General features: G+C 69.6%; 58 protein-coding genes (2 of these 58 only partly in view). 5 read left to right on the top strand and 53 right to left on the bottom strand.

The features are described 5' to 3' along the window. The 13 genes from dapB to rimP form a co-directional block, all read right to left on the bottom strand. Positions 1-101, bottom strand: partial view of a 4-hydroxy-tetrahydrodipicolinate reductase gene (gene dapB / locus ACO0LU_RS10560; RefSeq protein ID WP_424791324.1) — the start only. The gene continues 652 nt to the left of window position 1, outside the view; 101 of the gene's 753 nt are visible here — the first part of the coding sequence; its start codon is at positions 99-101; its stop codon lies beyond the left edge, outside the window. Positions 102-164: 63 nt separating this feature from the next. Then, positions 165-692, bottom strand: a complete 528-nt coding sequence (locus ACO0LU_RS10555; protein WP_424791323.1) for a GNAT family N-acetyltransferase — start codon at positions 690-692, stop codon at positions 165-167. Continuing rightward, entirely contained in the window at positions 689-2,065 is a 1,377-nt protein-coding gene (locus tag ACO0LU_RS10550; RefSeq protein WP_424791322.1) for a M16 family metallopeptidase, read from the bottom strand. Before ACO0LU_RS10550 ends, ACO0LU_RS10555 begins: the two co-directional genes overlap by 4 nt. A 7-nt stretch (positions 2,066-2,072) precedes the next feature. After that, a complete protein-coding gene (locus ACO0LU_RS10545) occupies positions 2,073-4,310 on the bottom strand; it encodes a polyribonucleotide nucleotidyltransferase (RefSeq protein WP_424791321.1) in 2,238 nt (745 codons plus the stop codon). A 197-nt stretch (positions 4,311-4,507) separates the two neighbouring features. Beyond that, positions 4,508-4,777 carry a 30S ribosomal protein S15 gene (gene rpsO, locus ACO0LU_RS10540; RefSeq protein ID WP_424791320.1) on the bottom strand — a complete coding sequence of 90 codons (270 nt, stop codon included), beginning with the start codon at positions 4,775-4,777 and terminating at the stop codon, positions 4,508-4,510. Positions 4,778-4,940: 163 nt separating this feature from the next. Further along, the gene (locus ACO0LU_RS10535) at positions 4,941-5,936 is read right to left on the bottom strand and encodes a bifunctional riboflavin kinase/FAD synthetase (RefSeq protein WP_424791319.1); all 996 of its coding nucleotides are present in this window, start codon (positions 5,934-5,936) and stop codon (positions 4,941-4,943) included. A 148-nt stretch (positions 5,937-6,084) separates the two neighbouring features. Next, positions 6,085-6,585 carry a SixA phosphatase family protein gene (locus tag ACO0LU_RS10530; RefSeq protein WP_424791318.1) on the bottom strand — a complete coding sequence of 167 codons (501 nt, stop codon included), beginning with the start codon at positions 6,583-6,585 and terminating at the stop codon, positions 6,085-6,087. Between the two features lie 11 nt (positions 6,586-6,596). Continuing rightward, positions 6,597-7,520, bottom strand: coding sequence for a tRNA pseudouridine(55) synthase TruB (gene truB, locus ACO0LU_RS10525; protein WP_424791317.1), 924 nt, complete (start codon positions 7,518-7,520; stop codon positions 6,597-6,599). Then, entirely contained in the window at positions 7,520-7,999 is a 480-nt protein-coding gene (gene rbfA, locus ACO0LU_RS10520; RefSeq protein ID WP_424791316.1) for a 30S ribosome-binding factor RbfA, read from the bottom strand. Before rbfA ends, truB begins: the two co-directional genes overlap by 1 nt. An 83-nt stretch (positions 8,000-8,082) precedes the next feature. Next, entirely contained in the window at positions 8,083-10,836 is a 2,754-nt protein-coding gene (gene infB, locus ACO0LU_RS10515) for a translation initiation factor IF-2 (protein WP_424791315.1), read from the bottom strand. A 57-nt stretch (positions 10,837-10,893) separates the two neighbouring features. After that, entirely contained in the window at positions 10,894-11,199 is a 306-nt protein-coding gene (locus ACO0LU_RS10510) for a YlxR family protein (protein WP_424791531.1), read from the bottom strand. Positions 11,200-11,237: 38 nt separating this feature from the next. Beyond that, entirely contained in the window at positions 11,238-12,284 is a 1,047-nt protein-coding gene (gene nusA, locus ACO0LU_RS10505; protein ID WP_424791314.1) for a transcription termination factor NusA, read from the bottom strand. A 43-nt stretch (positions 12,285-12,327) separates the two neighbouring features. After that, positions 12,328-12,828, bottom strand: coding sequence for a ribosome maturation factor RimP (rimP, locus tag ACO0LU_RS10500; protein WP_424791313.1), 501 nt, complete (start codon positions 12,826-12,828; stop codon positions 12,328-12,330). Positions 12,829-12,906: 78 nt separating this feature from the next. On the opposite strand from rimP, the gene ACO0LU_RS10495 reads away from it, so the two are divergent. Next, positions 12,907-13,878 (top strand): hypothetical protein, encoded by a 972-nt coding sequence (locus tag ACO0LU_RS10495; RefSeq protein ID WP_424791312.1) that lies wholly within the window; start codon positions 12,907-12,909, stop codon positions 13,876-13,878. Positions 13,879-13,897: 19 nt separating this feature from the next. Here ACO0LU_RS10495 and ACO0LU_RS10490 read toward each other — a convergent pair whose 3' ends face one another. Beyond that, a complete protein-coding gene (locus tag ACO0LU_RS10490) occupies positions 13,898-15,706 on the bottom strand; it encodes a proline--tRNA ligase (protein ID WP_424791311.1) in 1,809 nt (602 codons plus the stop codon). Positions 15,707-15,810: 104 nt separating this feature from the next. Here ACO0LU_RS10490 and ACO0LU_RS10485 point away from each other — a divergent pair, with 104 nt between their 5' ends. Then, positions 15,811-16,680: a DNA-formamidopyrimidine glycosylase family protein gene (locus ACO0LU_RS10485; protein ID WP_424791310.1), complete on the top strand. Its 870-nt coding sequence runs from the start codon at positions 15,811-15,813 to the stop codon at positions 16,678-16,680. Positions 16,681-16,709: 29 nt separating this feature from the next. Here the strand turns inward: ACO0LU_RS10485 and ACO0LU_RS10480 are convergent, their stop codons facing one another. The 11 genes from ACO0LU_RS10480 to rpsB form a co-directional block, all read right to left on the bottom strand. Next, a complete protein-coding gene (locus tag ACO0LU_RS10480; RefSeq protein ID WP_424791309.1) occupies positions 16,710-17,618 on the bottom strand; it encodes a GNAT family N-acetyltransferase in 909 nt (302 codons plus the stop codon). A 5-nt stretch (positions 17,619-17,623) separates the two neighbouring features. Next, positions 17,624-18,787, bottom strand: a complete 1,164-nt coding sequence (ispG, locus tag ACO0LU_RS10475; protein ID WP_424791308.1) for a flavodoxin-dependent (E)-4-hydroxy-3-methylbut-2-enyl-diphosphate synthase — start codon at positions 18,785-18,787, stop codon at positions 17,624-17,626. 28 nt (positions 18,788-18,815) lie between these two features. Beyond that, a complete protein-coding gene (locus ACO0LU_RS10470; protein WP_424791307.1) occupies positions 18,816-20,141 on the bottom strand; it encodes a M50 family metallopeptidase in 1,326 nt (441 codons plus the stop codon). 167 nt (positions 20,142-20,308) lie between these two features. Next, positions 20,309-21,112, bottom strand: coding sequence for an SDR family NAD(P)-dependent oxidoreductase (locus tag ACO0LU_RS10465; protein WP_424791306.1), 804 nt, complete (start codon positions 21,110-21,112; stop codon positions 20,309-20,311). Between the two features lie 17 nt (positions 21,113-21,129). Next, positions 21,130-22,299, bottom strand: coding sequence for a 1-deoxy-D-xylulose-5-phosphate reductoisomerase (dxr, locus tag ACO0LU_RS10460; protein ID WP_424791530.1), 1,170 nt, complete (start codon positions 22,297-22,299; stop codon positions 21,130-21,132). Continuing rightward, positions 22,299-22,844, bottom strand: a complete 546-nt coding sequence (locus tag ACO0LU_RS10455) for a DivIVA domain-containing protein (RefSeq protein WP_424791305.1) — start codon at positions 22,842-22,844, stop codon at positions 22,299-22,301. The genes dxr and ACO0LU_RS10455 overlap by 1 nt, the downstream gene beginning before the upstream one ends. 134 nt (positions 22,845-22,978) lie before the next feature. After that, positions 22,979-24,028, bottom strand: a complete 1,050-nt coding sequence (locus ACO0LU_RS10450) for a phosphatidate cytidylyltransferase (protein WP_424791304.1) — start codon at positions 24,026-24,028, stop codon at positions 22,979-22,981. Between the two features lie 10 nt (positions 24,029-24,038). Beyond that, a complete protein-coding gene (frr, locus tag ACO0LU_RS10445) occupies positions 24,039-24,596 on the bottom strand; it encodes a ribosome recycling factor (protein ID WP_424791303.1) in 558 nt (185 codons plus the stop codon). 34 nt (positions 24,597-24,630) lie between these two features. Further along, positions 24,631-25,356: a UMP kinase gene (pyrH, locus tag ACO0LU_RS10440; protein WP_424791302.1), complete on the bottom strand. Its 726-nt coding sequence runs from the start codon at positions 25,354-25,356 to the stop codon at positions 24,631-24,633. A gap of 140 nt (positions 25,357-25,496) precedes the next feature. Beyond that, positions 25,497-26,336 (bottom strand): translation elongation factor Ts, encoded by an 840-nt coding sequence (tsf, locus tag ACO0LU_RS10435; protein ID WP_424791301.1) that lies wholly within the window; start codon positions 26,334-26,336, stop codon positions 25,497-25,499. Positions 26,337-26,370: 34 nt separating this feature from the next. Beyond that, a complete protein-coding gene (rpsB, locus tag ACO0LU_RS10430; protein ID WP_424791300.1) occupies positions 26,371-27,408 on the bottom strand; it encodes a 30S ribosomal protein S2 in 1,038 nt (345 codons plus the stop codon). 428 nt (positions 27,409-27,836) lie between these two features. Between rpsB and ACO0LU_RS10425 the strand changes: the two genes are divergently transcribed. Then, positions 27,837-28,436 (top strand): M23 family metallopeptidase, encoded by a 600-nt coding sequence (locus ACO0LU_RS10425; protein WP_424791299.1) that lies wholly within the window; start codon positions 27,837-27,839, stop codon positions 28,434-28,436. A 3-nt stretch (positions 28,437-28,439) separates the two neighbouring features. Here the strand turns inward: ACO0LU_RS10425 and ACO0LU_RS10420 are convergent, their stop codons facing one another. After that, positions 28,440-29,387 (bottom strand): tyrosine recombinase XerC, encoded by a 948-nt coding sequence (locus tag ACO0LU_RS10420; protein WP_424791298.1) that lies wholly within the window; start codon positions 29,385-29,387, stop codon positions 28,440-28,442. 92 nt (positions 29,388-29,479) lie between these two features. On the opposite strand from ACO0LU_RS10420, the gene ACO0LU_RS10415 reads away from it, so the two are divergent. Both ACO0LU_RS10415 and ACO0LU_RS10410 read left to right on the top strand, forming a co-directional pair. Continuing rightward, entirely contained in the window at positions 29,480-31,177 is a 1,698-nt protein-coding gene (locus tag ACO0LU_RS10415; protein WP_424791297.1) for a sensor histidine kinase, read from the top strand. After that, positions 31,174-32,370, top strand: a complete 1,197-nt coding sequence (locus ACO0LU_RS10410; RefSeq protein WP_424791296.1) for a diguanylate cyclase domain-containing protein — start codon at positions 31,174-31,176, stop codon at positions 32,368-32,370. Before ACO0LU_RS10415 ends, ACO0LU_RS10410 begins: the two co-directional genes overlap by 4 nt. Here the strand turns inward: ACO0LU_RS10410 and ACO0LU_RS10405 are convergent. From ACO0LU_RS10405 to ACO0LU_RS10275, 27 genes are all read right to left on the bottom strand, one after another. Further along, a complete protein-coding gene (locus ACO0LU_RS10405) occupies positions 32,349-33,161 on the bottom strand; it encodes a response regulator transcription factor (RefSeq protein ID WP_424791295.1) in 813 nt (270 codons plus the stop codon). The two genes, ACO0LU_RS10410 and ACO0LU_RS10405, sit on opposite strands and share 22 nt — an antisense overlap. A gap of 124 nt (positions 33,162-33,285) precedes the next feature. Then, positions 33,286-34,833, bottom strand: coding sequence for a hypothetical protein (locus ACO0LU_RS10400; protein WP_424791294.1), 1,548 nt, complete (start codon positions 34,831-34,833; stop codon positions 33,286-33,288). Between the two features lie 38 nt (positions 34,834-34,871). Beyond that, entirely contained in the window at positions 34,872-35,339 is a 468-nt protein-coding gene (locus ACO0LU_RS10395; RefSeq protein WP_424791293.1) for a signal peptidase I, read from the bottom strand. Between the two features lie 267 nt (positions 35,340-35,606). Next, positions 35,607-36,014, bottom strand: a complete 408-nt coding sequence (locus ACO0LU_RS10390) for a hypothetical protein (RefSeq protein WP_424791292.1) — start codon at positions 36,012-36,014, stop codon at positions 35,607-35,609. 205 nt (positions 36,015-36,219) lie between these two features. After that, on the bottom strand, positions 36,220-37,371 hold the full coding sequence (gene dprA / locus ACO0LU_RS10385; RefSeq protein WP_424791291.1) for a DNA-processing protein DprA: 1,152 nt from the start codon (positions 37,369-37,371) through the stop codon (positions 36,220-36,222). Next, positions 37,364-38,977 carry a YifB family Mg chelatase-like AAA ATPase gene (locus ACO0LU_RS10380; protein WP_424791290.1) on the bottom strand — a complete coding sequence of 538 codons (1,614 nt, stop codon included), beginning with the start codon at positions 38,975-38,977 and terminating at the stop codon, positions 37,364-37,366. The genes dprA and ACO0LU_RS10380 overlap by 8 nt, the downstream gene beginning before the upstream one ends. A 204-nt stretch (positions 38,978-39,181) precedes the next feature. Further along, positions 39,182-39,541, bottom strand: coding sequence for a YraN family protein (locus ACO0LU_RS10375; RefSeq protein WP_424791289.1), 360 nt, complete (start codon positions 39,539-39,541; stop codon positions 39,182-39,184). Positions 39,542-39,635: 94 nt separating this feature from the next. Then, a complete protein-coding gene (locus ACO0LU_RS10370) occupies positions 39,636-41,237 on the bottom strand; it encodes a hypothetical protein (RefSeq protein WP_424791288.1) in 1,602 nt (533 codons plus the stop codon). A gap of 91 nt (positions 41,238-41,328) precedes the next feature. Then, entirely contained in the window at positions 41,329-41,634 is a 306-nt protein-coding gene (locus ACO0LU_RS10365) for a DUF2469 domain-containing protein (RefSeq protein WP_424788392.1), read from the bottom strand. Beyond that, the gene (locus ACO0LU_RS10360) at positions 41,631-42,347 is read right to left on the bottom strand and encodes a ribonuclease HII (protein ID WP_424791287.1); all 717 of its coding nucleotides are present in this window, start codon (positions 42,345-42,347) and stop codon (positions 41,631-41,633) included. Before ACO0LU_RS10360 ends, ACO0LU_RS10365 begins: the two co-directional genes overlap by 4 nt. Before the next feature lie 3 nt (positions 42,348-42,350). After that, the gene (gene lepB, locus ACO0LU_RS10355; protein WP_424791286.1) at positions 42,351-43,142 is read right to left on the bottom strand and encodes a signal peptidase I; all 792 of its coding nucleotides are present in this window, start codon (positions 43,140-43,142) and stop codon (positions 42,351-42,353) included. Between the two features lie 20 nt (positions 43,143-43,162). After that, positions 43,163-43,522, bottom strand: coding sequence for a 50S ribosomal protein L19 (rplS, locus tag ACO0LU_RS10350; RefSeq protein ID WP_424788395.1), 360 nt, complete (start codon positions 43,520-43,522; stop codon positions 43,163-43,165). Between the two features lie 176 nt (positions 43,523-43,698). After that, entirely contained in the window at positions 43,699-44,964 is a 1,266-nt protein-coding gene (gene trmD / locus ACO0LU_RS10345; RefSeq protein ID WP_424791285.1) for a tRNA (guanosine(37)-N1)-methyltransferase TrmD, read from the bottom strand. After that, positions 44,961-45,488, bottom strand: a complete 528-nt coding sequence (rimM, locus tag ACO0LU_RS10340; RefSeq protein WP_424791284.1) for a ribosome maturation factor RimM — start codon at positions 45,486-45,488, stop codon at positions 44,961-44,963. Before rimM ends, trmD begins: the two co-directional genes overlap by 4 nt. A 118-nt stretch (positions 45,489-45,606) precedes the next feature. After that, positions 45,607-45,846 (bottom strand): RNA-binding protein, encoded by a 240-nt coding sequence (locus tag ACO0LU_RS10335; protein ID WP_424788398.1) that lies wholly within the window; start codon positions 45,844-45,846, stop codon positions 45,607-45,609. Beyond that, positions 45,846-46,337 carry a 30S ribosomal protein S16 gene (gene rpsP / locus ACO0LU_RS10330; RefSeq protein ID WP_424791283.1) on the bottom strand — a complete coding sequence of 164 codons (492 nt, stop codon included), beginning with the start codon at positions 46,335-46,337 and terminating at the stop codon, positions 45,846-45,848. Before rpsP ends, ACO0LU_RS10335 begins: the two co-directional genes overlap by 1 nt. Positions 46,338-46,575: 238 nt before the next feature. Beyond that, complete coding sequence (locus ACO0LU_RS10325; protein WP_424791282.1) at positions 46,576-47,364, bottom strand: ABC transporter permease; 789 nt, start codon at positions 47,362-47,364, stop codon at positions 46,576-46,578. Then, entirely contained in the window at positions 47,361-48,311 is a 951-nt protein-coding gene (locus ACO0LU_RS10320) for an ABC transporter ATP-binding protein (RefSeq protein WP_424791281.1), read from the bottom strand. Before ACO0LU_RS10320 ends, ACO0LU_RS10325 begins: the two co-directional genes overlap by 4 nt. Next, entirely contained in the window at positions 48,308-49,027 is a 720-nt protein-coding gene (locus ACO0LU_RS10315) for a hypothetical protein (protein WP_424791280.1), read from the bottom strand. Before ACO0LU_RS10315 ends, ACO0LU_RS10320 begins: the two co-directional genes overlap by 4 nt. After that, positions 49,024-49,902, bottom strand: a complete 879-nt coding sequence (locus ACO0LU_RS10310) for an ATP-binding cassette domain-containing protein (RefSeq protein WP_424791279.1) — start codon at positions 49,900-49,902, stop codon at positions 49,024-49,026. Before ACO0LU_RS10310 ends, ACO0LU_RS10315 begins: the two co-directional genes overlap by 4 nt. Then, positions 49,899-50,258, bottom strand: coding sequence for a GntR family transcriptional regulator (locus ACO0LU_RS10305; protein WP_424791278.1), 360 nt, complete (start codon positions 50,256-50,258; stop codon positions 49,899-49,901). The genes ACO0LU_RS10310 and ACO0LU_RS10305 overlap by 4 nt, the downstream gene beginning before the upstream one ends. 132 nt (positions 50,259-50,390) lie before the next feature. Then, a complete protein-coding gene (locus ACO0LU_RS10300; protein ID WP_424791277.1) occupies positions 50,391-51,833 on the bottom strand; it encodes an ABC transporter substrate-binding protein in 1,443 nt (480 codons plus the stop codon). A gap of 11 nt (positions 51,834-51,844) precedes the next feature. Next, entirely contained in the window at positions 51,845-52,792 is a 948-nt protein-coding gene (locus ACO0LU_RS10295; protein WP_424791276.1) for a carbohydrate ABC transporter permease, read from the bottom strand. An 18-nt stretch (positions 52,793-52,810) separates the two neighbouring features. Further along, a complete protein-coding gene (locus ACO0LU_RS10290; protein WP_424791275.1) occupies positions 52,811-53,710 on the bottom strand; it encodes a carbohydrate ABC transporter permease in 900 nt (299 codons plus the stop codon). 135 nt (positions 53,711-53,845) lie between these two features. Beyond that, complete coding sequence (locus tag ACO0LU_RS10285; RefSeq protein ID WP_424791274.1) at positions 53,846-54,931, bottom strand: amidohydrolase family protein; 1,086 nt, start codon at positions 54,929-54,931, stop codon at positions 53,846-53,848. Between the two features lie 89 nt (positions 54,932-55,020). Continuing rightward, positions 55,021-56,631, bottom strand: coding sequence for a signal recognition particle protein (gene ffh, locus ACO0LU_RS10280; protein ID WP_424791273.1), 1,611 nt, complete (start codon positions 56,629-56,631; stop codon positions 55,021-55,023). A gap of 126 nt (positions 56,632-56,757) precedes the next feature. Beyond that, a protein-coding gene (locus tag ACO0LU_RS10275; RefSeq protein ID WP_424791272.1) for a TetR/AcrR family transcriptional regulator crosses the window boundary here: on the bottom strand, positions 56,758-57,303 show its 3' portion. The gene runs 234 nt beyond the window's last position; the window shows 546 of its 780 coding nt (coding positions 235-780); its start codon lies off the right edge, out of view — the gene reads right to left on this strand; the stop codon is at positions 56,758-56,760.

The following is a 57,303-nucleotide window of genomic DNA, read 5'->3' as shown; positions in this document are numbered from 1 at the left end:
TGTACCAGGTCCAACCCCTCGGCACCCTCGACCGCCTCGCACACGGTCGCGCCCATTCGCCCGGCCGCGCCGATCACTGCCACCCTGATTGCCTCGCCCATGGTGACCATCGTAGTAAGACGCGCATCGCCGTCGTCCACCGTGCCAGGTCGTGGGGTCGACACTCAGCCCAGGTCGATCCAGTACCGCCGCTTCGCCACCACGCCGGGGCACTCCCGGCGCATGTCCTCCAGGACGCCGCCGCACCGGGTGATGATCGCGGCCGAGGCCGCGTTGTCGTCATCACAGGTGACCAGTGCCCGCTGCACGCCCGCCCGTCGCAACTCCCCCAGGGACAGTTCCAGGATCCTGGTGGCGTAACCGCGCCGACGAAACGCCGGGCACACGGCGTAGCCGACGTGCCCGCCGACCTGGCGCAGGAAGTCGTTCAGTTCGTACCGGATCGAGGTGCGCCCGACGACGTCGGGGCCGACGACGGCGAGCAGATAGTCCGCCCGCACCCGTCCCGGTGCCAGGTTCACGCCCCTGCGCTCGGAGTCGAGGACTCGCAGGATCTCATCCCACGGGCGGTCCGCCCCGGGGAGGAACGTGAAGCGCTCGGAGTCCACCTCGCTCGCGGCGCGGCGCACCGGCGCCTCGTCCCGGGGCCCGGGAGGTCGCAGGACCAACTCCTCGGGAGCGACCCCGGTCATCGTGCCGGTCGGGAGGCGGCGGCCTGGGCGAGTGCGGGGCCGGCGACGTCCTCGGCGAAGGGACCCACAACCACGAGGTGGCGCGGTCGCGCGTACAACTCGGAGGCCAGTGTGCGTACCTGCTCGGCCGTGACCGAGCGGATCTTCGCCAGGGTGTCCTCGATCAGGTGCAACTCTCCCAGACTGATCTCTGCCCGGCCGAGGCGGGCCATGCGGGACCCGGAGTCCTCCAGGCCGAGCACCATCGAACCGCAGATCTGCCCGATCCCACGGTCCAGTTCCTCCTGGGAGATCCCGTTGGTGGCCAAAGAGGCCCACTCCGACTCCAGCAGCGCGCTGACCTCGGCGACCTTGGCCGGGGTGCATCCGGCGTACAGACCGAACGCACCGGTCTCGGTGTAACCGGTGGCGAAGGAGTACGTGGAGTAGGCCAAGCCGCGCTTCTCGCGGATCTCCTGGAACAGCCGTGAACTCATCGACCCACCCAGCACTGCGTTCAGCACCGCGAGCGTGAACCGGCGGTCATCACCGGCTCGCAGACCCACGCCACCCAGGATGACGTTGGCCTGCTCTGTGCTGCGCCGCACCGTGGTGGCCGTTCCGGCGGTGGGGAGCGCACCGGTGTGCCCGGCGAAACGGCGCGATGCCGGTGCTGCCCCGGCCTCGATGGGCCAGCCGCCGGCCTGCACGGCACCGAGAACCTGGGTGCAGATCTGCTCGTGATCCACCGAACCAGCCGCGGTGATCACCAGTTCGGACGGAACGTAGGTACGCTCGTAGTGGTCCAGCACCGCCTGGTGCGGGAGCTGCCGGATCGTCTCCGGTGTACCCCCGATCGGCCGCCCCAGCGGATGGGCACCGAAGACGGCGGCAGCGAACGTCTCGTGCGCCACGTCGAGTGGGTCGTCCTCGTTCATCGCCAGTTCTTCGAGGATCACACCGCGTTCGTTCTCGAACTCGGCCTCCGACAACCCGGCGCAGGTGACCATGTCCAGGATGACGTCGGTGGCCATCGGCAGGTCCGCATCCAGCACCCGGGCGAAGTAGCAGGTGTGCTCCTTGCCGGTGGCGGCATTGGCCTCCCCGCCCACGGCATCGAAGGCGGCCGCGATGTCCAGCGCACTGCGCCGCGGGGTGCCCTTGAACAACAGGTGCTCGAGGAAGTGGGTGGAACCGTGGTGCCCGGTCTCCTCATCGCGCGACCCCACCGCGACCCAGGCGCCCAGGGCAGCCGAACGCTGCCCCGGGACCGCCTCGGTCAGGACCCGGATTCCTCCGGGCAGGACCGAGCGGCGCACCAGGGCGCCGGACTCGGCCTGCAGGGAGATCTCGGTCCCGGGCGTTCCGCCCGGGCCGAGCACCAGATCAGCCACGTTCGGTTCAGTCCTGCCCCGACGTCGCCTCGTCGGCCTGGCCATCCTCGTCCTCGACCACCGCGTGCAAGGAGAGCTTCCCGCGCGGGTCGATCTCGGCCAGTTCGACCTGGATCTTCTGGCCCACGCCGAGGACGTCCTCCACGGAGTCGATCCGCTTGCCACCCACCAGGCGTCGCACCTGGGAGATGTGCAGCAGTCCGTCCTTGCCGGGGGTCAGGGACACGAACGCACCGAAGGACGTGATCTTGACGACCGTGCCGATGAACCGCTCGCCCACCTCGGGCATCTGCGGGTTCGCGATGGCGTTGATCGCCTGCCGTGCGGCTTCGGCGGAGGGGCCGTCCACCGCACCGATGAACACGGTGCCGTCGTCCTCGATGGAGATGTCGGCGCCGGTGTCGTCCTGGATCTGGTTGATCATCTTGCCCTTGGGGCCGATGACCTCACCGATCTTGTCCACCGGCACGGTCACGGTGATGATCCGCGGTGCGGTCGCTGCCATCTCGTCCGGGGTGTCGATGGCCTCGGCCATGACGTCCAGGATGTGCAACCGGGCCTCACGGGCCTGGCTCAGGGCGCCGGAGAGCACCGAGGCGGGAATGCCGTCGAGCTTGGTGTCCATCTGGATGGCGGTGATGAACTCCTTGGTGCCGGCGACCTTGAAGTCCATGTCGCCGAAGGCGTCCTCGGCGCCGAGGATGTCGGTCAGCGCGGCGTACTTGGTCTCACCCTCCACGGTGTCGGAGACGAGCCCCATCGCGATACCGGCCACCGGGGCGCGCAGCGGCACACCGGCGTTCAGCAGCGACAGCGTGGAGGCGCACACCGACCCCATCGAGGTGGACCCGTTGGAACTCAGCGCCTCCGAGACCTGCCGGATGGCGTAGGGGAACTCCTCCCGTGCCGGCAGCACCGGCAGGATGGCCCGCTCGGCGAGCGCACCGTGGCCGACCTCCCGGCGCTTGGGGCTGCCCACCCGGCCGGTCTCACCGGTGGAGTACGGCGGGAAGTTGTAGTTGTGCATGTACCGCTTGCGGGTCTGCGGAGACAGGGTGTCCAGTTGCTGCTCCATTTTGAGCATGTTCAAGGTGGTCACGCCCAGGATCTGGGTTTCCCCGCGCTCGAACAGCGCCGAGCCGTGCACCCGGGGCAGGACCTCAACCTCGGCGGACAGGGTGCGGATGTCCTGCAGCCCACGTCCGTCGATACGGAAGGAGTCGGTCAGGATCCGGCGGCGGATCGTCAGTTTGGTCAACTCCCGGAAGGCCGCGGACAGTTCCTTCTCGCGGCCCTCGAAGTCACCCTGCAGGGCCGCCACGGTCTCATCCCGCACGGCATCGATGCGGTCCTCGCGCTCGGCCTTGCCCGCGATGGACAGTGCCTCCTCGAGCCGGCCGGCGGCCCGGGCCTGCACGGCCTGGAACGCGTCGTCGGCGTAGTCGGGGAAGAGCGGGTACTCCTGGGTCTCCTTCGCCGTCCGGCCGGCCAGGTCCAACTGGGCCTGGGCGAGCTGACGGATGAACGGCTTGGCCGCCTCCAGCCCCTCGGTCACGACCTGCTCGGTCGGAGCGGTGGCACCGGACTCGGAGATCAGGGTCCAGGCGTTGTCGGTGGCCTCGGCCTCGATCATGGCGATGGCCACGTCCGTGTTGCCATCGGCTCCGGTGACGATCCGCCCGGCCACGACCATGGAGAACACCGCGCGCTCCAGTTCGGAGTAGCGCGGGAAGGCCACCCACTGGCCGTCGATCAGCGCGATCCGCACGGCGCCGACCGGGCCGGAGAACGGCAGACCGGAGATCTGGGTGGACAGCGAGGCGGCGTTGATCGCCAGCACGTCGTAGGTGTCGTCGGGGTGGATGGCCAGGACTGTCTCGACCACCTGGACCTCGTTGCGCAGGCCCTTGACGAACAGCGGGCGCAGCGGCCGGTCGATCAGTCGGCAGGCAAGAATCGCCTCGGTGGAGGGGCGGCCCTCCCGGCGGAAGAACGAACCGGGGATCTTCCCGGCAGCGTACTGACGCTCCTCGACGTCCACCGTCAGGGGGAAGAAGTCGAAGTGGTCCTTGGGGTGGCGCCCGGCCGTGGTGGTGGACAGCACCATGGTGTCCTCATCCAGGTAGGCGGTGATGGCGCCACCGGCCTGCTTGGCCAGACGTCCGGTCTCGAACCGGATGGTGCGGGTGCCGAACGAGCCGTTATCGATGACGGCTTGCTCGAATTGGATTTCGGGTCCCTCCATGGGGTGCCCTCCTTCGGTGTTCGCCGGGCTCCCGGCGGCCATCGATCGAGGCCCACGGAGCGCCGCTCCGGAGGCCACTACCGAGGACCATCTGGGGCCCGGTGGGGTTTGACTGATGTATTGAGTTGTTGCGCCTCTACGGCGCCCGTGACACGGCAACCGGTCCGGACCTGGTGTGGTCCGGACCGGCGGTGTTGCTATCGACGCAGACCGAGCCGCTCGATCAGGGCGCGATAACGCTCGATGTCGTTCTCGCGCAGGTAGCCCAGGAGCCGGCGGCGCTGACCGACCAGCAGCAGCAGACCACGACGGGAGTGGTGGTCGTGCTTGTGCTCCTTGGAGTGCTCGGTCAGGTCCGAGATACGCTTGCTGAGCAGGGCGACCTGGACCTCCGGGGATCCGGTGTCGCCTTCGTGCGTGGCGTAGTCGGCAATGATTTGCTTCTTCACAGCGGCATCGAGGGCCACAGGGATCTCCTTCTGTCAGGGTTGTTGCGCGGAGCTCCGGGGCAGGTTCACCCGGGCATGGGACAACCGCGGCCGATCTGACGGCAACGCTCAGCCTAGCACCCACCGCCGGTGGTGACCGAGGTGGTGGCGCCGGATCATGGTGATCCACACCACGGGCGGCTCAGGATGTCCAGGTCCGCACCTGCTCCGGGGTGGGGTAGTCCGGTTCGGGCACGTCCAGCCGGTCGGCGGCATCGCGCACATCCTGCTGCATCTGGCGTACCAGGGCGTCGATCCCCTCGAACCGCACCGTGGGACGCAGCAGGTGGCTGAACTCCACCACCACTTCCTCGCCGTACAGTTCCAGGTCCCAGCGGCCCAGGACATGGGCCTCGACCTGGCGCACCAGGCCGTCGAACGTGGGATTGGTCCCCACCGAGAGCGCTGCCGGCATCCGTTCGCCGGTCTCGGCCCCGGGACGACGGAGCAGCCAACCCGCATATACCCCGTCGGCGGGCACCGCTCCGCTGGCGTCGGCGTCCAGGTTGGCGGTGGGGAAGCCGAGGTCGCGCCCGCGTGCATGACCGCGCACCACCACCCCGCGCATCCGGTGCGGCCGGCCCAGCACCTCAGTGGCGGCCTCGACGTTGCCGGCCGCGAGCAACTCGCGCACCCAGGTGGAGGACCAGCGCCGCTCCCCCGGGTCGGCGACGTCATGGACCACGTGCACGTCGAACCCGTGCCGGTGACCCAGTTCGGTCATCGTGGTGCGGTCCCCGGAGTTGCCGCGCCCGAAGCGCACATCAGCGCCGACGACGACGGCCCTGGCCTTGAGTGCGTCCACCAGGTAGCGCTGGACGAACGTCGAGGCGTCCTGGGCGGCGAAGTCCAGGGTGTAGTCGATCACCAACGTGGCATCCAGGCCGTGTTCGGCGAGCAGGTCGAGCTTGTCGGCCAGTCCGGTGAGCAGTTCCGGTGCCGCTTCGGGACGGTGCACCTGGGCGGGGTGTGGATGGAAGGTCAGCGCGACCGCCATCGCCCCGGCCTCCCGGGCGACGTTGACCGCCGCCTCCAGCACGGCCCCGTGCCCGCGGTGGACGCCGTCAAAGTTGCCGATCGTCACCACACTGGCATCCAGGCCCGCCGGTATCGCCTCGATCCCGTCCCAACGCTGCACCCTGGCTCCTTTCTGCGGTCCACTGCCGGACCGGTGCGAGGCTAGCCTGCCATCACTTCCGCCCGCGCGGGAACTCCGGGTGCGTCGTCGTGCTTCTCCTCACTCCGGATCCGGTGGCCCGCCCGGGCGGGTGAGCCCTGACCGTGGCCTACCGGGGCAAGGGCAGCGGCCCGTCGGCCGGGCGGCCCGCGGCGAGGAGCCGGCCAGAGGAGGAGTCCCAACGCGGCAGTGACAGCACTGCCAGCGAGGCCGTCGGCACGCGCATCCGGTCGCCGCTGAACTCACCCACGAGGTCCTCCAGCGCGGGATTGTGACCCACCAGTGCAACGGTCCGCGCCGACTCCGGAAGGCCTGCGATCACCCCTGCCAGGGCGCGGGGTGAGAACGTGTAGGCATCCTCGTCATAGACCACCTCCCCCGCGCCGGGCCCGCCGGCCTCGGCGATCGCGGTGTCGATCAGGTCCCACGTGTGGCTGGCCCGGGTGGCCGGGGAAACGACCGCCAGATCCAGCCGCACGTCGTGCTGACACAGCCACCGGCCCACGGCCGGCGCCTGGCGACGCCCACGCGCCGTCAGCGGTCGCTGTACGTCGCTGACCGGCACCGACCAGTCGGACTTGGCGTGCCGGATCAACACCAGTGTGTGCATGCTGGCCTCCTTCAGGCGGGGTCCAGGACCAGCACCGGCTTCAGTCGCTCACCGTGCCGCTGCACGAGAGCCACCACGTGCCCGTCCGGGTGCATCGCCGCGAGCGGGAGTGCCTGTGCGACCTCCGGGCCTCTCGGTGCGGGTCGGTCGATCGCCTGCCCGTAGCGAAGCGCCCGGGCCGCCGGCTCGGGCAGCGCCAGCACATCGAAGACGGCGGAGCACGCCGCGGTCAGGTCCTGCACCTGTAGGTGGTGCTCGCCCTCGTCGTCCGGGCTTGGCAGCTCCTGGGCCTGGGCGAGGCCGAAACCACCCACCCTGGTGCGCCGCAACGCGACCAGGTGCCCCCCGGTTTCCAGGGCCGCGCCCAGATCCCGGGCCAGGGCCCGGATGTAGGTGCCCGAGGAGCACACCACCCGCACCGGCACGTCGAGCACGGCAGTGCCGTCCTGCGCCCGGTCAGGTATCGCCGGACCGGTCTGTTCGAAGACTGCGATGTGCACCGGGCGCGCCTCGAGCACCACCTGCTCTCCGGCGCGGACGCGGGCGTAGGAACGCTTCCCATCGACCTTGATCGCCGAGACGCTGCTGGGCACCTGCTCGATCGCGCCGGTCAGTGCTGCCATCGCTGCGGGGATGGCCTCCGCGGTGCCGTCGGCGCGGCCGGGCCCGGCGGTGATCTCCCCTTCGGCGTCGTCGGTGCTGGTCTCCTGACCGAGCCTGATGGTGGCGGTGTACTCCTTGTCCGCACCCACCAGGTAGGTCAGCAACCGGGTGGCCCGGTTGATGCCGAGCACCAGCAGGCCGGTGGCCATCGGGTCCAGCGTGCCCGCGTGGCCGACCTTGCGGGTGCCGGCCAGGCGGCGCACCCGCGCCACCACATCATGGCTGGTCCACCCGGGAGGTTTGTCGATCAGGACCAGCCCGTCGTCCACCATCAGTCCTGCGCGGGCTCATCCGCGGTCGGCACGCTCTGCCGTTCGGCCTGCTCGACCGGTTCGGCCGGGGCGCGGTAGGGGTCGGCCTCGCCGGCGAAGGTGGCGCCCTCCCGACGACGCGCCAGCTCGGCGTCCTTGGCCGCGGCTTCGCGCAGGGCCTGCTCCAGGTGCGCGGCGGTCTCCGGCAGTGCGTCGGGGACGAACTCGATGCTGGGGGTGAGTCGGATGCCGAGTTGGCGACCCACCTCGGAGCGGATCAGCCCGCGCGCCGAGGCCAGTGCGGCGGCACTGGCCTCCCGGTCGGCATCCTCGCCCAGCACCGTGTAGAACACGGTCGCCTGCTGCAGGTCACCGGTCACGCGCACGTCGGTCACGGTGACGAAGCCCAGGCGCGGATCCTTGATCCGGGTGTCCAGCAGGGTGGCGACCACCTCGTGGATCCGATCAGCGACCTTACGGGCGCGGGCGTTGTCGCTCATGGAACTCCTTCACTACGGTCGTCCTGCGGGCACGGGCCGGACGGCGACCGATTCCGGTGCCGCCCGGCCCATGGTGTGGTACCTCAGGCGCGGGGCTTCTCCTGCGTCTCGAACGTCTCGATCACATCACCGATCTGGATGTCCTTGGCGCCCAGTCCGATACCGCACTCGAAGCCCTCGCGGACCTCGGTGACGTCATCCTTCTCCCGGCGCAAGGAGTTGATGGTGAGGTTGTCGGAGACGACCACCCCATCGCGCAGCAGCCGCGCGTTGGCGTTGCGCCGGATGATTCCCGAGCGCACGATCGACCCGGCGATGTTGCCGGCCCGGGAGGAGCGGAAGATCTCCCGCACCTCGGCGCTGCCGAGCTGGACCTCCACGTACTCGGGCTTGAGCATGCCCTTCAGGGCCGCCTCGATGTCCTCGATAGCGGAGTAGATGACCGAGTAGTACTTGATCTCCACGCCCTCCCGGTCGGCCAGGGTGTTGACCCGGTCGTCCGGACGCACGTTGAAGCCCAGGATCACCGCGTTGTCCACGGTAGCCAGGTTCACGTCGTTCTGGGTAATCGCACCCACACCGCGGTGGATGATCCGCAGTGCGACCTCCTCGCCCACGTCGATCTTGAGCAAGGCGTCCTCCAACGCCTCCACGGCACCGGAGACGTCGCCCTTGATGACCAGGTTGAGGGTCTCCACCTTGCCCTGCTCCAGAGCCTGGGTGAACTCCTCCAGGGAGATCCGCTTGCGACGCTTGGCCAGGGTAGCGGCCCGCTCGGCGGCCTCGCGCTTGTCGGCGATCTGCCGGGCGGTGCGGTCATCGGGGGCCACCAGGAAGGTGTCTCCCGCGCTGGGCACCGAGGTCAGCCCCAGTACCTGGACCGGCATCGAGGGCAGCGCCACGTCCAGGTTCTCCCCGTGGTCGTCGAACATGGCACGCACCCTCCCGTAGGAGGTGCCCGCCACGATCGCATCGCCCACGGCAAGGGTTCCCGACTGGACCAGGACCGTGGCCACCGCACCGCGACCGCGGTCCAGTTTGGCCTCGATCGCCACTCCGCGGGCGTCCTTGTCCGGATTAGCCGTCAGTTCCAGCGCCGCATCGGCAGTCAGCAGGACCGCCTCGAGCAGGTCATCGATACCGGTGGCCTCACGTGCCGAGACCTCCACGAACATGGTGTCACCGCCGTATTCCTCGGCCACCAGGTTGTACTCGGTGAGCTGGGAGCGGACCTTGTCCGGGTTCGCGTCGGGCAGGTCCACCTTGTTCACCGCGACCACGATCGGCACGTTTGCGGACTGGGCGTGGTTGATCGCCTCAACCGTCTGGGGCATCACGCCATCGTCCGCCGCGACCACCAGGATCGCGATATCGGTGACCTTGGCACCACGGGCACGCATGGCGGTGAACGCCTCGTGACCAGGGGTGTCGATGAAGGTCAGGCCACGGTTCTCACCCTCGTGCTCGGTGTGCACCTGGTAGGCACCGATGTGCTGGGTGATGCCACCGGCCTCGGTGGCGCTGACCTCGATCTGCCGGATCGCGTCCAGCAACCGGGTCTTACCGTGGTCGACGTGACCCATCACGGTCACCACCGGCGAGCGGGGCTCCAGGTCCTCCTCGCTCTCGCCCTCCTCCTCGGCCTGCAGGTCGATGTCGAAGGAACCGAGCAATTCACGGTCCTCCTCCTCCGGGGAGACGATCTCGATGACGTAGCCGAGTTCGGCGCCCAGGGTGGCGAAGGTGTCCTCATCCAGGGACTGCGTGGCCGTGGCCATTTCGCCAAGGTGGAACAGCACCGTGACCAGGGACGCCGGGTTGGCGTCGATCCGGTCGGCGAAGTCGCTCAGCGAGGCACCCGCACGGATCCGGATGACGGTGCTGCCGTCACCACGGGGTACCTGGACGCCGCCCGGCGACGGAGCGGACTGCTGCTCGAACTCTTGGCGCTTGGCGCGCTTGGACTTCCGGCTCCGGGCCGGACGGCCACCGGCGCGACCGAACGCGCCCTGCGTTCCACCACGACCGCCCCGGCCGCCAGGACGGCCGCCGAAACCACTACGCGGACCACCGCCGGGACCACCAGGGCCACCGCCGGGACCGCCACCACGGCCACGACCGCCGCCGCCACCGCCCCGGGCGGGTGCACCCGGGCGTCCGACGGCGCTCTTGCCAGGCATCATCTGGGGCGAGGGGCGCGGGCCGCGGGTGTCGGAACCCGCGCCGGCGCCACTGCGCGGACCACCGGGGCGCGCATCACCCCTGCCACCGGGACGGGGCATGCCCTGGGAGGGCGCGAACGGGTTGTTACCCGGACGCGGTGCGCCGCCCCCGGGCCGCTGGCCACCACCGCGCGGACCACCGGGGCGCGCATCACCCCTGCCACCGGGACGGGGCATGCCCTGGGAGGGCGCGAACGGGTTGTTACCCGGACGGGCCCCGGGCTTGGGGCCGGGGGTGGGTCGAGGCGGTGCGGGCTTACTGGCCGCCGGTGCCTGCGGGCTCTCCTGCGGCTCGGTCGCTTCCGGCTGGGCGGGCTTGGCCTGCTCCGGCTCGGGCTGCGGCTCGGGCTGCGGCTCGGGCTCGGGTGCCGGCTTGGGCTTGGGCGCCGGCTTCGGCGCAGCCTTGGGTGCCGCCTTGGTCTTGGCGGGCTTGGGCTCCGCCTTCTCCCCCTCTGGCGGCGGGGGGAACGCCTCGCGCAGCCTGCGCTGCACGGGCGGTTCGATCGTGGACGATGCCGACTTGACGAATTCGCCGAGTTCACTCAACTTCGCCATGACGGACTTACTGTCGACGCCGAGCTCCTTAGCGAGCTCGTGGACGCGGACCTTGGCCACATCTCTCCTGTCCTCGGCCCGCCCAGGACAGGGTGGACCGCTGTTAGTGGTTCGTACTCATCGCTGGGGACTCATCGGGTTCCCATAGTGTGTCGACCCGCTCTCTGTTCGACTGATCAACGGTTCATGTGCGGCGAACCACTCCAGAACAGCGTCCAAAACTACTGGTTCACTCAGACGCAGGGCCCGGGAGATCGCTCGCTTTCGCACGGCACGGTCCAGGCAACCAGAATGCGGATGCACCCAGCAACCTCGGCCCGGCACGCGTGCCGCCGGATCCACGATCACGGCCTGGGCCGCAATCGATCGATCCCGCACCAAGCGCACCAAGTCGGACCGCGGGGCCCGTTCCCGGCACCCCACACACGTGCGAACCGGTCCCAAGCCCGTCGACAAGTGTACTACTCCCCCGGCTCGTCCGGTCGAATGTCGATCTTCCAGCCGGTCAGCCGGGCCGCCAGGCGGGCGTTCTGCCCCTCCTTGCCGATCGCCAGCGAGAGTTGGTAATCGGGCACCACCACGCGGGCGGAACGGGCCTGCTCATCGACGATCTCCACACTGGAGACCCGCGCCGGTGACAACGCACTGGCCACGAACTCGGCCGGGTCGTCGGAGTAGTCGACGATGTCGATCTTCTCGCCCTGCAACTCCGCCATCACCGCCCGGACACGTTGTCCCATGGGCCCTATGCAGGCTCCCTTGGCGCCCAGGCCGGGCACGGTGGAGCGCACGGCCATCTTGGTGCGGTGCCCTGCTTCCCGGGCCAGGGCGGAGATCTCCACCGATCCGTCGGTGATCTCCGGGACCTCCAGGGCGAACAGTCGCCGCACCAGGTTCGGGTGGGTGCGCGAGACCGTGATCGAAGGCCCCTTCGGCCCGCGAGTGACATCGAGCACATAGGCCCGGATCCGGGTGCCGTGGGTGTAGTCCTCTCCTGGCACCTGCTCGTGCGGGGGCAGTACCGCCTCAACCCCGCCGACGTCGATGAACACCATCCGCGGGTCCCGACCCTGCTGGATGATGCCGGCGATCACCTCGTCCTCCTTGCCGCGGAAGACCCCGAGCACCTGGTCGTCCTCAGCGTCCCGCAGGCGCTGCATGATCACCTGGCGGGCGGTCGCGGTGGCGATCCGCCCGAAGTTGTCCGGGGTGTGGTCGAACTCCGGGCCCAGGTCGTACCCAGGGCCGGACGGGTAGGCCTCGGCGGGCGCGCCGTCCTCCTGGTTCTGCTCCGCGGGATCCGCCGGGACCTCGCGCTCGATCCGCTCCCGGGCATAGACGGTCACGTGGCCGCTGCTGCGGTCCAGCTCCACGCGGGCGTCCGCCAGGGCCCCCGGGGTGCGGTGGTAGGCGGACTCCAGTGCCTGCTCGATCGCCCCCACCAGTACGTCCAGGCTGATCTCGCGCTCCCGCTCGATCATCCGCAGGACATTCATGTCCACGTCCATGCCGACACTCCTTCCAGAAAACCTCGAACAGACAGGGGGACCTTCAGGCGTCGGCCGGGGAGCCGAACTCCACCTCGACCGTGCCCTGGCGGACCTCGTCCCAGGTCAGGACCAGCGGCTCCGGTGCCGGTGCGCCGCGCCGGTTCGGAGGCTGGCGCACCTGCAGACCGTCGTCGTCGGCGGCAACGATACGCCCCCGCACGATGCCTTCGGTCGTCGTCACCGTGGCCAGCCGGCCCACGGCGCGCCCGAAATGGCGCGGCTGCGTCAGTGGGCGCGAGATGCCGGGGGTGGTCACCTCGAGCTGGTAGGGGCCGCGGAGCACGTGGTCGACGTCGTCCAGGCGGTTGGAGACCGCGCGGGAAACCTCGGCCAGTTGGTCCGAGGAGACACCCCCGGGACCTTCCGGCAGGTCGATCACCACGGTGAGGGTCCGGTTGCGGCCGGAGCCGCCGACGGCGACCTCCTCCAGGTACAGGCCCTGCTCGGACACCACGGGCGAGAGTGCCTGGAGCAGTACGGCAGAGACGTCTGACGGGCTCATGGTTCTCACCTCGTGTGAAGTTGTCCGCGGGCGGTGCTGATGCCACAGCCTAAGGCCCGAACGTGGCACGATCAACGCGTGCAGATTTCCACGTCCGCCCCCCGGGGGCGAACCCGATGGTACCGGCGCAGCGTGGTCCTGGCCGTTCTCCTGATCCTCACCGGGTGCGGGGTCCGCCTGGATGTGCCGCCGGCGCCCGCGCCCGTTCCCGAGGGCCAGGACGAGGTCCGCCAGGAGGCGGCCCAGGCTGTTTCGGTGATCGTGCAGAGCGCCGAACTGGCGATCCCGGACGCACCGGAGGAGGTGGCCGGGGTCCTGCGGGCGGCGGCTGCTGACGCGCAGGCACATCTGGAGGCGCTCGGAGGAGTGTGGGAACCACCGCCCCGGCCCGAACCGGAGGACCCGGAGGACGCCCCGCCGGCCCAGCCCGAGCCCATCACCGCCGCCGGTGCATCGGATGTGCTGGCGGCACTGGAGGCAGCGGCACCGCAACTTCGTGGTGGCGCCGCAGGCGTCGAGCCCGACCTGGCCGTACTGCTGGTCTCGGTATCGGCCAACCAGCACGTGCACGCCCGGGACCTGGCCGGCGCGCTCGGCGTGGACCCGGCGCCGCCCCCGGCTGAACCGGCCGACCCGGCCGATGCCTATCCAGCCGCCTTCGGCCCCGAGGCCGCGCCGCTGTGCCGGGCGCTGGATGCCGCCGGGTACCTGGCGGAGGTGCGGGCCGGCCGGGCCAGTGGGGAGGAGGCGGCCCGGTTGGCCCAGCGGGCCCAGGAACTGCGGGCCCAGGCCGAACTGGTCGCCACCCGTGGCGGGTTCTCCGGTACCGGGGAGGACCCACGGGAGATCGCCTACGCCCTGGCGTTCGAGGACCTGCCCGCCCAGGCCCAGGCCCTCGCCCTGACCCGCGTGCCGGCGTGGCTGAACCTGCTCGAGTCCGCCGAGGAGGGCGCTGACCGGGAGTTGATCGCCATTCAGGTCATCACGGCTGCGCTGGCGGTGCACGGCCGGGGCGAGCCGGTGCCGACGTTCCCGGGGCGGGCCGGCTGAACCCGGTGCCCCGAGGTCGCTAGCGGCCGGCTTCGGCCAGCCGGTGCCGTACCTCGGTGGCCGCCACGCCCGCCTGGATGTCGTGCCGGGCGCCGCTGGCCCGTTCGCGAAACTCCACCACGCCGTCGGCCAGACCGCGTCCGACCACCAGCGTGTACGGCACCCCGAGCAGTTCGGCGTCAGCGAACTTCACCCCGGCGGAGACCTTCGGACGGTCATCGAGCAGCACCTCCACGCCCTCGGCATCCAGGTCGGCGGCGATCTGCTCCGCGGTGGTCAGCACGTGTGGATCCTTACCCGTGGCGACGATGTGCAGATGTGCCGGGGCGACCTGCACCGGCCAGCACAGCCCGTTCTCGTCGTGGGTGGCTTCGGCGATCGCGGCCAACACCCGGGTGACGCCCAGGCCGTAGGAGCCCATGGTGACCACCCGGGTCTTGCCGTTCTCGTCGAGCACGTTCAGGCCCAGGGCCGCAGCGTAGGTGGTGCCCAGCGCGAAGACGTGTCCGATCTCGATGCCGCGGGCCAGCTCCAGCGGTCCGGACCCGTCCGGAGCCGGGTCGCCGGCGCGCACCTCGGCGGCCTCGATGGTGCCGTCAGCGGTGAAGTCCCGCCCGGCGACCAGGTCGAGGACGTGCTTGCCGGGTTCGTTGGCGCCGGTCATCCACACCGTGCCGGGCACGATACGCGGGTCGAGCAGGTAGCGCGCCGCGCCGGTGCCGGCCGAACCGTCGGGGTCGTCCTGGTCGCGCGGAGTCCCATTGGGACCCAGGACCGCCGGCCCCATGTAACCGGGCACGAGTTCGGGCCGGTTGGCCAGGTCCTCGTCGGTGGCGGCCTCCACCAGCGCCGGCTCCATCGCGGCCTGCAGGCGATCCATATCCACCTGCCGGTCCCCGGGAACACCGACTACGAGCACCTCCCGGCGCCCGTCGGGGTGGGTGGCGGTGATGGCCACGTTCTTCAGCGTGTCCGCTGCCTGCCAGGGGCGATCGCTGCGGGGGAAGTGGTCGTTGGCGAAGTCCACCAGGGTCTCGATGGTGGGGGTGTCCGGGGTGTCCTCCACGTGCGCGGCGGGCACGCCCGTGGCGTCGGCGTCCGGCGGTACGGGCGTGGTGACGGCCTCGATGTTGGCCGCGTACCCGCCCGGGGAGCGCACATACGTGTCCTCCCCCACATCGGAGGGGTGCAGGAACTCCTCGGAGAAGGATCCGCCCATCGCCCCACTCATCGCCGAGACGATCACATAGTCCAGACCCAGTCGGTCGAAGATACGCTCGTAGGCATCGCGCTGGGAGGCGTAGGAGACTTTCAGAGCCTCCTCGTCGATGTCGAAGGAGTAGGCGTCCTTCATGATGAACTCCCGCCCGCGCAACAGCCCGGCGCGGGGACGGGCCTCGTCGCGGTACTTGGTCTGGATCTGGTACAGCATCAGGGGCAGATCCTTGTACGAGGAGTACAGATCCTTGACCAGCAGGGTGAACATCTCCTCGTGCGTGGGGGCCAGCAAGTAGTCGGCCTCCTTGCGATCCTGGAGCCGGAAGATGTTCGGACCGTACTCCTCCCACCGGTTGGAGGCCTCATAGGGCTCCTTGGGCAGCAGCGCGGGGAAGTGCACCTCCTGGGCGCCGGAGGCATTCATCTCCGCACGCACGATCGCCTCGATCTTGCCCAGCACCCGCAGTCCCAGCGGCAGCCAGGAGTAGATCCCCGGCGCGGCGCGGCGGATGTAGCCGGCCCGCACGAGCAGTTTGTGGCTGGCGACCTCGGCGTCCACCGGGTCCTCACGCAGGGTTCGGACGAACAACGTCGACATTCGCAGTATCACGCGGCCGAGTCTATCGGCCACCGCGCTGCGGCCCGTCCCGGTAGGCGTGCACATCGGGCGCCGCGCGTGAAGCATCGCCCGAGCGGCTCTGCCAGAATGAGCAGGTGCCAGAGATGCCCGAGGTCCAAGGGCTGGTTCAGGCGCTGCACGCGCAGCTGACCGGCCGGGTGATGCACGCGGTGCACGTGGTCTCCTTCCCCGCGCTGAAGACCTACGACCCACCGGTCACCGCCCTGCACGGAGCGCACGTCGCCGGCGTGCAACGGCACGGGAAATGGATCGACATCACTGCCCGCACCGGCGACGACGAGGTGCACCTGGTCTTCCACCTCGCCCGCGGTGGATGGGTGCGCTGGCACGAGGAGGCGCCGACCCGCTCGCCTCGGCCGGGCAAGTCCGGCCTGGCGGTGCGGGTGCTGCTCGACCGGGGGGCTTTGGACCTGTCCGAAGCCGGCACCACGAAGAAGCTCGCCGTGCACGTGGTGCGCAGGGCCGCCGACGTGGAGCGGATCGCCACGCTGGGGGTGGACCCGCTCTCCGCGGAGTTCACCCGCGCCCGCTTCGAGGAGTTGCTCGATGTCCGGAACGCCCAGGTCAAGGGCGTCCTGCGAGATCAGAGCCTGATCGCCGGGATCGGCAATGCCTACTCCGATGAGATTCTGCACGCCGCCCGGCTCAGCCCGTTCGCGCTGACCCGGACCCTGGACTCCGGCGCCCGGGACCGGTTGTTCGCCGCGATCGAGAGCGTACTGACACGTGCGATCGAGGCAGCCTCGGGTAAGGGGCCGGCCGAGTTGAAGGATGTGAAGCGCACGGGGATGGCGGTGCACGGACGCACCGGTCAGGCGTGCGCAGTGTGCGGCGACGTCATCGCACAGGTCTCCTTCGCCGACTCCTCGCTGCAGTACTGCCCCACATGCCAGACCGGCGGTAGGCTCCTGGCCGACCGCCGCATGTCCAGACTCCTGCGCTGACCGTCCTGGCCCCGGGGTGCTGCCAGGGGCTAGAGGAGGATGGTGGCGAAGGTGCCGACCTGGCGAAAGCCCGCACGGTGGTAGGTGGCCAGGGCGGAGGTGTTGTAGGAGTTCACATAGAGCGACACGATCGGGGCGAAATGTGCCCGGGCGTGCTGGATGACCGCGGCCATCCCGGGTGCAGCCAGCCCCCGGCCGCGATGGCGGGGGTGCACCCAGACGCCCTGGATCTGGGCCACACCCAGGCCGACGGTGCCGAGTTCCGCCTTGAACACCACCTCGCGCCCCCTGGGTCCCTCATCGATGCGCACCAGGGATCGGCCCTGATTCACCAGCGCCTTGATCCGGCGCTCATACCCGCCACCGGCGGTCAGCGGTGAGTACCCGACCTCCTCGGTGAACATCGCGACGCACGCCGGGAGGAGGATGTCCAGGTCCTCCGGGGTGGACTGACGCACACGCGGGTCGGCCCCGATCGCGGGATCGTGATCGATCATCAGCGACGGCTGGTCCGAGCGCACCTCCCTGGGCGGGCCGAGGTGACGGCGCAGCAGCGGCCACAGGGCCAGCACCTGTTCTCCCGGGCCCACCAGGGAGGAGAATCGCTGGCCACGCCGGCGCACATGCTCGGCCAGCGCCTCCAGGCCCTCCGGGGGCAGGTCGAGCGGCACCAGGTTGCCCGCGGCCAGGCACAATCCGAGCAACTCCTCCGAGCGCATCGCGCACAGCACCTGGGCACGGCTGTAGACGTTGTCCGACAAGGCCTCCACGTACTCGGCCAGCAACGCCGCGGCCACCGGGTCGAGCGCCGCCCGGGCCCGCACCCGCTCCACGCCGACCACGCCGGCCTCGACGATGGATACCGGCTCGCCCGCCAGTTGCAGATGGCCCGACCGTTCCCGTCGGGGGCGGGACCGTCGCCGCGGCCATTCACGCATGTCGCTCAGGAGACGCTGACCTGCGGGGCCCCGGCATCGTCGTCGACCTCCATCTCGGAGGCGATCCGGTTGGCCTCTGCCAGGAGCGTCTCGACGATCAACTCCTCCGGCACGGTCTTGATGACCTCTCCCTTGACGAAGATCTGGCCCTTGCCGTTGCCGGAGGCCACGCCCAGGTCGGCCTCGCGAGCCTCACCGGGACCGTTGACGACGCAGCCCATCACCGCGACCCGCAGCGGCACCGTCAAGTGTTCCAGGCCCGCGGTGACCTGATCGGCCAGGGTGTACACGTCCACCTGTGCCCGGCCGCAGGAGGGGCAGGAGACGATCTCCAGTTTGCGCTCGGCCAGGTTCAGGGACTGCAGGATCTGCAAGCCCACCTTGACCTCCTCCACCGGCGGGGCGGACAGCGACACCCGGATGGTGTCCCCGATGCCCCGGGACAACAGCGCCCCGAACGCGGTGGCGGACTTGATCGTGCCCTGGAAGGCCGGACCGGCCTCGGTGACCCCCAGGTGCAGCGGCCAGTCGCCCGCCTCGGCGAGCAGTTCGTAGGCGCGCACCATCACTACCGGGTCGTGGTGCTTCACCGAGATCTTGAAGTCGGTGAAGCCGTGCTCCTCGAACAGGGAGGCCTCCCACACCGCCGACTCCACCAGTGCCTCCGGGGTGGGCTTTCCGTACTTGGCGAGCAGGCGTTTGTCCAGCGAACCGGCGTTCACCCCGATCCGGATCGAGACTCCGGCCTCGGAGGCGGCCCGGGCAATCTCCTTGACCTGATCGTCGAACTTTCGGATGTTGCCGGGGTTGACCCGTACGGCTGCGCATCCGGCGTCGATCGCGGCGTAGACGTACTTGGGCTGGAAGTGGATATCGGCGATCACGGGGATCTGGGACTTCTTGGCGATGATCGGTAGTGCGGCAGCGTCCTCGGGGGTGGGCACCGCCACCCGCACGATGTCGCATCCGGCGGCAGTCAGTTCGGCGATCTGCTGCAAGGTGGCGTTGATGTCGGTGGTGGCGGTGGTCGTCATCGACTGCACCGTGATCGGCGCCTCCGAACCCACCTGCAGCGGACCGACATTGACCATGCGGGTCTTGCGCCGGGGCCGCAGCACCGGGGGCGCCGCTTTGACGGTGGGGATCCCGAGATCGACAGGTACGCTCACGCCCTCAGTGTAAGTGGTCGGTACCCGGTCAGGTCAGTGTGATCGGGTCGATGATGTCGGCCACGGCCAGCAGCAGACTCATCCCGATCATCACGATCACCACCACGTAGGTCAGTGGCATCAGCCGGGCGGTGTCCACCGGCCCCGGGTCGGCCCGCCCGAAGAGGCCCGCCACACGGCGCCTGGCCCCCTCGAACAACGCCCCGGCGATGTGTCCGCCGTCCAGGGGTAGCAGCGGGATCATGTTGAACACGAACAGCGCCATGTTCAGCGAGGCGATCAGGGAGAGCATGTCCGCGGTGCGCTCGGCCGGGCCGTAGTCACTCAACTCCACCGAGGCGATCTCCCCGGCGAAGCGGCCCACGCCGATCAGGCCCATCACACCGGGGTCACGTTCGGCGTTGCCGAGCAGTGATTGCGTAATGCCGACCAGCCGTTGGGGCAGGGTCACCACCACCCGCACGGTGCCGCTGAAAACGTTCCAGACCACCTCCGGGACCGCCGTGATCGGCTGGCGCACCAGTTCCCCGGCCGGGCTGATCCCCACGAACGGCACCTGGGTGGTGCGGACCTGCCCGTCCGGGCCCAGCACCGGCCGGCCGCCGTCGTCGACCATCGGACGCTCCGCCAGCGCCGGGGTGACGGTCAAGGTCACCTCCTCACCCGCGCGTTCCACGACCACCGCGGCGGGGCCGGTGCCGCCCTGGACGATCGCCTCGGAGACATCCTCCCAGCCGCTCACCGCGGTGCCGCCCCAGGACACGATCACGTCGTCGGGCTCCAGTCCACCCTGGTGGGCCGGGGCGGCCGGGTCGGTGTCCGTGCACTCCCTGCTCTCTCCGGCCGGGAGCACACACTCCGAGACCGAGCCCAGCCGGTTGGTGGGCATGAGTTGGCCGATCGTGGTCAGGATGATCGCGAACAGCACGGCGGCGATGATCAGGTTCATCACCGGGCCGCCGAACATCACGCCGAGTTTGCGGGGCACCGTCAGGGCGTAGAACGAACGATGCTCCTGGCCTGGGACCACCTCCTGGGCGGTGAAGGTGCGGGCGTCCTGGGCGGCCCGGTCCATCCAGCCACGTACGCCGGTGCGCTCGCTCGCGTGGGCACTCTCGGCCCGCGCCGGCGGGAACATGCCCACCATCCGTACGAAACCGCCCAGGGGCAGCATCTTGACGCCGTACTCGGTCTCGCCGCGCTTGGTGGACCATAGCGTCTTGCCGAACCCGACGAAGTAGTCGGTCACCCGGACGCCGAACAGTTTGGCCGGGACCAGGTGCCCGATCTCGTGCAGGGCGATGGACACGATGATGCCCACCACGATCACCCCGACGCCGAACCAGAACTCCATGGGCTCCTTCTTCCCCTTCGTGCACCAGGGTTAGCGTACGTCCTCGAGCAGGTTGTCCGACCGGGCGTCCAGGTGCACGATCGAGTCCCCGGACAGCGCCGGGCGTGGCAGGTCGGTCCAGGCCGGCCTGGCCCGTACGGCTGGACGGGGCGGTCCCGGGTGCCGGCTCAGGCGAGGGGATCGTCCTCACCCCACGGGACCAGCCGTAACCGGCGCGCCTCGGTGGGCAGGTGCCCGGCCCGGGCCCGCAGTTCGGCCACGGTATCGGCACCGGCGCGCACCATCCGGCCCGAGTAGTCGTCCAACTCCCCGCCGGCCAGGGCCAGGCAGAGCCGGGCCACCTCCTCCGGGCTGGTCCACTCGGTGCGCTCGGAGTGGACGGCCATCACAGCGGTCATGTCGGTGCGCACCACGCCGGGGGCCAGGTCGAAGGCGAAGATCCCGTGCTCCGCGCCGGCCAGGGCGGTGGCCCCGGTGATCCGGAACAGCGCGCTCTTGGAGGCGTTGTAGCCGCTGGACTCAGCATTGTCGCGCACTCCGGAGCCGGAGTTGATGTTGACGATCCGGCCTCCGCCGGAGGCGATCATGTGCGGCACCACCTCGCGGGTGAGCAGGTAGGGGCCTTTGACGTTGGTGGTCAGCACCTGCCACCACTCCTGGGCATCGACCTCCCAGAGCGGGGCTTCCCGGTGGTTCAACCCCGCGTTGTTGACCAACAGGTCCACCTGCCCGAAGGCCTGCAGTGCCTGCCCGACGGCGGCGCTCACCTGGGCGGCGTCGGTCACGTCGCACCCGATCGGCAGCACCGCACGGGTCGGCACCCCGGTGGCGGCACCGACGTCGGCAGCCAGGTCCTCCAGCCGGCCGGTATCCCGGGCCAGGGCTACTACCCGCCAATTGGCGCTCACCAGCGCTCGAACCAGATGGGCGCCGATACCGCGGGAGGCTCCGGTGACGATGGCGACGGGCATGTGAAGCTCCTGGGGGTTCAGCGGATCAGTTCGTGGACGCGGCCACGGGCCCATGACTCGGCCCGGGTCACCGCGGCCAGGTCCAGGTGTGCCGGTCCGCGGTGTTCGGCGACCACTCTGGCTACCGTATCGACGATGGCCGGGAAGCCGATCCTGCCGGTGTGGAACGCGGCCACGCACTCCTCGTTCGCGGCGTTGTAAACCGCCGGATGGGTGCCCCCGGCCTCGGCGGCCGAGCGGGCCAGTGCCACCGCGGGAAAGGCTTCACCGTCCAACGGGTGGAACTGCCACGACTGGGTGATGGACCAGTCGGTGGGTACATCGACGCCGTCCAGCCGGTCCGGCCAGGACAGGCCCAGGGCGATCGGAACGAGCATCCGGGGCGGGCCGATCTGGGCCAAGGTGGAGCCGTCCCGGAACTCCACCATGGAGTGGATCTGCTGCTGGGGGTGCACGACGACCTCGATGGCGGCCAGGGGCACATCGAAGAGCAGGTGCGCCTCGATCACCTCCAGGCCCTTGTTCACCATCGTGGCCGAGTTGGTGGTGACCACCAGGCCCATGTCGAAGTTGGGATGGGCCAGCGCCTGGGCGGGGGTGACATCCGCCAACTCCGCCCGGGTACGCCCACGGAAGGGGCCGCCGGATGCGGTGAGCACCAGACGTCGCACCTCCTCACGCCGACCACCACGCAGGGCCTGGGCGATGGCCGAGTGCTCGGAGTCCACCGGCACGATCTGGTCCGGGCGCTGCTGGGCGGCGCGCACCAGTGCCCCACCGGCGATCAGGGACTCCTTGTTCGCCAGCGCCAGGGTGGAACCGGCGGCGAGTGCCGCCAGGGTGGGGCCCAGGCCCACCGAACCGGTGATGCCGTTGAGCACGACGTCGGCACCGTTACCGGCCACCTCCGCGGCCGCCTCCGCCCCGGTCCGCACGTCCACCTCGGGCACGGGCCGGCCCAGACTGCTGGCCCGGGCGGCCAGCGCGGTCGCGAAGTCCGCGGCGCTGCCGGTAGCCAGGGCAACCTGGGCGGGGGCGTGCTGGAGAACCTGTTCGGCCAGCAGATGCAGGTCCGACCCACCGGCGGCCAACGCCACGACCGCGAAGGAATCCGGGTGCGCGGCAACGACCTCCAGGGCCTGGGTGCCGATCGAACCGGTGCTGCCCAGGATGGTCAGCGTGCGGATCACTCCACCGCCAGGAGGATATCGATCGCTCGATCCAGGTAGGCATCCACCGGACCCTCGGCGTAGGCCCGGGACCGCGGGGCGGAGGGAAAGGTGACCGAACGCAGCTCGGAGGCGCTCAGGTGGGCGCCCTCATCGAAGTAGGCCACCAACCGGTCCAGGGCGGCGTCGACGGCCCCGCTGTCGTAACCGCGGCCGCGCTCGGGTGGGGCGAACCGCTCCCCGGGCGGACGTACCAGGCGCGGATACAGGGAGGTGGCGCGCTCGGCCACCTGCTCCATCCAGGCGTCCTGGCTGGCACTGGTCACGAACTCGCTGCGGTCACGTTGGATGAATGCGGCCTCGAGTCGGTCCAGGGCGGCGTCGACCGCTGCCGGGTCGTAGCCGTGCCGGACGAGGTCGAAGGCGGCCGAACGCACATCGGCGCTACTCATCCCGGTGTCACCGCTCTCGTAGGCCGACTTGGCGCGCTCGAAGAACTCTTCGACCTCCTCCCGGTCGTAGCCACTGGCCCAGCGACCGACCGTGGGGAACAGGTCCTCCATGCCGCGCTCCTTCCTGTCCTGCGAATCCGGCTCTGCCGAGAAGTATTCCGTACCGGCACCGATGTGCGATTACTGCCAGTACCGTGCCACAACCAGGGCGTCGGCGGGGCGCGCACTCGCCCGACCGGCCGAGATCACGTGCCCAGGAGCAGGAACTGGGCGACGTACACCACAGGCGCGGCCACCAGGATCGAGTCCACCCGATCGAGCACTCCGCCGTGCCCGGGCAGCACCGTGCCCATGTCCTTGACCCCCAGATCACGCTTGAGGAGTGATTCGGACAGGTCCCCCACCGTGGCTGCCACCACCGTGAGCAGCCCGAAGACCACACCGACCCACCAGGCCCCGCCCAGAGCCAGCACGGTCAGGGCGATGCCGGTGACCACGGTCAGCAGGATCGACCCGCCGAAGCCCTCCCAGGACTTCTTCGGGCTCACCGTGGGGGCCATCGGATGTTTGCCGTAAAGGGCCCCTGCGGCGTACCCCCCGACGTCATTGGCCACGACCAAGGCGATGAAGGTCAGCACCAGGATCGGTCCGGACCCGGTGAGCATCAGGATCACGAACCCGGCCAGGAACGGGATGTAGGCGGCGGCGAAGATCGCTGCGGTGGCATCTCGTAGCGCGGGCGGCCCGCTGCCATCGAGCACCCGCCAGACGAACGTTCCCCCTGCGGTGAGAATGAATGCCACCCACATCGCCTCGATCCCCGAGGTGTAGGCGGAGATGAGGATCCCGGCGGCCCCCACCAGCAGCGGAAGCAGCGGGATCTTGATGTCCCGGGTTCGCACCGCGCGGGCCAGTTCCCACAGGGCTACCCCACAGGCGAGGGCCACCAGCACCACGAATCCCTCGGTGCGGATGAACAGCGACGCCACCAGCACCGCGCCCAGCACCAGACCCACACCGATCGCCCAGCGCAGGTCCCGGCCGGCGCGCGAAGCGGGCGGCTCGGCCGCCCGCAGCGCCTGTTGCGGGTCGAGGGCCGTCAGTGCAGCAGCGGGTGCCGGCACAGCCGGCGATTCCGCCGACGCCGGCGTCGGATCGGTGGGTGAGTTCGTCGTGCCTCCGAGCCGAGCCTCCTCCTCGACACGCGCCTGCTCCTGCGCGCGAGCGCGCTCGGCGGCCCGCAGCTGCCGGCGGGTCAGCGGCACCCCGCCGGGGTCTGGATCCTGCTCACTCATGGGCGGGTGATCACACCTCGAGCAGTTCCTTCTCCTTACCGGCCAACAGTGCGTCCACTTCGTCGGTGTGCCGGCGGGTCAGGGATTCCAGTTCGGTCTGTGCCCGATTCACCTCGTCCTCACCGACGTCGCCGTCCTTGGAGAGCTTCTCCAGGTCCTCACGGGCCCGGCGGCGGATGCTGCGCACCGAAACCCGCGCGTCCTCGCCCTTGGACTTGGCCAGTTTGACGTAGTCGCGCCGCCGTTCCTCGGTCAGTGTCGGCAGCACCACCCGGATCACCACGCCGTCGTTGGAGGGGTTGACGCCCAGGTCGGACTCGCGCAGGGTCTTCTCGATCGCCTGCATCGAGGACTTGTCGTAGGGCGAGATCAGCACGGTGCGCGCTTCCGGGATGGTCATCGACGCCAGTTGCTGCAGCGGGGTGGGGGCACCGTAGTAATCCACCTCGAGTTTGTTGAACATCCCGACGTTTGCCCGCCCGGTGCGGATACCGCCCAGGTCCTCCCGGGCGACCTCCACTGCTTTGGTCATCTTCTCCTCGGCCTCGAGGAGGATGTCGTCGATCATCGGTGTCTCCTTGTTCGTCGCTGCGGACCCGTGCTCACCGTGAGGTGACCAGCGTCCCGATCATCTCACCACGCAGGGCCCGCGTGACGTTGCCGGGCTCCTCCATCCCGAAAACCTGCATCGGTAGATCGTTGTCCCGGCACAGTGCCAGCGCGGTGGAGTCCACGACGCGCAGGTCCCGCTGGATCGCCTCGTCGAAGGTCAGTCGCTGGATCTTCTCGGCGCTGGGGTCGGTGCGTGGGTCGGCGGAGTAGACCCCGTCCACGCCGTTCTTGCCGACCAGTACCTCCACGCAGTGGGTCTCCAGGGCGCGCTGGATCGCGACGGTGTCGGTGGAGAAGTAGGGCATCCCGGCGCCGGCTCCGAAGATCACCACACGGCCCTTCTCCAGGTGGCGGATCGCCCGGAGCGGAATGTACGGCTCGGCCACCTGACCCATCGTGATCGCCGTCTGCACCCGGGTGCTGACCCCGGCCTTCTCCAGGAAGTCCTGCAGCGCCAGACAGTTCATCACGGTACCGAGCATGCCCATGTAGTCCGCACGGGCTCGGTCCAGACCGCGCTGGGACAACTCCGCGCCGCGGAAGAAGTTGCCTCCACCCACCACGATGGCCACCTGCACGCCGTCGTTCGCCGCGACGGCCACCTGCTGTGCCACCCCGGCTACGACGTCCGGGTCCAGGCCGACGCTGCCACCTCCGAACACCTCCCCGGACAGTTTCAGCAGGACTCGGCGGTGGGTGGGTTCGCTGGTGCTCATCGGCTACTCCCTGTGCTGGTGATCCGGTGGGACTGGTTCCATGATGCCCGAGACGGGCGACCGGCCCGGCTCGCGCCCCGGACGACGCCGGCCCCGACCCTGCGTAGGGCCGGGGCCGGCGTCAAGGTGCCTGGAACCGCTCAGGCCCCGACGCGGAACCGCGCGTAGCCGGTGATGGTGCCACCGGCGTCGGCCACGATCTGGCCCACGGTCTGCTTGGGGTCCTTGGCGAACGGCTGGTCCAGCAGCACGTTCTCCTTGAAGAAGCCGTTCAGGCGGCCCTCGATGATCTTGGGCAGCGCTCGCTCCGGCTTGCCCTCGGCGATCGCGGTCTCCTCGGCGATCCGGCGCTCGTCGGTCACGAGGTCCGCCGGTACGTCATCCCGGGAGAGGTAGGTCGGGGAGTAGGCGGCGATGTGCATCGCCACGTCCCGGGCCACGGCGCCTCCGGCGCCGTCGGAGGCCACCAGCACGCCCACCTGCGGGGGCAGGTCCTTGGAGGTGCGGTGCAGGTACTCGGTGACCACCTCGCCGTCCACCCGGGCGAGCCGGCGCACGACCAGTTTCTCCCCCAGCGTCGCGGCGGTCTCGTCGACCAGTTCGCGAAGGGTGCGGCCCTCGACGTCCTCGGCCAGCAGGGCCTCGGCGTCGGTGGCCTCGGAGCCCGCGGCTGCGGTGACAACCTTGCCGGCCAGTTCGACGAAGGTGTCGTTCTTGGCCACGAAGTCGGTCTCGGAGTTGACCTCGACCAGCACGCCGCGCTGGCCGCCCTCCCCCGCAACGATGGAACTGGCCACCAGGCCGTCCGATGCGGCCCGGTCCTCGCGCTTGCTGACGCCCTTCAGGCCCTTGATGCGGATGAGTTCCAGCGCCTTGTCGCTGTCACCCCCGGCCTCGTCCAGGGCCTTCTTGACGTCGAGCATGCCGGCGCCGGTGCGCTCACGCAGCGCCTTGATGTCAGCGGCGGTGTAGTTCGCCATCGGTGATCCTTCCCAGATCGGTGGTAGTGGAGTCTCAGGCCTCGTCCGCGGGCGTGGCGTCCTCGGTGGACGCCTGCTCCTGGGCGGGGTCGGTCTCGGTCGCTCCGGCCGCGGGGGCCTCGGCGGTCTCGGCCTGCGCGGGCTCCGGCTCCGGGGCCGGGGCCGGGGTGACCCCGGCCTCTTCGGCCACGGCGGCCACATCCTCGGCCTCGTTGGTGGCACCGGCAACCTGCTGGGCGGCCTCGACCTCGGGGTCGGGCTGCTCGGCGCCGGCCACCGAGGTGGCTCCGGACTGCTCGGCCTCGTGGGTGGCGAGCAGTTCGCGTTCCCACTCCGCCAGCGGCTCGGCCTCGGCTGCGGCACCCTCGGCCTTGTCACCACCGTGCCGGGCGATCAGGCCCTCGGCGACGGCGTCGGCCACCACCCGGGTCAGCAGCGAGACGGCCCGGATCGCGTCGTCGTTGCCCGGGATCGGGTAGTCGACCTCGTCCGGGTCGCAGTTGGTATCCAGGATGGCCACCACGGGGATGTTGAGCTTGCGGGCCTCGGCGACGGCCAGGTGCTCCTTCTTGGTGTCCACCACCCACACCGCCGAGGGAACCTTGGCCATCTCGCGGATGCCGCCCAGGGTCCGGGTGAGTTTGTCCTTCTCCCGGCGCTGCATCAGCAGTTCCTTCTTGGTGTATGCCGAGGAGGCGACGTCGTCGAAGTCGACCTCCTCCAACTCCTTCAGCCGCTGCAGGCGCTTGGAGACGGTGCCGAAGTTGGTCAGCATGCCGCCCAGCCAACGCTGGTTCACGTAGGGCATGCCGACCCGGGTGGCCTGCTCCTCGACCGCTTCCTGGGCCTGCTTCTTGGTGCCGACGAACAGGATCGTGCCACCGTGGGCCACGGTGTCCTTGACGAAGGAGTAGGCGCGGTCGATGTCCTGCAGGGACTTCTGCAGGTCGATGATGTAGATCCCGTTGCGTTCGGTGAAGATGAAACGCTTCATCTTCGGGTTCCACCGGCGGGTCTGATGCCCGAAGTGGACGCCGCTCTCAAGGAGCTGGCGCATGGTGACAACAGCCATGGCTGTGTTCCTCCTCCCGCGGCGCACAGGCCGCGGATCGGGTGCGCCGCGAGGACGCACAGTTCGGTTGTTCGTGGCCACCGGTACTGGTGGCTACTCCTGGTGCTCACGGCCTCGCGGCACCGTGACCTTCGTCCCGGACCTCGCCACGAGACCCCCGCACAGCGGGAGCGTGAGCGCGCGATGTCAGCCGGTTCGTCGCAGGACAAGCCTGCAGACACACCGACTGCGGGGCCCATGCTACCCGATCGGCGCCGCCACACCAGGCCCAAGGGCCCGCCCGGAGACAACGGGCACTGAGACGATGCTCACGCTGCGCCAAGGATCATCCACAGGCCGGCCGCCGCGGACCGGTGCTCCACAGCCGGAGCGGGGTCGGGGGTGGGTGGCGGGGCCCGCGGCGATGCTGGGGCCCGAAGGAGGTCCGGATGGGTCTACGTACGATCGCCGCGGGCGCCGGGGCCGTGGCCCTGGTGGCACTGGCGCTCACCACGCCCTGGTCCGGCCTCACCCCGGCCGCACCGGAAGCAGTCCCCGGGCCGGCCGCCGGCGGCGAACCGCAGACAACGCGGGCCGGTCCGGCCTCGGGGGCGCACCCCGTGCTGGAGTACCGCTGGCCGATACCGCCACCGCCACGGGTCCTGCGCCACTTCGAGCCACCCGCTCGGGTGTGGTCGCCGGGGCATCGCGGAGTGGACCTGAGTGCCGGGGTCGGCGCACCGGTGCACGCCGCCGCAGCCGGAGTGGTGGCCTTCGCCGGACCGGTGGTGGACCGCACCGTGGTCTCCATCGACCACCCCGACGGCATCCGTACCACCTATGAACCGCTGGAGCCGCTGGTGCGAGCCGGTCAGCAGGTGCACGCCGGGGAGGTGATCGGTCGTGTGGGAGTGGGCGAGGCCGGAGCGCATTGCGCTGAGTCCTGCCTGCACTGGGGCGCACGCACGGGCCCGGACACCTACCTGGATCCGCTTGCCCTGGTGGGCTCCGGACCGGTGACCATCAGGCTGTACCCGCTGCAGGGGTGACCCTCAGGCCCTGGGGTGGGCCTGATGGAACGCGCTGCGCAACCTCTCGGCGGAGATATGGGTGTAGCGCTGCGTGGTCTGCAACGAGGAGTGCCCCAGCACCTCCTGGACCGAGCGCAGGTCGGATCCGTGGTCGAGCAGATGGGTCGCCGCCGAGTGGCGCAACCCGTGCGGAGCCAGGTCACGCACCCCGGCCAGCGCGGTGAGCCGGTGCACCACGGTACGGATCTGTCGCGCATCGACCCGTCCGCCGCGCACACCCACGAACAACGCGTCACCCGCCACCGACGTCGCCAGTTCTGCGCGCACGTGCAGCCATCGGGTCAGCGCCCGCGATGCCGGCACCCCGAAGGGCACCATGCGTTCCTTGGCGCCTTTGCCCAGCACCCGCACCAGCCGGTCACCAAAGTCCACGTGCGTAATGTCCAGACCCACCAGCTCGCTGATCCGTAGACCGGAGGCGTACAGCAGTTCCAGCGCCGCCCAGTCGCGCACCGCCACCGGCTCACCGTCCTGTGCCAGTTCCCCGGCGGTGCGCAGGAGGGTCCCGGCCTCCGCCTCGGTGAGGATGTGCGGGACCACCTGATCGGCCCGGGGTGCCAGCAACCGCGGCCCGGGGTCGACGGCGAGCCAGCCGTTACGCACGGCCCAGGCGGTGAAGGTGCGCGAGGCCGCCGCCCGCCTGGCGATGCTGGCCCGGGCGTGACCGCGCGCCGACAGCGCAGCCAGCCAACTGCGCAGCGCGAGCAGGTCCAGGCCGGCCAGGTCGGTCGTCTCGGGGTCGGAACCGGTCGGGGCCAGTGTGGCCAGCAGCGAGACGACGTCCCCGCGGTAGCCCCGCACGGTGTGCTCCGACAGCCCACGCTGAGCCTGCAGGTGGGCGGCGAATGCCGACAGCATCGGTACATCCCCGGGCCGTTCTGCCTCCCTCGTCCGCTCCTGGGTGCCCATCCACACACTGTGCCACGGGCCCGGGCACAACCGTGCACCCGACACCGCCGGGCCGCAAAGGACGCGAGCCGATCCACGCTAACGTCGGGGGAATGAGAACCGGGAGCGACGGGGGTAAGCGCGCCCCAGGTGATCCGCGCGAGTCGACCCGCACGCTCATCCTGGTGCAGATGCTGCTGGCGGCGCTGATGCTCCTGGCCGCCACCTTGGTGGTGCTCTCGGGGATGGTGCGCTACCCCACGTTGCTGGTGATCTCCCTGGCGGTGACCTTCGTTACCTGCGCGGCTGCGCTGCTGATCAACTGGCCGCGGTACCCGAGGTTGTTGCGGATAGTGCTACCGGTGCTCAACGCGGCCGCGATCGGGATGCTGCGCGAATCGAGCCCGGCGGCGGACCTCGGCCTGCTGTGGATCTTCCCGGCGATCTGGACCGCGTGGTCCTTCGGACTGGCGGCTACCCTCGGGATGCTCGTGTCGATCGCCGTGGCCTACTGGGGCCTGGTGGCCCTCCGGGACACCGGTGCGACGCCCACCTCGGCTGCGCTGGGACCGCTGGTGATCGCGACGCTGGCCGTCATCACCCAGTTGGTGAGCCGACGGGTCCGCGCACAGCAAGATCTGCTCCAGGGCCAGGCGCAGTCCCTGCAACACGCGGTGGAACGTGCGCGACGACAGGAAGACCTGGTGACCGACGTCTTGGATGCGGTGGACTTCGAGGTGGTCGTCTACGGTGCCGACGGCAGGGTGGTGGTCGCCAACGAAGCCCATCACGGGCTGCAGACACTGCGCGAGCACGCCGGGGAGAAACTCTACCGGGCTGACGGGTACACACCCATGGATCCGCGCGACCAGCCGAGCGCGCGAGCCAGTCGCGGGGAAACGGTGGAGCGGGAACTGCACTGGTACGGAGCGCCGGGCCGGGACCGCCGAGCACTGGAAACGACCACGCGCCGACTGCAGGACTGGCGGGGACAGGACGTGGGCATCGTGATGGTCAGCCGTGACGCCACCGCTGAGGAATTGGCGGTGCGCGCCCGTGCCGACCTCGTGGCCTCGGTCTCCCACGAGTTGCGCACCCCGCTGACCTCCATCCTGGGGTTCCTGGAACTGGCGGCCGAGACGGACGGCCTTCCGGCCGGCACCCGCCGTGGCCTGCAGATCGCCGAACGCAATGCTGGACGGTTGCTCACCCTGATCGGCGACATCCTCACCACCTCCGCCCACTCCCGGGAAGGCATCGCGTTGACGGTGACCCCGGTCCCGGAGAGCCTGTCCGAGGTGGTCGGCGCCGCCATCGAAGCGGCTTCGGACCAAGCCCGGAGCCGACAGATGCGGATCGATGCCACCGGGGTGGAACCCACCTGGGCGCGGATCGACGTCGACCGGATCCGGCAGGTCGCGGACAACCTGATCTCCAACGCCATCAAGTACGGCCGCGACGGTGGCCGGATCGCCGTGGGTGTCACCAGTGACGGCAGGCATGCGTGGATCGTGGTGCGCGATGACGGTCCCGGAATCTCCGAACAGGAACTCCCGCTGCTGTTCGACCGGTTCTTCCGCTCCGACCGGGTGCGCAACACCTCCACCCACGGCAGCGGTCTGGGGTTGCCGATCAGCAGGGATATCGCGCGTGCCCATGGCGGCGACATCACCGTGCAGAGCACTCCCGACGAGGGCGCCACGTTCGTTGTGCGGCTCCCCGCCGTAGTACCAGGGCCGGCTACCGGAGCACCATCTGCGGCGGCGACCGGCTCCGCCCACCCGAGCCCAACGCACGAGGAGCGAGGATGAGTTGGTTGGATCCGGCCACGATGAGCCTGGCGACGGCCTTGGTGGTGGTGGTCTCCGGCATCGCGTTCCTGACCGACACGGTGGTGCACGCCAGGAACCGCGCGGCACGGGTGTGGGCGCTGTCGTTCATGGCGGGGATCCTGGCGGTGATGTGCTATCTCGCCTGGGAGTTCCTGGCCGGTGCGTGGGTGGCTGCTGCGGTGGGTAATGCCGCCTTCGTCGTCACCACCGGGTGCATGTGGGTGGGCGGCCGGGTCTACAACGACCGCGCGATGGCCCCGGGCGTCGCCCTGGTCGGGCTGCTGGCCGTGACGACGCTGCTCAGCACGCTGACCCAGGGCCCCGGCGGGGGCTCCTGGGCGGGCGCCGAGGTAATGTTCCTGGCACTGCTCGTGCTCTCCGGACTGGGGTCGATCGAAGCTCGCCGGGGCGGGCTCGGCACCACGGCCACGTCCTGGGGCCTCACCGCCGCGCTGGGCGTTCAGTGCCTGTACTACATCGCCCGCACCTGGGTCTTCCTCACCCGTGGGCCGGAGTCGGAACTCTTCCTGGAATGGTTCGATACCGCCCCGACGTCCGTGATCACGATCGCGCTGACCATCTCGGTGGTGGTCTCTCTCTCGGTGCTACGCGCCCAGGATCGAGCCCGGCCCGCACGAGGTACCGACATCACCCTGAGCCAGGTGCGAGACGGGTTCCTGGGCAGGGGCTCCTTCGAAGGTGTGCTGCAGGGTCAGTTGCACCGCGCCGAGCAGCGCCAGGAGCGTCTGGCCGTGATCGTCCTGCAGACCGGCGGTCTGGACCAGATTCGCTCCGCGTTCGGCACCCGTGCCGCCGAGGAGGTCGCCACCCGCTGGCGCGAGGGCATCCAGACCGCGGTACCGCTTTCTGCCGTGGTCGGTCAGGTTGACCCGGCCACCGTGGTAATCAGTGCCCCGGTGCTGGGCGCGAACCAGGCCAAGCGTCTCGCAGGGCAGATCTCCCAGCGGGTGCTCGATGAGTTCAACGCGGCTGCGACGACTGCGACCGTCATCGTCGGGGTGGGGGTGTGCGTCAGCGTCCCGGGACTGAGCGCCCGGGACCTCCTGGACCGGGCCCGAACCGGCGCAATCCGCTCCGCGGCAGGTGCCGAGACCGCTATCGTCCTGGTCGAGGCGGATGAGGCCGCTGCTCAGGCAGCGGTGAGCCGGTAACCGACCCCGCGCACGGTTTCGATCCATCGGGGCTGGGCCGGGCGCTCCCCGAGCTTGCGGCGCAGGTTGGCCACGTGCACCTCGATGGCCCGCTCGTCCTGCTCGGTGATGTAGGCGGTGCTGCCCAGGTAGGTCTCACCTCGCAGCATCAGCGCCAGGTCTGCCTTGCTGATCACCCGCCGGCCCCCCTCGAGCAGGGCGTGCAGGATGTCGAACTCGCTCCGGGTCAGATCCAGTTCCGCCCCGTGCAGATTCACGATCCGCATCTGCGGATGCAGTGCCAGGCCGTGGTGGTCCAGCCACGCCGATCCGGCGTTCGCACCACCCCCCATGGCAGGCGTCGGCGGACTACTCGCACCGGCTCCGGGCCCGCCGGAGTGTTCCGGGGTGGTTCCGGTAGGTGCTACTTCCGTGCGGATCTGCCGGGGCCGGCGCAGCATCGCCTCGATCCGGGCGCGCAGTTCCCTCGGGCGGAACGGCTTGGTGAGGTAGTCATCGGCGCCGGATTGCAGGCCGGCTACGGCGTCGATCTCCTCGGTGCGGGCGGTGAGCATCACGATGTAGGTGTCACTCACCGCGCGGATCCGCTTGGCGGTCTCGAACCCGTCGATCCCGGGCATGCTCACGTCCAGGGTGGTCACCAGCGGCCCGTGACGGCGCACCAGGTCCACCCCTTCGGTGCCGGTGTCGGCCGAGTAGGTATCGAAGCCGGCCTGCTCCAGCACGGTGGCCACCAGTTCACGGATGTCGGCATCGTCCTCGATGACGACCGCGATACGCCCGTCCTGCACCTCATCGCTCCCCGGAACCTGACTGCCCTGACGTGGTGGGCAGTCGATGACTCCTGTGACGATATCGCAGAAGTTCCGGCTGAACGCTTCTCCGGGGCCGCGGCCGGGGTATGCCGGAACCACCTCAGCCGCCCCCCGGGCAGGGACGTTCCCAGCCGGGCGGCGGCCCGTAGTTGGCGAAAGTGAACACCCGGGGGTGGTCCCGTGAGACCAACTGGGTGTCCCCCTGCGTGCCCTGGATGAGGTAACGGGTGGTACTGCCGGCTATAGGGGTGGCGATAGCCCGGGAGAACTGCAGCGGGTGCTCGGTCAGGCTGGTCGGGCAGACCAGGTCGGCGAAGTCGACCTCCACGCTCCAGGGCACATAGAACTCACTGGTCGAGGTGACCTCGATGGTGAAGGTGACGTGCCAGTCACCACCGCCCACGCGGACCGGGGCGACCTCGAACAGGGAGGGGTCCGGCTCTGGGGTCGGGACCCGGTCAGCACAGTAACCGAAGTGCTGCGTAGCCCCGGGTTGTAGGACGCGGTGCCAGTCGTTGCTTGCCCCGAGAGTCCACAGGCCGGTGCGCGCGTCGTAGGCGCGGGTCTCGGTGTTGTTGTAACTGACGGTTCCCGGCACTTCGGGATTCGCGCCCCATAGTGGTGGGAGGGAACTGTCGAACTGCACGGTCCAGTCCGGCACCGTCACACCGGAAACGTTGGTCACGGTGAAGTTGTGGCAGTAGTTCAGGGTATTCGTCTGGCCACCCGCCCAGGTGTAGTGGTACTCGAGCCCCGGGGTCAGGCTGACCGGTTCGAGGGCGTGGTCCACGTTCGCCGGCGGCGGCGCGACCGGTTCGGCCGTGACCGTCCATGCGGTGGTACTGATCGCGCCGGGAGCGTCCGGTCCGCTGAGGTGCTGGGTGGTGGCGAGCAGCGCTTGCACCTCGACCTCCCCCTCGATGGCCCAGGCCTGCTCCATGACGAGGGTGATGAGCGAGCCCCCACCGGGGTCGCTCCGCACGCGCACGGGGGCATCGGCGGCGGTGGACACGGTGCCCCGCGTCTGCCCGGTGCCGGGCAGGACGACGGCGATCGATGCGCCGGCGACCTCGCTCATCGGGGTTCCGGGTAGCCTCAGGTGGACCTGGGTGATCTGGTTCTGCTGGCCGACGATCTCGGTGTCGGCCTGACCATGCATGACCCGCGCGGTATCCAGCAGAGCCCCGGAGAAGGCAGCAAGGGACCCGCTCAGGTTCCCGATAGTGCTGGTCCCGGTGACGCCGTCGGTACCGGTCACCGAGATCGCCACGGTGGTCACGTCGCGAGGAGCCATCCGGGTGATGGCGCAGCCGGGCGCGCTCATGCCCTCGGTCAGCGTCACCGACGGCACCGCGCCCTCGGTCACCGTGCCGGCCTCACAGGTACGCCCCGGGGCGTGCACGCTCATGCTGATCTCGTCGCCCGCGCGAAAGCCCCGGTCCCCTCCCCCGGTGAGGGTGACCGGACCCAGGCGCCAGTCGCCCTCGTCCCAGTGCGCGGCGTACTGGATCCCCAGCCCGGCCAGTTCCCTGGTCTGCACGGCGCCGGCCCCCATCTGCTGGGGGTGGGCTCCACCCAGTCCCGCCGCCGAGCCGATCACGCTGCCACTGAGGATCAACACCGCCAGCAACGCCAGCAATCCCGCCAATCGCCGCCTGGCCCGCCTCCGAGGGTCTCTGGCCGCCGTCACGGGGACTCACCGCCGGAGTCCGTCTCGTCGTCGTCGGTGCGCCACAGCAACAGGGTGACGATCCCACCCACGGCCAGGGCGACCACGTACGGCAGCACCTGGGGGCTGAACACGATCCCGGCCCGGGGCAGCACCGCAACGGCCTTGCCGCGCACGTCCGCGTCGGCGATCACCCACTCATCCGGGTTCTCGCTGTTGTCACCGATCGTGGTGTAGGTGCCGTCCGGCTCGACCGAGCCGACGCGGTGGATCACGTGGCCACCGGCACCGGCCTGCCCGGCGGGCACGGTGTAGGAGATGACATCACCCACCTCGTAGGAACCGGTCCGAAGCGTCACCACGACGTCCCCGGTGGTGTAGGTGGGCTCCATCGACGCGCCGTGCACGATCGTCAGCCCGGTGAGGCCGCCGAACTGGGCGGGCCACAGGGCCACGACCGCCAGGGCCAACAGCACCCAGCTCACAACCGTGCGCAGGCGAGCCGCCCCCGCGGCGCGGTGGCGTGCGCGCGAGCGGGTATCGCGAGATGGTGGCTCCTCCGTCCCTCCGGGCCCGGGCCCCACGGCGACGAGCGCAGGCTGCCGAGGCACGACCGTTGCCGCCTGATCCGCCACGTGCAAAGCACCCATGACGGCGGTGTCCGGCTCGAGGCGGGGACTCGCCGTCATGGGTGCTCCTGGATGTGCTGGTGCTGGGCGGGCGGACCGGGGATCCGGTGGTAGCAGGGACTACTAGTTGTTGGTGATGACCACGGCAGCGCCGTACACGTCGTGGGCGGCCACGATGGTGTCGCTGCCGTCCACCTCCATGTAGCCACCGCCGGTGCCGGTGTACTCGGCCAACTCTTCGCCGTTGGCGCCGGACACCGTGACCTGCACCTCGGCGTCAGCGGGGATGGTCTCGGCACCGGTCGGGGTCAGCGTGAAACCGTCGACGACGTAGTAGCCCTGTCCGGCATCGTAGGAGGTCTCCCAGGTGACACTGACACCCTCGGTGATCGGAGCGACCACCTCGCTGGAATCGGCACCCAGTTCCTGGGCGTTCACACCTCCCAGGGTGGCCGCGGAGGCGGCCACGGCCGCGGCCACGGCAACACCGGCGAGCAGGGCGAGTGCGTTCTTCTTGCGGGGCTTGTTCACGACAGTTCCTTCGGTGTGCGGGCCGTAACGGCCGATTGATGTCTGGGTGTCGCCACCGGGCCGATGAGGGTTCCGGTGGCGACATCCCTGACACTACGAGCGGCCCCTCAGCACGCCCCCAGTCCGGGCTCAAGGACACCTCAGGTTCTGCTCAGGTGCGGTGATGCCGGCCACACTCACACCTGCAGCAGCGCGGAACACGTGCTCAGCGGTTACGCCGCCAGGTCGCCCCGGACCGGTGGACCCGTCCGCCCAGTTCGAGCATCCCCAGCGCGGCACTGACCTGGGCCGGGGCGAGCCCGCTGGCACGCACCAGAGGATCGAATCCGGCGCCGGCTCGAGCCGGGAGAGCATCGAGCACCTTGGCCTGGTCCGGGCTCAGATCATCAAGGAGGCCCGGCTGCACCGCCGGCGCGTGCTCGTCCACGGTGCCCACCGGTCTGATCAGTTCGAGCACGTCCTGCGCCCCGGTGACCAGCACCGCCTCGGCCTCGCGGATCAACCGGTGGCAGCCGGCCGAGGTGGCTGAGGTCACCGGGCCCGGGATCGCGCCCACCGGCCGCATCAGGTCATTGGCGGCCCGCGCGGTGCTCAGCGCACCCGAGCGCCACCCCGCCTCCACCACCACGGTGCCCTTGCCCAGGGCGGCGATCAGTCGGTTCCGCCGCAGGAACCGTGAGCGCATCGGGGCGGTGCCCGGTGGAACCTCGGCGAGAACCACCCCCGAACCGGCCACTTGGCGCAACAGATCGGTGTTCGCGCTCGGGTAGAACCTGTCGAGTCCGCCAGCCATCACGGCCAGTACCGGCGCATCGGCGGCCAGTGCCGCCTGGTGGGCCGCGGCGTCGATGCCGAAGGCTCCCCCGGAGGTGATCGTCACGCCTTGGCCACCCACCTCGTAGGCCAGGTCCTGGGCGACTCGCTGTCCGTAGTCGGTGCACGCTCGCGCACCCACGATCGCCACCGAGCTCCGGGTCAGCCCCGCCGGGCACGCACTGCCGAGCATCCACAGGCACCACGGCGGGGCGGGCAGGTCATCGACGGCTACGGGCCAGGACTCCTCACCCGGCACCAGCAGCCGTCCGCCCCGACGGGCGATCACCTCCAACTCCCGGCGCGGATCGAGGTTGTGCAACCGGGGCAACCACCGCTGTGCGGCGGTGGCCCAGACCCGTGAGGGTCGCAAGCCGGGCGGGGCGCCCCGGGCTCCGCGGTAGAGCCAGTCCAGTGCTGCTCCGGCGCCGGCGCCGGCCAGCAGCGGGCGGGCTGCGGCGTCGTCGGACTCGGCGATGCGGCTCCAGGCGGCCAGCGCCAGTCGCTCGTCGGTGATGTCGAAGGGTGGGCGCTGTTCAGCCATGACGCTCCCGGGTCCGCAGGGTGAAGGCGGTGGCGATGTCCTCGGTACACACCTGGTCCCGCCCGGCCAGGTCGGCAAGCGTCCAGGCCAGGCGCAGCACCCGGTCATAACCGCGCATGGTGATCTGGCGGCGGTCCCGGGCACGGTCCAGATCCCGGGTCAACCGGCGCCCGGCTGCGGCGGTGCGCTCACGAACCCAACGGCCCGGGGCCTGCCGGTAGATGGTCCAGCCGGTTCCTTCCAGCCGGGATCTGGTGCGCTCACGAGCCCGGAGTACCCGCGCACGGACCGTCTCGGTGTCCTCCCCGGTGGCGGCGGTGGCGAGTTCGGCCTGGGACAGCGGTTCTACCCCGATCTGGATGTCGACCCGGTCCAGCACCGGACCGGAGAGCCTGGACCGGTAGCGGCGCAGCATCTGCGGGGTGCAGGTGCACCTGCTGTGCGGGCTGCCCGCATGCCCGCACGGGCACGGGTTGGCCGCCAGGACCAGTTGGAACCGGGCCGGGTAGGAGGTGTGCGCGCCGGAACGGTCCAGGCTCACGTAACCGGCCTCCAGCGGTTGGCGCAGCGTCTCCAGCACCCGCGAGGGGAACTCCGGGGCCTCGTCCAGGAACAGCACGCCGCAATGTGCTCGGGAGATCGACCCCGGGAGGGGTATCCCGCTGCCGCCGCCGACGATCGCCGGCGCACTGGCGGTGTGGTGTGGGCTCTCGAACGGTGGGCGCCGGATCAGGCCCGCCTCGGGGCTGAACGTCCCGCACAGGGAGTGCACCGAGGTGACCTCCAAGGCATCCGCGTCCCCCAAGGCCGGCAACAGCCCAGGCAGCCGGGCCGCCAGCATGGTCTTACCGGTACCGGGTGGGCCCTCCATGAGCAGGTGGTAACCGCCGGCGGCCGCCACTTCCAGGGCGTGCCGGGCCTGGTGCTGGGCGAGCACGTCAGCCAGATCGGCGTCGGGGCCCGAGTGGCCCGCATGGGGCGCTTCGAGCGGTTGCGCCGGAGCGCTCCTGCGGACCTGTTCTTCCAAGTCGGCGTCGATCGTGACGCCGTAGTGGCGGACCACGTCGATCAGGTGGCCGACCCCGGTGACCTGCGCGCCATGGACCAGAGCTGCCTCGGCGGCGTTGGCCTGCGGGACCACCACGTGGGGGTAGCCGGCACGTACCGCGGCGTGGACGGCGGGCAGGACTCCGCGGGCCGGTTGCACGCGGCCGTCCAGACTCAGTTCACCCAAGTGCACCGTCCGTTCGGCGAGCGGCGCTTCGATCTGCCGGTCCGCGCACAGGATCGAGGTGGCCAGCGCCAGGTCGAACACCGAGCCACGCTTGGGCACATCCGCCGGGGACAGGTTCACCACGACCTTCTTGTCCGGCCACCGCATCCCGGAGTGCTTCAGCGCGACCTTCACCCGGTGTTTGGCCTCCTTCATCGCGGTGCTCACCGACCCCACGATGGTGGCCTCGGGGATGCCGGACCCGGCGTCGGACTGGACCTCCACCAGCACCCCGCGCATGCCTACCAGGGCTACCGCCCAGGTACGCCCCAGGCCCATCACCCGGCCTCCTGCCTGGTCATCCCGGGCCCGGTGCTCCGGTTCCTGCTGCACATCTCCACCACCTCCACGGTGCAGGCTGCCCCCCGGAGCCAGTGGGGTGTGAGCCCGAGCACAAGGGTTGTGGACGGGCGCTCCGACGCCGCTGCGCTGTGAATAGGTGCTCAGCGGCTCGACGACGCGCCGGCGCCGGCGCGCACCACCGATACGGCACCGCGTCGAGGCGCGCAAGGTCGGACGTCCGTTGCGCGGACCTGGTCAGCCAACCGAGCGCAGGTGCCTGACCAGCGCCCCTCCCCCGGGTGGCAGTAGCACCGCGATCACATCGATGCGCACCGCCGGGAAGTAGTGCGGGCATTGCGCCAGGAACGCAGCGGCGAGACGCCGCAGACGCCGCAGTTTCACGCCGGCTACCGCCTCGGCCGGGCTTCCGAACCGGGTCGAGGTGCGGGTCTTGACCTCCACTACCACCAGGGTTGCCCCGTCCTGGGCGACGATGTCGATCTCGCCGGCCCGGCAACGCCAGTTCATGGCCAGCACCCGCAAGCCGTGGTTGCGCAACCACCCGGCGGCCACGTGCTCGCCACGTGCACCGATCTGCTGGTTGTGAGCGGACACAGCCACCACCTCCACCGCCCAGCGTGCCCGCCGGGCGACGTCCGCAAGGAGCCCCGGGGCCCAGGTGTGGACAGCGCCTCGGGCTGTGGACGGCTCAGACCGGCACGGCCTCGCTCCGCCGCGAGGTGCGAATCGCACGAAGGTTGATCAGATACGTGAGCACGAAGGCCAGGGACATCGAGGTGAGCATCGAGATCACCATCCCGACCGCGCTGGTGGCGATGAACGGAGCGACGAAGGCCGGGACGTACGCGGTGGCCTCGACCCCGAAGGCTCCCACCACCGCACCGCCGACGGTCGCCGCGCCGACAGCGGCGGCGAAGACGCGCTTATCGCCGAACATGAACGGATAAGCCGCCTCGACGAAGGTCCCGAAGAAGAAGTTCACCGGCGCACCGGATCCGGCGAGCGCCCGCTCACCGCTGGTGCGGGGCTTGATCACATTGGCCAGGGTGATGCCCAGGCTGACCATGACCAGGGCGACCATGTCGATGGCACCGAAGAAGCTGTGGCCCTTCTGCCCCATCTCCAGCAGCACCAGCGGCAGGATCACCGCGTGGTAGACCCCGCCGATGATCGCGAACCAGATCACCGCACCGGCCAATGCTCCGGCCAGGATCGGGCTGAACACCAGGGCCGCCTCGATTCCGTCCTTGACGGCCAGGCCCAGCCAGTTCGTCACCGGCGCCAACAGGTAGTACACGATCAGTCCCGGTACCACTCCGGCGACCGCACCGGTGGCGATGTTGGCGGTGGTGGCCGGGAAGCGCCAGGCCAGGGTCTTGCCGATCAGCCAGGCCGCCAGCAGCCCGGACAGGATCCCGCCGGCCAACCCGCCCAGGATGCCGCCCTCGGCGGCCAGGATTCCGGCGATCGCACCGGCCACCAGGCCCACCTCATCGAGCCCGGAGATCTTGCGCGCCGCGACCGCCGCGATGACCACCGGCAGACCGGCCATCAGCACGTCGAACACATCGGACAACCCGGCCAGCGGCGGGATCTTGCTCACCGCCAGCACCAGCGCCAGGGCGATGAAGGCCGGGATGGAGCCGACCATGATGCCGCGGATGCTGATCCGGCGCCACGCGGCCTCACGTGTGTGTCCCGACTGGCTGCCACCGCCGCCCAGCGCGGGGCGGTACCGAACCTTCCAGTACCGGGCCAGGGCGGAGACGTAGGCCACCGCACGGGTGGTGGAGGTGGTGCCGGTGGTGCCCGAGGCGCCGACGACGTTCAACCCCATCTGCTGTGCGGTGGCGACCGAGGTCCCCCCGGTTCCGGTGGCCGGGAGGCCTTGCTCGACGCCGGCGGCCACCGTGGCAGCGTTCGTGCCGGTCGGGTCCGCACTCATCAGGATCAACCCGTCGACAGTGCCCGCGCGCACCTGCTCGGCGATCTCGACGTCGAGTGCCGCTGCGGCCCGGTTCACCTCCGCCAGGGTGCCGCGGGCGGTGACCGTGACCTGACCGTTGACCAGCGAGAACAGCTCTGCCGGGGTTTCCTCCGCGGCGCTGTGCATCGAGATCTGCGCCGCGACGACCTGCACGTGCGTCAGTTCGAAGCCGGCCGCGTGTACCTGACGCCGGACATCGGCGATCATCCCGGCCGCGTCGTGGCCGCCGTGGCTGCGCAGGTTCCCCCCGCTACTGCCCAGCAGCGCTATAGTGCGGCGCTGCCCATCCTTGTCCTGGACCACGTCCGGTCCCTTTCTCGAAGTCTGCGTTGACAGGTGTGCCCGACGACGCCGGGCAGGTTCTGCTGCCCTTGCTCCGACGGGTGGTGGGTGCTCAGCCGGGCAGTTCCAGGTCCGGTTTGGCCAGTTCCTCCACGTTGACGTCCTTGAAGGTCACCACCCGCACGGACTTGACGAACCTGGCCGAGCGGTACACGTCCCAGACCCAGGCGTCTCCGAGGGTCAACTCGAAGAACACCTCACCGCCGGCCGAACGGACCTGTAGGTCCACGTGGTTGGCCAGGTAGAAGCGGCGCTCGGTCTCCACCACATAGGAGAACAGCCCGACCACGTCGCGGTACTCGCGGTACAGCGCGAGTTCGGCGTCGGTCTCATAGCTCTCCAGGTCGTCGGCACTCACAGGTCCATCATGCCCTGCTCGAGCGCCACTGTTGTGCCGGGCAACGCCCAACTGCGCCGGTGCCAGGGGGTCGGCCCGCGCTCCCGGAGCGCACGCACGTGCTCCGGGGCGGCGTACCCCTTGTTCTCGGCCCACCCGAACTCCGGGTGGTCCGGGTGCAGGACGGTCATCGCGTCATCGCGCTCACACTTGGCCAACACGCTCGCTGCGGCCACGCTCGCGCACGTCAGATCGGCCTTGATGCGGGTGGTCACCTGCGGCGCCGGCACCTCCACGACCATCCCCCGGGGCGGGGTGAGCCAGTCATGATGACCGTCCAGGATCACCGCCGACGGCGCTGCGCCCTGCTCGGCCAGCACGGTCAGGGCACGTTGCCCGGCGATCCGCAGTGCCCCGATGATCCCCCACGCGTCGATCTCGGCGGGACTGGCGTGACCGACAGAACTGGCGTACGCCCATCGGCGGATCGGCGCGCACAAGGACTGCCGGACCTGGGGGCGCAGCAATTTCGAGTCGCGCAGACCCGCCGGGATGCGGCCGGTGTCCCGGCGCACCACGACGACGCCCACGCTCACCGGCCCGGCCAGTGCACCGCGGCCCACCTCGTCCACGCCGGCCACCAACTCGTGACCGGAGTCGATCAGGTCGCGCTCGGCATGCCGGCTCGGTGGGCGCGTCCTGCTGCGGCGTTTGGGGCGGTGGGCAGCACTCATCGTTCAGGCGGGGTCGGACACACCGGCGAAGACGTCCTCGCCCCCGGACAGCCAGGTGAGCCGGTCCAGCGGCCACACGATCACGAAGGCACGGCCGGTGACCTGATCAACCGGAACGAATCCGCCACCCGCGGCCCCACCGTGGTAGCGGGAGTCGGCCGACTGGGCGCGGTTATCGCCCATCAGCCACAGATGCTCGGCCGGGACGACGACGTCGAACTCATCCTGGCTGGGTGCGACCCCGGTGGCCAGGTAGGGTGTCTCGTCGATCGACTCACCGTTGACGCTCACCCGGCCCTGCTCGTCGCAGCAGACGACCTGATCGCCGGGCAGGCCGATCACGCGTTTGATCACATGCTCATCGGCGTGCTGGGGCAGGATCCCGACGAAGATCAGGGCTTGGCGCCAGACCGTGGGCTCGGGCGCGGGGGTATCGCGCAGCCAGCCACCGGGGTCGACGAACACGACCACATCGCCCCGCTCGATGTCACTGACGGCAGGGACCAACTTATTCACCACGAGCCGGTCCCCCACGTCCAGGGTGTCCTGCATGGACACACTCGGGATGAAGAAGGCCTGGGCGAAGAAGGTCTTGATGACGAACGACAGCACCAGTGCGGTCACCACGACGATGGTGGTCTCGCGCAGGAACGTGGCGAACGGCCCCCGCTTGCGACCCCGGCGTGGCGAGTCGCCCCGGGCTGCTCCGACGACGGATGTGGTCGCCTCGGAAGCGGGCGCCGGAGTGTCGTCGTCGTTCGCGCTGCCGGCCCCGCTCCGGGGCTGATCGGTCACCTGCTACCGGCCGATGCCGGTCAGTTGGCCGGAGTGGTCTCGCGACGCTCGCGAATCCGGGTGGCCTTGCCCTGACGGTCGCGCAGGTAGTACAACTTCGCCCGGCGAACCGCACCACGGCTGACGACGTCGATGTGGTCCACGGTCGGTGAGTGCAGCGGGAAGGTCCGCTCCACGCCCACGCCGAAGCTGGCCTTGCGTACGGTGAAGGTCTCGCGCACGCCGCCACCGCTCCGGGCGATCACGGCACCCTGGAACACCTGGATCCGCGAACGGCTCCCCTCGATGACCTTCACGTGTACGCGCACGGTGTCACCGGCGCGGAACTCGGGCACGTCGGTGCGCAGCGATGCTGCGTCCACTTCGTCCAGGATGTTCATGCTGAGCCTTTCCGCTGTGCCACAGGTCACTCGCGCTGATACGGGCGGCGGGCGCCGCCGTGGAAGTAATGGTCGGTGGTCACCCAACGCTCATACGGGCACGCGCTCCCCTGCGGCAGAGGCGTGGAGGGTGGTGACCTCGGCATATTCTGCCACACCAGGACGATCGGAGAGAATCAGGCCGATGTGGGACCCAGGGTGAGTTCCATCACGAAGTCGGACTCGATGCTGGAGCCGACGTTGAACGTGCGCTCCCCCACCCGGGTGAATCCCTGGCTGCGGTAGAACTGCTGCGCACGTTCGTTGAGTTGGCTCACCCCGAGCCAGACCGAGTCGACCGGGCGGAGCGTGGCCTCCGCGATCGCCGCACGGACCAGTGCCGCGCCAACGCCTCGCCGGTGGTGCTCGGGCAGGACGTAGATCTTGCTCAACTCCGCGCACGGCCGGGCGCGGAGCACAGCGCGGACGTCCTCCGAGCTCGGCTCCTGATAGCCCAGCAGCGTGTAGCCCACGATGGCCCCGCCCAGGGTCGCCAGCAGGATCGTGTGCTCCCGGCTGCGCAGATAGGCGCGCAGTCGCTGGGGATTGAGGTTGGTGTCGATGAAGGCCTGCACGTCGTCGGGGGCGATGTGGGCTGGGCAGGCCAGCGGGAAGGTGACCGCGGCTACCTCGGCCAGTTCCTCGATGTCAGCGGCCTTCGCGGGGCGGACCTGCACCGTCCCCGCGGCCTCCAGCAGGTCGGGGCGGCGCTGGGCGGTGCGTTGCAGTGCGCGGGCACGGCGCCAGCGGCGGATCCGATCGTGATCACCCGAGCGCAGCACCTCGGGCACCTCCTGGTCACGCCAGTAGGTGGGCCTGGTGTAGACCGGATACTCCAGCAGGCCACCGCTGCCATGGGACTCCTCCACCAGGGACTCGGGGTTGCCGACCACCCCGGGTAGCAGGCGGGCCAGCGCCTCGATGATCACCAGGGCCGCGGCCTCGCCTCCGTTCAGCACGTAATCGCCGATGGAGATCTCGCGAACCTCGATCTGCTCGCCGGCCTGGTAGTGGTGGGCCACCCGGGCGTCGATGCCCTCATACCGCCCGCACGCGAGCACCAACTGGGCCCCGGCGGCGACCATCAGCGCCAGTTCCTCAGCGGTAGTCTGGGTCAGCGGTTCCCCTGCCGGGGAGGGCAGCACCAGGGTGCGGACATGATGCCGGCCCTGCCTGAACACCTCATCGAGCGCACGACCCCAGACATCGGGGCGCATCACCATTCCGGCGCCGCCCCCGAAGGGAGCGTCATCGACGGTGCGGTGGGCATCGGTGGTCCAGTCACGCAGATCATGCACGGAGATATTCAGCAGCCCGTCCCGGCGTGCCTTACCCACCAGGGATAGGTCGAGCGGGTCGAGGTACTGGGGAAAGATGCTCACCACATCGATCCGGCCGGTCACGCCTGCTGCTCCTCATCGGGCAGCAGCCCACCGGGCGGGTCGATCGTCACCGTGCCGGCGTCCACATCCACCTCGGGCACGATCTGGGACACGAACGGCACGAGCACCTGCTCCCCGGCGGTGCTGCGCAGCACCAGCACGTCGTGGGCCGGCATGTGCTGCACGTCCTCGATGCTGCCCAGGTCCACGCCAGCCGGGGTGCGGGCGACCAGTCCGCGCAACTGGTGTGGGTACCACGCGTCCGGTTCGTGGACGGGAGGAGCGAGCAGGCTCACTCCGCGCAGCGCCTGCGCGGCGTCGCGGTCGGTGTGTCCGGTGAAGCGGGCGTGGTACCGGCCGCGGTGCAGGTACAGGTGCGCCACGGCCAGCGGGCCGGCCTCGGGCGGGTCGGTCACGATCTCGGTACCGGTCGCGAGCCGAGCCTCCGGATCGTCGGTGTGCACCTGCAGTCGGACGTCGCCACGCAGGCCGTGGGGGGGACCGATGGTCGCCACCCGCAGCAGTTCCTGATCCTCGCCGGTCACTCCCCGATCATGGCGTACCCGCCTCCTCCGGTACACACCCGGCCGGTATCCGCACGGCGGCGACACGACGCAGCCACCCGGCCCCGAGGGGCTGGGTGGCTGCGAAGTTCGGGCCGGTTCAGCGTCGGTCCACGTCCACGACGTCCACGCGAACCGGGCCATCGGTGGCCAGTGCGCCGATCACGGTTCGCAGGGCGCGGGCGGTGCGACCGGAGCGTCCGATCACACGCCCGAGATCGGCGGGGTTCACCCGTACCTCGAGCAGGTCACCGCGGCGCAGCGTCTTGGTGTCGACCCGGACATCGTCAGGGTTGTCCACGATGCCGCGCACCAGGTGCTCGAGTGCATCGGCCAGCATCAGGCTCGCGCCTCCGGCTCCTCGCCGCTGCCGTCGGCGGCCTCAGCCGGCTCCTGCGCAGTGCTCGCGTCCTCGGCGGGCTTCTCAGCAGATTCCTCGGCAGCCTGAGCGGCGTCTTCGTTGGCCTTGGCCGCCTGCGCCTTGCGTAGTTCGGCGTCGGCCTCGGCTGCCTTGATCGCCTCGGCGGCGTCGGCACCGCCCTCCTTGGTCCGCAGAGTGCCCTCGGCGCCGGGCAGACCCTTGAAACTCTGCCAGTCGCCGGTCACCTTCAACAGTGCGAGCACCTGCTCGGTGGGCTGTGCGCCCACCCCCAGCCAGTACTTGGCCCGCTCGGAGTCGACGTCGATGACGGACGGCTCCTCGGTGGGGTGGTACTTGCCGATCTCCTCGATCACCCGGCCATCACGCTTGGTGCGGGAGTCGGCGACGACGATGCGGTAGTAGGGCGCCCGGATCTTGCCCAGGCGCTTCAAACGGATCTTGACGGCCACGTTGGTGGTTACTCCTCGAGTGTTTGGGAGGGCTCCCGACACACCCTGTAGGGACAAGGGCGGGCAGGTCACCCGGGACACATCATGGTGCGCGGAGAGAGGGCCGGGCACCACGATGGGTACAGCGGGCTATTGTGCCAGATCGCGGCAGCACCGGGCCACACCCCGCACGCCCGCTGTGATGGGATACACGCCACACCACGCCGCCCGGTCCGGTCCGCACCGGGCGGGTCCGCCGTCAGGACCAGCGGAAGGCGCGGGCACCGACGGCGAAGAACACCACCGTATAGGCACCCATGACTCCCAACTGCAGCCACGGGGTGCCGGTGCCGAACCACGCCTCCGACAGCGCCTGGCTCGCCGCACCCAGCGGGGTGTAGGTGGCGATGGTCTGCAGCGTGTCGGGCATCATCGGCCCCGGGGTCCACAGCCCGGCGAAGAACAGCATGGGGAAGTACGTCAGCATCCCGATTCCGGAAGCGGTGCTGGCCTTCGGGGCGAGCCCACCGATCACCAACCCGATCGCGAGCATCGTCGCGGCGCCCAGCAGGAACGATGCGGCCAGCACCAGCGGCTGGGACGGGAGGGGCACGTCGAAGGCGAGCACGCCCACAACTACCGCCAGCGCCGAGGCGATCAACAGCGTGACGATGCTGATCACCATGTGCGCGTACAGCACCCCTGCCGGGCGCATCGGGGTGGCGGCCAGCCGGCGGAAGATGCCCTGTTCCCGGTAGCCGGCCAGATAGGCCGGCAACGTGGTGAGCCCGACGGTGGCGATGGCGACGCTGACCAGGGCTGGGGTGAACACGTGGATCACCTGCAACCCGTCCCAGGGCGGCCCGACCCCCTCCACCTCGGTGCGCATGCCTGGAATGACCAGGCTCATGCCCACAAGCAGAACGGTAGGGAAGATCAGGGCGAAGAAGACCGAGCCGAAGTCGCGGCTGAACAGCCGGGCTTCGGTGCGGGTGAGTTGGCCCAGACCGCGCGGGATAGGTGGACGGGTGGTGGTGGCGGCAGTCATGCGGAGACCTCCGAGTCGGCATCGGCGACGGACAGTTCGCGCCCGGTGGTTGACACGAACACGTCCTCCAGGGAACGGTTCAGGGTGCGGATCTCGTCGGGGACGATGTCGAGTTCGGCCAGGGCGAGCAGGGTGGAGGGCAGCACCGTGCGGGAGCCGCTGACCTCGATCTCGTGACCCACGTGGCGCACCCGGTCCACGTCGGCAAGGTTGTGCAGCACCTGCTCATCGAGTGTCTCGGACAGTCGCATCCGGAACGTGCGCTCCTCCTCCAGGTCGGCGATGAGGGCGGCCGGGGCACCCTCGGCGACGATCCGGCCACTGTCGATGATGGCCAGCCGGTCACAGAGCCGTTCGGCCTCCTCCATGAAATGGGTGACCAGCACGATCGTCACGCCGCGGGCGCGGACCTGCTCGACCAGTTTCCAGGTGTCCCGGCGGGCCTGGGGGTCCAGGCCGGTGGTCAGTTCGTCCAGGATCGCCACCTGAGGGTTGCCGATCAGGGCCAGGGCAATGGACAGACGTTGCTGCTGCCCACCTGAGAGTGCCTCAAACTTGGTGTGCCGCTTGTCGTGCAGACCCAGCAGTGCCAACAGTTCGTCGGCATCGGCGGGATCGGCGTAGAAGGCGGCGTACAGCCGAAGCGCCTCTGTGACGGTGATCTTGGCCGGCAGCCGGGAGGATTGCAGTTGGATCCCCAGCACCTCCCGAACCGAGGCCGGGTCGCGTTGGGGGTCGCGGCCGAGGATGCGCACGGTCCCGGCGTCGGCGGTACGCAGCCCGGCGAGGCATTCCACGGTGGTGGTCTTGCCGGCACCGTTGGGCCCCAGCACCCCGAAGATCTCTCCGGGCTGGACCTGCAGGCTGACGTTGTCTGCGGCGACGGTGTCGCCGTATGTCTTGCGCAGGCCAGTGATCTCGATGACCGGTTGGGTGGTGATCGTCATGAGGACTCCACTGAGTTGATGGGAACGTTGCGGGTAACAAGATGGAAAGCGAAAGCGCCGGTAGCGATGACGATGAGGGCGAAGGCCACCGCCCATCCGGCCCCGGTGGGTAGGCCGAGCCAGGCCTGGATCGGCGCATCGCTCGCGGTCAGCGCGATCACCACGAGCACGGGGCCGACGGTGGGGATGAGCAGCACGGTGCCCAGCAGCGCGCTGGTGCGGTAGTAGGCCATCGCCACCAGCAGGCCGCAGATGATCGCCGTGGTGGACAGCAACCACTGGCCCACGAACATCCCCCAGGTGGCGCCCGAACCGAGCATCGGCCCGTCCTCGAGCAGCGTCGCCGCGTCGGGGAATACCAGCGCCTCGAGGACGGCGAGCAGGTACAGCACTGCACCGTAGAGCACCCCCATGATGAGCGCGGTGAGCACGTTCGCCCGGATGAAGGCCCTCCTGGTCATCCCGGACAGCACGTGCACCGGCAGGTAGGCCAGCACGAAGATGAGCGCGAGGGAGAAAGCGAACCAGGTGGAGGCGTGGGTGCCGTACGGCGCAACCAGCACCCGGGTCGGGATGATCCCGCTCATCAGGATGTGCGCGGCGATGAGCAGCAGTACCAGGACCCCCCAGAGCCACACGGCCACACGCAGGTGCGCCTCGATCAGGGTCCTGGTGGCCACGATCCAATTCGGTCGGACACGGGTGGTGGTGGTCATCGGTTCTCCCCCGAGGTGAGATGGACGAACAGGTCCTGCAGCGGGACCGGGCCGATCTCGACACCGGATTCCTTGGCCCGCCGGCGCAGGTCGGGATCGAGGTCGCCGAACACGGTCGTCTGCTGGGTGGGACCCAGCGTCTGGGTGGACAGCACCTGTAGCCCCGCGGTCAGGTCGGTGATGGCCTCGGCGGCGCCGGTGAGGCTGGCGCCGCGAGCCCGCAGGTCCTCGGCGTCGGCATTGAGTAGCACGCGCCCGGAGTGCAGGATCGTGACGCCGGCGAATAGTTGCTCGATCTCGCTGATCAGGTGGCTGGAGAGCACGATCGTGCGGGGGTTCTCGACGTAATCGGCCAGGAGCAGGTCGTAGAACCGGTACCGGGACGGGGCGTCCATACCCAGGTGCACCTCGTCGAACAGGGTCACCGGTGACCGGCTGGCCAGACCCAGCACCACCCCGAGGGCCGATCGCTGGCCACGGGAGAGTTTGTCCGGGCGCTTCTTGGGCGAGAGTTCGAAGGCCTCCAGCAACTCCCCGGCGTAGTCGGCGTCCCAGTACCTGCGCACGTCGGCGAAGTAGTCCAGGTTGGTGCGCACTTTCTCGTCGGTGAGCACATCGCCGCTCTCGCGGATCATGCAGATGTCGCCCATGATCCGTTCGTTCTCGAACGGATCCTCGCCGCCCACCAACACGGCGCCGGAGGTGGGCCGGCGCAGTGCCGCGATCGTCGACAGCAGCGTGGTCTTGCCGGAGCCGTTGCGTCCGAGCAGGCCGTGGATCGCACCCGCGTCGAACTGCACACTGACGTCCTGTAGGGCCTGGGTGTCCTTGAACCGGACACCAAGGTGCTCGGTGCTGATGCTGAGCCCGCTCACAGCCGGCCTCCCTTCTGGATGTAGGCAAGGAGGTCGGCGGTATCGATGCCCAGCATCCGCGCCTCCCGCAGAACCGGGTCCATCCAGTCGGTGAAGAACGCCTCACGGCGCTGGGCCCGCAACCTCTGCGGAGCTCCCTCGGCGACGAACATGCCCACTCCTCGTTGCTTGTAGAGAATCCCTTCGGCCACCAGTTCGGTGAAGGCCTTGGCGGCGGTGGCCGGGTTGATCCGGTAGGTGGTGGCGTACTGCGTGGTCGACATGACCTGGTCGCCGGCGGCCAGCCGGCCGCTGATGATGTCGGCGCGAATCTGATCGGCGATCTGCACGTAGATCGGCTCAGGACCGTCGAACATGCCACCTCCCTGGTTCATTACTGGACTAATGAACCATAGGAGTGAAGAACTGTCAATCCGTCAGTAGACGTCGGCCCTGCGACATGCGGGGCGCGGCGAATGCCACAGGGGCAGTGCGGGCCGAGGGGTTTCTCAGTCGAACATGTCGTTGATCTGGTCGTTCAACTCCGCCATCGCCTGCACGTCCCGGGTGCCCAGGTAGATCGAGTCCATCACCGGCGTCACCAGCGAGGTGATCGCGGCGCCGTGGTCGGTCACCGGGAACAGCACCGTGTAGTTGTTGTCCACCAGGTCGGTGAACGGGGTCACATCGATCCCCTCGGCTGCGAACTCCTCCACCGCGGCCTCGGTGCCCGCCGGCCGGGCCGGGAAGATCACCGCCTGCTCCCCTACCGTGATCTGGCACTCATCGGATCCCAGGTAGGCCACCAACCGGGCCGCCTCCTCGGGATGCTCGGTCTGGGCGTTGATGTTGTCGGCCAAGCCGTTGTACATCGAGACCGGGTGGCCCACCGGTCCGCTGGGGACGGGAGCGATGCCCATCTCCACCCCGTCCAGGGCCGCGAAACTGCGGATCATCCAGGACCCGTTGGCCGAGATCGCCGCCTGCCCGGAGGCGAATTGCTGCACCGGGTTGGGGTCGGTTCCGCCGATCTCGAAGGGTGGCATGAACCCCTTGTCCACGAGGGAGAAGAGCCATTCGATGGAGTCGAGGAACCGCGGATCGTCGTAGTTGTACTCATCCCCCCACACCTGCGCGTTGGTGTACTCCCACCCGGTGGCGCCGGCCAGCCAGGACCACTGGGTCTGCCCGTCGAAGCCGCCGGAGCCGTTGGAGGCGATGCCATAGGTGACCACGTTGCCCGGGTCGAATCCGTCCTCGTCGCCGCGCACCCCGTTGGCGTCCACCGACAGTCGCGCGAGGACCTCCTCGAAGGTGCCGCCGTCGTCGGGGTTCCAGTCCAGGCCCTCCAGGTCCTCCGGTTCCAGCCCGGCATCGGCCAGTTGGGCGTGGTTGTAGAACAGCGCGATGGTGTCGAAGTCCTTGGGGATCCCGTACCAGCCGCCGTCGGGCCCCACCCACAACTCCGAGAGTCCTTCCTGGAACTCATCCGGCTCGATCTGGGAGGTGGCCTCCAACTCGTTCAGGTCCAGCAACACCTCACGGGTGACGTACTCGGGGTATCGGGTCAGGTGGCCTGTGAGCACGTCCGGGCCCGCGCCGGCTACGAATCCCGCGGTGACCTTCTGCCAGTAGTCGTCCCACCCGTACTGGCTCACCCGCACGTTGATGTCGGGGTTGGCGTCCTCGAAGGACTGCACGCACTGCTGGTAGGCCGGCAACTGGTTGGCGTCCCACAACCAGTAGTCCAGGTGCACCTCACCGTCCAGTTCGGGCGCCGCGCATCCGGCCAGCACCAGGCCGGCACCGGCGAGCGCCGCCATCGAGGAGATCCGCAGCCGACGGCGCCGCCCTCCTGGGCGGGTCCGTGCGGTCGGTCCCGGCTCACCCCGGAGGGGACGACTGCGGGTGGCGCCGTGCGTCACTCGGCCGGGCCGGGTGGTGTGGTTCATCATGGCGCTCCTCACTTGATCCCGGTGAAGCCGATGGAGTTGACGATGCGCTTGGCGAAGAACATGAACAGCACCAGCATGGGCAGGGCCGCCACCAGGGTGGCCGCCATCAGGCCGGACCAGTCCGGACCGGTCTGGGGGGTCTGGGCGTTGAACGTGGCCAGGGCCACGGTCAGCACCCGGGACTCGTCGGTGTAGGAGACCATCAGCGGCCAGAAGTAGTCGTTCCAGGCGGTGATGTAGGTCAGGATCGAGACGGTGGCGATCGGGGCCACGGTCATCGGGATGATCAAGGTGAAGAACACCCGTACCTTCGAGGCACCATCGATGAAGGCCGCCTCCTCCACTTCAATGGCCACGTTCATGAAGAACTGGCGCAGGAAGAAGATCACGAACGGGGTCATGAACAGCCCGGGCAGCATGATGCCCAGCAGCGTGTCGATGAGACCCAGATCACGGATCAGGAGGAAGTTGGGCAGCAGGGTGAAGATCAGCGGCACCATGAGGGAGAGCAGGAACAGCCCGAACACGAAGTCCCGTCCCGGCCAGCGCAACCGGGAGAAGGCGTAGGCGGCCATCGCGGAGAAGAACACCTGGCACACCGTGACCGCGGTGGCCACGATCACCGAGTTGCGCAGGTACAGCCAGAAGTCCATGTGCGCCCCGGACCCGCCGTCGGCGATCGCCTCCTCCACCGACTGCATCCCGAAGACCCGCGCGAACCCGCTCCAGGTGAACTCCACCGGCAGCAGCGAGGCGGCATTGGCGTAAAGCGCGCTGTTGGAGGAGAGCGCGGTGCGCAGGATCCAGTAGAACGGGAACAGGGTGATGATCAGCAGGAGCACCATCACCACCCAGGCGAGGATGCGCCCGAGGCCGGACCTGCGGTGGGGGCGGGACGTTTGCGCCTGCCTCATCGGGGCCTCCGGTTCCACCGCGGCCACCTTCTCCTGAGTCATGTGCTCACCCCGCTCCCTCTAGTTCAGATCCGATTGGCCGGCCCGCGTGACGCGGTATTGCAGGAACGTGACCACCATCAGGATCACCAGCAACGCAACGCTCAGTGCGGAGGCGTAGCCGAAGTCGAACTGGCCGAAAGCCATGTCGTAGATGTAGTACTGCAGCACCCGGCTCGCATCAACCGGCCCCCCGGAGGTGGTCACCGAGACGGTGTCGAACACCTGGAACGAACCGATCACGGTGATGATCAGCACCAGTCCCAGGATCGGCCGCAGTAACGGCATCGTGATGGAGAAGAAGGAGCGCACCTCCCCCGCGCCGTCCACCCGGGCGGCCTCGTACAGGTTCTGTGGGATGGTCTGAAGGCCGGCGAAGATCAGCAGCGCTGTGTAGCCCATGTGCCGCCAGATGTTCACCGCGGCGATGGTCGGGATTACCCACGTCTCGGAGTTGAAGAACGCCACCGGATCGAACCCGATCGCGGTCAGGATCCGGTTACCGATGCCGAGCTGGAAATCCAGGATCCACAGGAACACCAGCGCCGCCACCACGTTGGAGACCAGGAACGGGGTCAGCACCAGCGAACGCAGCAGGGTGGACTGGGTGAGCCGCTGCATCAGCACCGCGATCAGCAGGGCCAGCACCGTCTGGAACCCGATGTTGAGGATCACGTAGTAGATGGTGACCCGCACGGCGTTCCAGAACACCGGGTCTGCGAACATCCGGGTGAAGTTGTCCAGCCCGATGAACTCCGCCGGGGAGAGCAGGTCCCAGGAGGTCATCGACAGCCACAGGCCGCGAAGCAACGGCCAGAAGTAGAAAGTCAACAACCCGACCGTCGCGGGGAAGATGAACACCAGTGCCAGGCGCAGATCCGATCTCGGCTTGTTGCGGACTGGCCGAGTCTCGGTGTGCACGACCACCACACGACTCCTTCGGCGTTGCTGAACTGCTGGTTCACCGATTCAAGCAGGTCACCGGGAGCGCGACAACCGCGACACCCCGGCCAACCGTGGAACAAGGCCTCCGATGTCTGCGCGGAATCGGGCCTGTCAGCCCACTACACGCCCGCGCCGGATCACCGCGGTGGGATGGGCCAACACCCCGATGTCTGCGCGTGGGTCCGCCGGATAGACCACCAGATCGGCCGGTGCCCCCTCGGCGATGCCGGGACGGCCCAGGTAGGCACGTGCCGCCCAGCTCGCAGCGGCCAGGACGTCGACGGCCGGTACGCCGGCCCGGACCATCTCCGCGCACTCCTGCGCAATCAACCCGTGCGCCAAGGTGCCACCGGCATCGGTGCCGACCAGCAGCGGGACCCCCGCCTCATACAGGTCGCGTACGTGCTGGTACCTGCGGGCGTGCATCGCCCGCATCCGCTGGGCGAAGGCGGGGAACTTGGCCGCACCCTGATCGGCGATCTTGTCGAAGGTCCCCACCTGAAGCAGCGTGGGCACCACCGGGATCTGCCGCTGCGCGGCACTGGCGATCTGGCTCGCGCTCATCCCGGTGCCGTGCTCGATGCAGTCGACCCCGGCGGCCAGGATCGGGTCGATCGTCTCAGTCGCGAAGGTGTGTACGGTGACGCGGGCACCTTCTGCGTGCGCGGACTCCACGCCGCGCGCCAGGTGCTCATCGGGCCACAACGGTTCCAGGTCCGCGGCCGGTCCCCTGGCCCGGTCGATCCAGTCCCCCACAACCTTGACCCAGCCGTCCCCGGCACGGGCCTGCACGGCCATCGCAGCGGGCAACTCGTCTACGGACTCCAGTTCGATGGCGAAGTAGCGCAGGTACCGCTTCGGACGGGCCAGGTGGCGGCCGGCGCGGATAATCTCGGGAACATCGTCGCGGTCCGCGAGCCACCGGGTGTCCACCGGCGATCCGGCATCGCGGACCAGCAGCGTGCCTGCGGCCAGATCCGCGCGTGCCTGCGCCAGGGTGGTCGACTCCTCCACCTCGCCCAGCGGGCCGAGACCGATGTGGCAGTGCACGTCCACCAGGCCGGGCACCGCCCAACCCTCGATGATCCGGTCGCCGGAACCGGTGTCGTCGAGCCGCAGCACGCCGTCGGCAATGCCGACCTGCCCTACCGACCGCGCGCCGTCCAGGATCACCTCACCCCGGACGATCAGGTCCATCTAGCGGCTCCGCACCCGGTCCGCCCCGAACCCGGCCGGTGGAGGCGCCGACGGGCAGGACCGGTCCGCTCCGGCGCACGGCACAGCCATCAGCGGCCCAGGAACTTCTCGAAACCCGGTGGCAGAGTCAGCGAGTCGGGATCGACCTCATCGGTCGTGGTCCCCACCCCGAAGGAGGAGCCGGATTTGGCGTTTGCGGCGCGCTCGGCCGCCTCGCGTTCCTGCCGGGCACGCTTGGCCGGATTGCCCGACTTGCCCTTCTTGCGGTTCTTCGGGGGGGCCTGCATGCGGCCCTTGGATTTCTTTCCCGCACCGGGCATCCCACCCATACCGGGCATCCCACCCATACCGGGCATCCCACCCATACCGGGTAACCCTCCGGGGCCGCCGCGTCCCCCACCCCGGGCCATCGAACGCATCATCGTCTTGGCCTGGTCGAACCGTTCCACCATCTGGTTCACCTCGGTGACGGTGGTGCCCGAACCGCGAGCGATGCGGGAACGGCGCGAACCGTTGAGGATCTTGGGGTTGGCGCGCTCGGCCGGAGTCATCGACTGGACGATCGCCTCGACGCGAACCACGTCGCGCTCATCGAAATTCTCCAGTTGCTCGCGCATCTGGCCCATCCCGGGCAGCATGCCGAGCATCTTCTTCATCGAGCCCAGCTGCTTCATCTGCTGCATCTGGCTGAGGAAGTCGTCGAGGGTGAAGTCACCGTCGCCGGAGAGCTTCTCAGCGATCTCGGCGGCCTGGCGCTCGTCGAAGGCCTTCTCGGCCTGCTCGATCAGGGTGAGGACGTCACCCATGTCCAGGATGCGTGAGGCCATCCGGTCGGGGTGGAAGCGCTCGAAGTCGGTGAGTTTCTCGCCGGTGGAGGCAAACAGCACCGGCTTGCCGGTGACGGTGCGGATCGACAGCGCAGCACCACCGCGGGTGTCGCCGTCGAGTTTGGCGAGCACCACACCGGTGAAGCCGACCCCGTCGGCGAACGCCTGGGCGGTGGTGACCGCGTCCTGCCCGATCATCGCATCGACCACGAACAGGGTCTCGTCGGGCTGCACCGCGTCGCGGATATCGGCGGCCTGACCCATCATCTCGGTGTCCACACCGAGGCGTCCGGCGGTGTCGACGATGACCACGTCGTGGTGCTTGTCCCGGGCGCGGGCGACGCCGGAGCGCGCCACCTCAACCGGGTCACCGACGCCGTTGCCCGGCTCGGGCGCCCAGACCGGCACGCCGGCCTGGCCACCCACGATCTGCAACTGGTTCACCGCGTTGGGACGCTGCAGGTCCGAGGCCACCAAGAGTGGTGTGTGACCCTGTTCGCGCAGCCACCGGCCGAGTTTCCCGGCGAGCGTGGTCTTTCCCGCACCTTGCAGACCGGCGAGCATGATCACCGTGGGCGGGTGCTTGGCCAGGCTCAGTTCGCGCGACTCGCCGCCCAGTATCTCCACGAGTTCGGCGTGCACGATCTTGACGATCTGCTGCGCCGGGTTGAGTGCCTCGGAGACCTCGACGCCCCCGGCCTGTTCCCGCACAGCGGCGGTGAAGGCACGGACCGCCGGGACCGCCACGTCCGCGTCGAGCAACGCGCGCCGGATCTGGGCCACGGTGGTCTCGATATCGGACTCGGACAGCCGGCCCTTGCCACGCAGGGACTTGAACGTGGCGCTGAGCCGATCGGAGAGACTGGCGAACACTGGCACTTCCTCGGTTGACCTGTAGGAGCGGGCTCGGGCCAGGATAACGCGCCGGCCCACTCCTCTCAGCGAGGCGCCGCTGGTGCCCACCGGGCTCGGTCGGCACAGCCCGCCCGGCGCTCGTGGTCAGGAGCGGGGCTCGCCGGCCACTTCCGCGATGCCCTCGAGCATGTTCTCCAGCGCCTCGGCGAACTCCTCGGCGTCGTTGCGCGGCGCGCTGAGCAGGGTGGCGATCGAGGCGATGGTGGGATAGTCGGTCAACGCCTGCGCATCCGGTCCCGGCGCCGAAGGCTCCGGTCCCTGATTCTGCCGGGCTTCCTGTGCGGCGGTCAGGAGCAGGTGGCCGAGCAGGAAACTGGCGAAGGTGCGGTAGACCACCGCCACCTGATCCTCGTCGAACCCCGCCCCGAGCAGGGTGGAGAGGAACTCCTCGACCACCTCCAGATTGCGCAGCGGCGGACGCAGCCAGGGCGCGGCCGGGTGCCGGGTGGCGACGAGTGGGAACAGGTTCGGATGACGCAGGGCCAGGTCGCGCATCTGGTGCGCCAGCCGCCACAGGTACGCCCGCCACCCTCCCGCGGAATCGACGTCGGCGCTGGCGGCCGACTCCACCATGCCCGACACCTCGTCGACCATCGCATCAAGCAGGTCCTCCCTGCCATCGACGTAGCG

It is taken from the genome of Pseudactinotalea sp. Z1748 (assembly GCF_049725185.1).
Classification (GTDB): domain Bacteria; phylum Actinomycetota; class Actinomycetes; order Actinomycetales; family Beutenbergiaceae; genus CALKWS01.
This window is presented reverse-complemented; position numbering and strand designations above follow the sequence as displayed.

Excerpts from the sequence above, each read along its gene's own strand:
- ACO0LU_RS10555 (WP_424791323.1), bottom strand. The coding sequence starts at position 692 with ATGACCGGGGTCGCTCCCGAGGAGTTGGTCCTGCGACCTCCCGGGCCC.
- ACO0LU_RS10545 (WP_424791321.1), bottom strand. The coding sequence starts at position 4,310 with ATGGAGGGACCCGAAATCCAATTCGAGCAAGCCGTCATCGATAACGGC.
- ACO0LU_RS10530 (WP_424791318.1), bottom strand. The coding sequence starts at position 6,585 with ATGCACACACTGGTGTTGATCCGGCACGCCAAGTCCGACTGGTCGGTG.
- truB (WP_424791317.1), bottom strand. The coding sequence starts at position 7,520 with ATGGTGGACGACGGGCTGGTCCTGATCGACAAACCTCCCGGGTGGACC.
- rbfA (WP_424791316.1), bottom strand. The coding sequence starts at position 7,999 with ATGAGCGACAACGCCCGCGCCCGTAAGGTCGCTGATCGGATCCACGAG.
- nusA (WP_424791314.1), bottom strand. The coding sequence starts at position 12,284 with ATGGACGTGGACATGAATGTCCTGCGGATGATCGAGCGGGAGCGCGAG.
- rimP (WP_424791313.1), bottom strand. The coding sequence starts at position 12,828 with ATGAGCCCGTCAGACGTCTCTGCCGTACTGCTCCAGGCACTCTCGCCC.
- ACO0LU_RS10480 (WP_424791309.1), bottom strand. The coding sequence starts at position 17,618 with ATGCGTGAATGGCCGCGGCGACGGTCCCGCCCCCGACGGGAACGGTCG.
- ACO0LU_RS10470 (WP_424791307.1), bottom strand. The coding sequence starts at position 20,141 with ATGGAGTTCTGGTTCGGCGTCGGGGTGATCGTGGTGGGCATCATCGTG.
- ACO0LU_RS10465 (WP_424791306.1), bottom strand. The coding sequence starts at position 21,112 with ATGCCCGTCGCCATCGTCACCGGAGCCTCCCGCGGTATCGGCGCCCAT.
- ACO0LU_RS10455 (WP_424791305.1), bottom strand. The coding sequence starts at position 22,844 with ATGGAGGACCTGTTCCCCACGGTCGGTCGCTGGGCCAGTGGCTACGAC.
- ACO0LU_RS10450 (WP_424791304.1), bottom strand. The coding sequence starts at position 24,028 with ATGAGTGAGCAGGATCCAGACCCCGGCGGGGTGCCGCTGACCCGCCGG.
- frr (WP_424791303.1), bottom strand. The coding sequence starts at position 24,596 with ATGATCGACGACATCCTCCTCGAGGCCGAGGAGAAGATGACCAAAGCA.
- pyrH (WP_424791302.1), bottom strand. The coding sequence starts at position 25,356 with ATGAGCACCAGCGAACCCACCCACCGCCGAGTCCTGCTGAAACTGTCC.
- tsf (WP_424791301.1), bottom strand. The coding sequence starts at position 26,336 with ATGGCGAACTACACCGCCGCTGACATCAAGGCGCTGCGTGAGCGCACC.
- rpsB (WP_424791300.1), bottom strand. The coding sequence starts at position 27,408 with ATGGCTGTTGTCACCATGCGCCAGCTCCTTGAGAGCGGCGTCCACTTC.
- ACO0LU_RS10425 (WP_424791299.1), top strand. The coding sequence starts at position 27,837 with ATGGGTCTACGTACGATCGCCGCGGGCGCCGGGGCCGTGGCCCTGGTG.
- ACO0LU_RS10420 (WP_424791298.1), bottom strand. The coding sequence starts at position 29,387 with ATGGGCACCCAGGAGCGGACGAGGGAGGCAGAACGGCCCGGGGATGTA.
- ACO0LU_RS10415 (WP_424791297.1), top strand. The coding sequence starts at position 29,480 with ATGAGAACCGGGAGCGACGGGGGTAAGCGCGCCCCAGGTGATCCGCGC.
- ACO0LU_RS10410 (WP_424791296.1), top strand. The coding sequence starts at position 31,174 with ATGAGTTGGTTGGATCCGGCCACGATGAGCCTGGCGACGGCCTTGGTG.
- dprA (WP_424791291.1), bottom strand. The coding sequence starts at position 37,371 with ATGGCTGAACAGCGCCCACCCTTCGACATCACCGACGAGCGACTGGCG.
- ACO0LU_RS10360 (WP_424791287.1), bottom strand. The coding sequence starts at position 42,347 with ATGAGTGCTGCCCACCGCCCCAAACGCCGCAGCAGGACGCGCCCACCG.
- rplS (WP_424788395.1), bottom strand. The coding sequence starts at position 43,522 with ATGAACATCCTGGACGAAGTGGACGCAGCATCGCTGCGCACCGACGTG.
- ACO0LU_RS10335 (WP_424788398.1), bottom strand. The coding sequence starts at position 45,846 with ATGCTGGCCGATGCACTCGAGCACCTGGTGCGCGGCATCGTGGACAAC.
- ACO0LU_RS10325 (WP_424791282.1), bottom strand. The coding sequence starts at position 47,364 with ATGACTGCCGCCACCACCACCCGTCCACCTATCCCGCGCGGTCTGGGC.
- ACO0LU_RS10320 (WP_424791281.1), bottom strand. The coding sequence starts at position 48,311 with ATGACGATCACCACCCAACCGGTCATCGAGATCACTGGCCTGCGCAAG.
- ACO0LU_RS10315 (WP_424791280.1), bottom strand. The coding sequence starts at position 49,027 with ATGACCACCACCACCCGTGTCCGACCGAATTGGATCGTGGCCACCAGG.
- ACO0LU_RS10305 (WP_424791278.1), bottom strand. The coding sequence starts at position 50,258 with ATGTTCGACGGTCCTGAGCCGATCTACGTGCAGATCGCCGATCAGATT.
- ACO0LU_RS10300 (WP_424791277.1), bottom strand. The coding sequence starts at position 51,833 with ATGAACCACACCACCCGGCCCGGCCGAGTGACGCACGGCGCCACCCGC.
- ACO0LU_RS10295 (WP_424791276.1), bottom strand. The coding sequence starts at position 52,792 with ATGACTCAGGAGAAGGTGGCCGCGGTGGAACCGGAGGCCCCGATGAGG.
- ACO0LU_RS10285 (WP_424791274.1), bottom strand. The coding sequence starts at position 54,931 with ATGGACCTGATCGTCCGGGGTGAGGTGATCCTGGACGGCGCGCGGTCG.